Below are 56077 nucleotides of genomic sequence, written 5' to 3'. Positions count from 1 at the left end.
GAGTTGGCGTTGGCCCAGAGCCTGGGGAAGGCGCGGGTGCTGCGCTTGCAGTCGCCGCTGGCACTGTCGTAGCTGCCGGCTCCGACGCCGGAGGAGTACGAGTCGCCGAGCGCGACGTAGTCGACGGCCTTGACGGACGAGTCGGCGTTCGCGATCCCCGCACCGGTCAGGGCGAGGGCGGCACCGAGCAGGAGCGAGGACGAGAACGCCACGAGTCTGGACATTTTCATGGGGGGACTCCTTGAGCAGGGGTAACTGCGTTACTCCGTAGTAGCAGCGCACCCGGCTCACTGGAAGTGTTCATGCCAAAAATAGGTCCTGAGTGCTTCCGCCCGCCCTCCGGAGTTCAACGCGCGCGCCTTGACGCGCCGGTGTCGTAGCGTCACCTCCGGCGCGTACGGAGACGGCCTGCCGAGCCGCCGCACGTCCCGCCGGACCGGTGAAACCTGGGTGCGCGGGGTGTCCCCGTGCCGGATCATGGGCGCCATGTCTGCCAACCCCGAGTCCGCTCTGCCGATCCGGCTCACCGTCGACGACAGCGACTCCCCGTCCGACGTCGTCGACGCGCTCTTCCTCGGCCGCTTCGCGACGGGCGAGCAGCCGTACTCCCACAGCTCCTCCCTCGACCGGGTCAAGGCCGGGGCGACCCTGCTGCCCCCGCACGCCGCGGTGCTGCGGGCCGCCCGCGACGACGACCGCAGCGCCACGCTGGCCGAGGGCGACGGCTGGACCCTGCTGGTCTCCCGGTGGAACCGGGGCGCGGACGTCACGGTCACCGCGACCAGCCCCGAGCTGGCGGAGAAGGTCCTCGGGGAGGCGACCGACGGCGCCCAGGACGAGCCGGAGCCGCAGCCCGACAACGTGACCATGGGCTTCTGGTACGTCTCCCCGCGCCGCGGCCCCTACCGCACCACCCGGCGGATCACCGCCGGCAGCTGGGACGAGGTCCGCCCCAACTACACCGCCCCGGTGGCCGACGCCATGGACCGGCTGATGAAGGTCACCCCGGACGACATCGCGGGCCGGCTGCTCCTGCTGCACGGCCCGCCCGGCACCGGGAAGACGTCCGCACTCCGCACCCTGGCCCGGTCCTGGCGCGACTGGTGCCAGGTCGACTGCGTGCTGGATCCGGAGCGGCTCTTCAACGACGTCGGCTATCTGATGGACATCGCGATCGGTGAGGACGACGGCACGGCGAAGGGCCGGTGGCGGCTGCTGCTCCTGGAGGACTGCGACGAGCTGATCCGCGGCGAGGCCAAGCACACCGCGGGGCAGGCCCTGTCCCGGCTGCTGAACCTGACGGACGGTCTGCTCGGCCAGGGCCGGAATGTGCTGGTGGGGGTCACCACCAACGAGGACCTGGAGCGACTGCATCCGGCGGTGGTCCGGCCGGGGCGCTGCCTGGCCCGGATCGAGGTGGGCCCGCTGACCCGCCAGGAGTCGGTGGCCTGGCTGGGTACGGAGGAGGGCGTGAGCCGGGAGGGCAGCTCGCTCGCGGAGCTGTACGCGCTGCGCCGGGGGATCGGCCCCGCGTCGGTGCCGAAGCAGGACGCGGGGGCGGACGCGGGGCTGTATCTGTAGGGCGGTGGGGGCCTCATGCGGACGGGTGGGGGCCGTAGCCCGTGGGGCCTGTTGGGTCAGCGCGCGTACGCGGCCCGGACCGCGTCCTGGGCGAGCGACAGCGCCCGGTCCCGGGGCAGCCCGAGCCGCTGGGCGGCCTCCGCGTAGCTCTGCGCGGCGGCGGCGGCCTTCTGCTCGGCCGCTCCCCCGGCGGCCGCGACGAAGGTCCCGTTCCGCCCCCGGGTCTCGATCACACCGTCGGCCTCCAGCGCGCGGTAGGCCTTGGCCACGGTGTTGGCGGCGAGGCCCAGCTCCTCGGCGAAGCCCCGTACGGTCGGGAGCCGGTGCCCGACCGGGAGCACGCCGGAGCGGGCCAGTTCGGAGAGCTGGGTGCGCAGTTGCTCGTACGGGGCGATGCCGGAGTCCGGGTCCAGGACGATCTTCTCAGTCACGGACCGATTCTCCCCCCGCGGGCGGAAAAAGGGGAGGCGATCGCGGCAGGGCCGCGCGTAACCTCCGCCGCATGACAGTGATTGTGCGGGATTTCCGGCCATCCGACGCCCAGGCGTGGACCCGCGTCCGGCGAGCCGCGGTCCCCTATCTGGTGTCCACCCCCGAGCAGGTCACCCACGATCTGGCCCATGCCCATCCGGACCGGCACTACCGGCTGCTGGTGGCCGAGCGGGACGGCGAGGTCATCGGAACCGCGCAGGCCCAGATCGCCCACGAGAGCACGGAGCCGGGGCAGGGATCCTGCACCCCGCACGTCCTGCCCGGCCACACCGGTCGCGGGGCGGGCTCCCTGCTGCTGAGCACGGCGGAGGAGCACCTCGCGCAGGCGGGGGCCGCGGTCGTGCACGCCTGGGTGCTGGACACGCCTCAGAGCCTGGAGTTCGCCCGGGGCCGGGGCTACCGGCCGGGCCGCTCCGCCCACTTCCAGCACCTGGATCTGGCGGGCGCGTCCCTGCCGCCGCTCCAGGAGGCCCCGGCGGGCGTGGAGCTGAGATCGGGGGCCGACTTCGCCGACGATCCCCGGCCGCTCTTCGAGGCCGACGCCGAGGTGACGCCGGACGAGCCGACCGACGTACCCACCGAGCTGGACGACTACGAGGACTGGCTGACGAACACCTGGCGCCACCCCACCTTCGACGCAGCTCTCACCACGGTGGTCCTGGTGGACGGCCGGGTGGCCGCGTTCAGCGCGGCGGGCACCGACGGGAGCCGGACGTACTCCAGCAACATGACCGGCACCCTCCGGGCGTTCCGGGGGCGGGGTCTGGCGAAGCTGGCGAAGAACGACTCGCTGCACCGGGCTCGGGCGGCCGGATACACGGACGCCTACACCGCCAACGACACCGGCAACGGCCCGATGCTGGCCATCAACAAGGCGTTCGGCTACACGGTCTGCGCCACGGAGGTCCGCCATGCCCGCACCCTCGGCTGAGCCCCGTGCTCCCCGGTCCAAGGGCTTGGTCGTCGCCCTGACCAAGGCGGGCCGCACCAAGATCAGGTATCCGGCGGAGCTGGTCCGCGACGACGGCACCCGCGTCACCGTCCGGGCGCCGTGGGCCGCGCCCGGGGTGCGGGACTTCGGCTTCGTCCGGTTCGAGCCGGGTGATGTCCTCACCGAGCACTACTGGCGGGACCGGTGGTTCGCGGTGAAGGAGGTCCGTACCGGTGACGGCGAGCTGAAGGGCTGGTACTGCGACATCACCCGGCCCGCGGTCCTGGCCGACGGGGTACTGGCGGTCGAGGATCTCGACCTGGACCTGTGGGTGTCGGCGGACGGCTCCTCCGTACTGCGGCTCGACGAGGACGAGTTCGAGGCGAGCGGCCTGGCCGGACGCGATCCCGGGGCGGCCGGGGCGGCGGCCCGCGCCCTGGACGAGCTGGAGGCGCTGGCCCGGGCGGAGGGGCTGGCGGGCCTGCTGACCTGACCGGCGCGGACCGGGTGCCCGACGGCCTGGTGGAGCCGGCGGGACCGCTGGACCGGCCGCCGGGGACACGCTCCGGCGGGGAGCTTCAGGGGCGGGGCGTGGACGCGGCCACCAGCTCCACCTCGTAACCCGCCTCGTCCTCCAGATAGGCGGCGACATGGCCCTCGCCGCCCGCGTGGGGATGGCGGTCGGGGTGGAGCAGGCGCCAGCCGTGTGCGGGGGCCTCGGCCGTGAGGGAGTCGAGGGCGGCCCGGTCCGCGACATGGAACGCCAGGTGGTTGAGGCCGGGGCGGCGCCGGTCGTGGTGGTCGGCGGAGAGGTCGGGCGACTGCTCGACGACCACGTAACTCTCGCCGCGCCGCCAGCTGAGGCCGTCCGCCCAGCGCTGGTACGGGAGGTGGCCGAGCCGCTCCAGCAGCCAGCCCCAGCGCCGCTCCGCACCCGCGAGGTCGGGGACCCACAGCTCGATGTGGTGCACCCGGCCGGTCCGCTCGGCGGCGGGCTCCAGCGCCACGGCCCGGCGCGGGCCGCCCGGCCGGTGGGCGATCGGGTCGCCGTCCTCGTGCCAGTGGAGCATGAAGTGCTCGCCCGCCCGGTAACCGTCCAGGCCCGCACGGCAGTACGCGACCATGTCGTCCGGCAGGGCGTCCAGCGGGAACCAGTCCAGCTCGGAGCACTTCTCCGGCTCCGCGTTGCGCGGCGGGCGCTCCGGGTCGTACTCCGCGAGGAAGAACCAGCCCATCCGCGCCCCGCCGCCGGGGCCCCGGTGCTGCATCACGAGGGCGACCCGCAGCTCGTCGGGGTCCAGCACGACACCGATCTCCTCGGCGGCCTCCCGGATCATCGCCTCACGGACGTCCTCACCGTCCTCCGCGTGGCCGGAGGGCATGTGCAGCAGGCCGTCCGCGTAACCCGTGTTGGCCCGGCGGGCGAGCAGGACGTCCGGGCCGCGGCGCAGGATCAGGTGGACGTCGACCACCTCGGTGTGCCGGTGGGGCGGCTCCGCGCGGGCCACCAGGGCGTACCGCTCGTCGTCGACCTCCTTGCCCCAGAGCCGCGGGTCGGCGGCCAGGTCCTCGTGGTGGACGCGCTCGGTGTGCTGGGCGAGCAGGGAGGTGACCCGGGCGGCGGAGAGCCCGACACCACCCCACACCCCTTCGATCAGCACCAGCCGGCCGCCGGGCTTCAGCAGGCCGAACCAGTGGGCCAGGGCGGCTGCCGGGTCGGGCAGCAGCCAGACCACGTGCCGGGCCACGATCACGTCGAACGCCCGCTCCCCCACCGGGGGCCGGGCCGCGTCCCCGACCAGGACCTCGGCGCCGGTCCCGGCGAGCTTGGCGCGGGCCTGCTCGGCCATCCTGGGCGACCGGTCGACGGCGGTGACCCGGTGGCCCTGACCGGCGGCGAGCAGCGAGAGGCTCCCCGTACCGCAGCCCAGGTCCAGCAGGTCACCGCGGGTGGCGGGCAGCCAGCTCTCCAGCCGCCCGGCCCACGCGTCGCGCACGGCGGGGTCGAGGAGTCCGTGGTCGGGCTCCTCGTCGAAGGATTCGGCCGCCGCGTCCCAGTCGATCGTCGTCATACGTCGATGGTCTCAGCCGCCACTGACAGTGCCGGATTCCCCTTTCTCCTTGCGGCCGTTCCGCCCTCGCACGACGACCAGCCGGTGCACCAGCGGCCAGGCCACGATCACCGCCACGATCGCGTAGACCGTGATGGAGAACGGGGTGTTGACCAGACCGGTCGCACTGCCGTCGCTGATCTGGAGCGCGCGCCGCAGCTGCTGTTCGGCGGCCGGGCCGAGGATCACCCCGATGACCGCGGGGAGCACCGGCAGTCCGTAGCGCCGCATGCCGAGCCCGATGAGGCCGATGACCAGGAGGATCACCAGGTCCAGGGCCTCGCCGCCGACCGCGTACGCGCCGACGGCGGCGAAGAAGAGGATGCCCGCGTACAGATAGGGGCGCGGGATCCGCAGGAGCTTCGCCCAGACGGGGGCGAGCGGCAGGTTGAGGGTGAGCAGCAGCACCATGCCGACGAAGAGCGAGGCGATGAGGCCCCAGACCAGCTCGGGTTCACGTTCGAACAGCAGGGGCCCCGGCTGGATCCCGTACTGCTGGAAGGCGGCGAGCATCACGGCGGCGACCGCGGTGGTGGGCAGGCCCAGGGTGAGCATCGAGACGAGGGTTCCGGCGGCGGAGGCGGAGGCCGCCGACTCCGGTCCCGCGACGCCTTCGATGGCGCCCTTGCCGAACTGGCCGCGGTGCTTGGAGAGCCGCTTCTCGGTGACGTAGCTGAGGAAGGTGGGGATCTCCGCGCCGCCCGCGGGTATCGCCCCGAACGGGAAGCCGATGAGCGGGCCGCGCAGCCAGGGCTTCCAGGTGCGGCGGAGGTCGTCCCGGCCGAGCCAGGGGCGGCCGACGGGGATCGGCTCGCCGGTGGAGCGGCGCAGGTGGGCGGCGACCCAGAGGGCCTCGCCGATCGCGAAGAGGCCGACCGCGACGATCACCACGTCGACCCCGTCGGCCAGTTGGAGCGAGCCGAAGGTGAGGCGCTGCTGCCCGGTCATCTGGTCGAGGCCCACCAGTCCGATGGTGAGGCCGATGAGCAGGGAGGCTAGTCCCCGGATGCGGGAGGCGCCGAGGACGGAGGTGACGGCGATGAAGGCCAGCACCATGATCGCGAAGTAGTCGGGCGCGCCGATGCCGATGGCGAGGGAGGCGACCGTGGGGGCGAGGACGACCAGCAGGATCGTGCCGATCATGCCTCCGGCGAAGTGGCCGATCGCGGCGGCGGCCAGCGCCTGGGCGCCCCGTCCGGCCTTCGCCATCGGGTTGCCCTCGATCGCGGCGACCACGGCGGCGCTCTCGCCGGGGGTGTTGAGGAGGATCGAGGTGGTGGAGCCGCCGAACATCGCGCCGTAGTAGATCCCGGCGAACATGATGAAGGCGCCGGTCGGGTCGAGTCCGTACGTCACCGGGAGCAGCAGCGCCACGGCCATGGCCGGTCCGATGCCGGGCAGCACGCCGATCGCGGTGCCGAGCAGGACGCCGAGGGCGGCCCAGAGCAGGTTGGCCGGCGTGAGCGCCGTACCGAAGCCGTCGAGGAGGGAGTGGAGGGAGTCCATCGGTCAGATCACTCCCATCAGCGGGCCACCCGGAAGGGGGACGCCGAGCAGGTTGTCGAAGAGGAAGTAGGTGGCGAGGGAGAGGACGGCGGCGATGAGCGGATCGCGGTCGTGGTGGCGGCTGCCGAGCGCGTAGGCGGAGCCCCAGAAGAGGAGCGCCCCGGCGATCGGGAAGCCGAGCGGGCCGATCAGGACGGCGGCCGCGAGGAAGACGCCGCTCAGCAGGAGGACGGTGCGCCAGTCGGCCGGTTCGTCGAGGTCGACGTCCTCGCCGCCCTCGGCCTCGCCGCGCCCGCCGCGCAGGACGTCCACGGCGAGGAGGACGGCGACCAGGAGGAGCGCCGAACCGACGACGAGGGGGACCGTGCGGGGGCCGATGGGGCCGCGCTGGGCGATGTCGACGTTCATGGTGAGGGCGTCGGTGAGGACGAGGGTGCCGATGGCCAGCAGGAGGACGCAGACGCCCAGTTCGGAGTGGTCGCGCAGCCAGGAGCGGGTGGTGGTGTCCTGCTTCGGGGCGGGCTCACGAGTGGGACCTTCGGATCCGGCAGGCCCTGTGGGTTCGGTGGTCACAGCCCCAGCTCCTTCAGCACGGTGGCGACGCGCCGGTCCTGCTCGGCGAGGAAGTCACCGAAGGGCTCACCGGCGAGGAAGGCGTCGTCCCAGCCGTTCTTCTTCATCGACTCCTTCCACTCCTTCGAGGCGTGCAGCTTGGTGATCAGCCCGGTGAGCTTGGTGCGTTCGGCGTCGGAGAGGCCGGGCGGGGCGACGATGCCGCGCCAGTTGGTGAACTCGGTGTCGAGGCCCGCCTCGCGCAGGGTGGGCGCGTCCATGCCCGGCACCCGCTTCGGGCCGGTGACGGCGAGCAGCCGCAGCTCGCCCGCCTCGATCTGGTCGCGGTACTCGCCGAGACCGGAGACGCCGAAGCCGACCTTGTTGCCGAGGACGGAGGCGAGCAGCTCACCACCACCGTCGAACGGAACGTAGTTGACCGCCTTCGGGGCGATCCCGGCGGCCTGCGCCATGAGCATGGGGGCGAGGTGGTCGGGCCCACCGGGCGACGATCCCCCACCGACCGGCACGGCGGCCGGGTTCTTCTTCCAGGCGGTGAGCAGCTCACCGATGGTGCGGTACGGGGAGTTCTTGGCGACGACGACGATGTCCGGCTCCTCGGTGAGCCGGGCGATCGGGGTGGTGTCGGCGAGGGTGCTCGGGGACTTGTTGGTGTGGACGGCGCCGACGACGCCGAGGCCCATGGAGAGGGCGAGCTTGCCGTTGCCGTGCTCGCCGACCAGCCGGGTGAGGCCGACCGTGCCGCCGGCCCCGGGGAGGTTGAACACCTCGATGTTGTGGGTGAGTCCGGCGTCCTCGGCGTTCTTGGCCATGGTGCGGGCGGTGATGTCGTAGCCGCCGCCGGGGGTGTTGGGGACCATGAAGCGGAGCCCGGGAATCTGGGTGCCGGTGTCGGAGCCGTCGCCGGTGGCGAGCAGGGGTGGCCCCACCAGCACCAGCAACGCGGCCCCGGCCAGGGCGAGGGGAGTGCGTAGTCGCACGGGTTCCGCCTTTCGCTGTGAAGTGGCCCACATGTTGCCCGCGCGTTAAGAACCTGTCTCTCTTCCGGAATCAACGGACGTTGTGGTCGTTGCGGTCGCGGCTTAGCGTGTGCGGCGTGACAACGGTGCTGGTGGTGGACGACGACTTCATGGTCGCGAAACTGCACAGCCGCTATGTGTCCGTAATGGACGGCTTTACGGTCGTCGGGGTGGCGCACAACGGCGCCGATGCCTTGCGGGCGGCCGAGCGGCTGCGCCCCGACCTGGTGCTGCTCGACATCTACCTGCCCGATATGGACGGGATCGACGTACTGCGGGCACTGCGCACGGCGGAGGAACAGGACACCTCACGCCCCAGCACGGACGCCCTGTTCATCACGGCGGCGAGGGACGCCGGAGTGATCAGGGCCGCGCTGCGGGCGGGGGCCCTGCACTACCTCATCAAGCCGTTCAGCCGGTCCGCCCTCCAGGAGCAGCTGCGCCATGTGGCCGCGCTCCGCACCCGCCTGGACGAGCTGGGCGAGGCGCGCCAGGAGGACGTGGACCAGATCTTCGGCACGCGTCCGCCCGGCTCCCGCGAACTCCCCAAGGGCCTGGCGGCTCCCACGGCGGACCTGGTGGAACGCACCCTGCGTGCCCGCCCCGAAGGCCTGTCCGCCTCGGAGTGCGCCGAGGCGGGCACGCTGTCCCGGGTGAGCGCGCGCCGCTACCTGGAGTACTTCGCCGGAACGGGCCGGGCCGAGGTGACCCTGCGCTACGGCGGCACGGGCCGCCCAGAACGCCGCTACCGCTGGATCGGCTGAGGCCCCGCGCCCGCCCCTGCCGCCGCGCCACCGGCGTACGCCCGTCCGATCCCGCACACCTGGCCTCACGGCGTGCCGCCGGCGCACCGCTCCTCCCAGGTGGACCGCACGACCGCGTGGGCGCGCCGGAAACGGTGGTCCGGGTTCTCGGCGAGGTCGACGGGGGCCTGGAGCGTCACGGCACGGCTGTCCTGGCGTATGAGCTGGATGAAGGTGCGGGCGCTGGGTCCGCTGCCGGTCCGCACGGTGGTGACGGCCCGTATCTCCTCCCACCGGCAGAGCCGCCGGTAGGGCCAGACCCCGGTGGTGACTCCGTCCTCGTCGATGCGCGTCCCTCCGGCGGCCTTGCGCCACGAGTGCACGGCACCCGCCGTCACCGGCAGACAGACGAGAGCGGCCACCCACATCGGCAGCGCGGCATCACTGCCCGCGCCCATGTACAGAGCGGCCAGGGCATAGGTCACCGCCCACCCCCCGGCGATCCACCGCCACAACCGGCGCTGCCCTGGCAGCACGGCGTACTCCAACGGCAGGCTCTCGTCCTCCTCCGCCGCCGCCTCGTACTCACCCCAACGGTTCGTCATCTCCCGGCCCCCGCCCCCGTAACGCCCTCGGCGTTCATCCTCTGCTGCCGAGTATCACGCACAGCACTGACAACGCCGGGAAACCGGCTTGAGCCCTCTGCCGATCGGCGGGGATGCTGACTGACCGGAGGTACTGAAGATGAAGAACGTCGTGCTGAAACTGTCGGCCCGCGATCTGGTGCACGCAGACCTGGCCTCGTGCGGGTGGGCAGGCTCTGACCACCATCTGGCCGGTGTTGCCGGGCAGTTGGAACGTGCGCGAACCGGCGAGGTCGACTACCTGGCGATCTGCCCTGCGACGGACATCCCTGTGGCGAAGGGCGGCATCGACTACCAGATCAAGGAGGGCGTCGGCACTCTGTGGCAGCTGGCGGTCCACCCCGCATTGCAGTCGTGCGGGATCGGTACGTTCCTGGTCGAAGCCGCAGAACGCCGGATCAGAAGCCGCGGTCTGCGCCAGGCGGAGCTTTCCGTGGAGGAGAGCAACCCCCGGGCGCGTGCGCTGTACGAACGGCTCGGCTATGCCGCGTACGACCGTCGGCCGGACTCGTGGGACGAACAAGCCCCGGATGGATCATTGCGCCGCTACGAAACGATGTGCACGTTGCTGCGGAAGGAACTCTCATAGCGCCCGGTGACGGCCCAGGGCCCCGCCTTCGTGACCGGCGAAGCAAGGCTCGCCGTCGCGAGGTGACTTCAGCCGAGCTGCCTGGCCCCATCCCTCGTCGAGGTAAACCGTCCAGCTGTCCCCCACCGCCCGGCGCAGTTCGACCTTCGCCTACTCGAGTCCACCGATACGGAGGGCGTTCTCGATCTCGCTGAGTTTCGCGGAGGACAGGGCGCCCGCCCGCTCGATCAGGTCGTCCCGGGACACGGTGGTCAGCCACGTGCAAGGGGTAAGGCCCGGACGCGGCAACGCGAACCGCAGCACGCCTTCAAAGGGCAGCCCTTCCGCGGCGCCTACAGCCACTTCGACGCCCAGACCGGTGATGTCGACGCCCGCACCAGCGACGACCTGCATCACCCGGATCCCGGACGCATCGTCTCCCGACAGCAGCACGACCGGCCGCCGCTCGTCGAACTCCACCCACCAGACTTCGCCACGTTGCACACGTCCTCCAGACACAGGAACGGCGGGCGGACGCCGGGCGACCCCGACGCGCTGTGGAGACGGGTGCGGCAACCTGTTGATCATCGGTGTGTGAAGACAAGCGATCACGCGGTGGCCACAGGTCGCAGCGTAGACCCTGCCCGCCGGCAGCCGCCCCCGATGCCCTCATCACGATCTACGGCTGGAGTACTGACCCTGCGGCGATAGACCCGGCGCGGGAAGGTCGAGAACGCGAGCGAGGGCCGCTGTGACGGGCGCGGAGCGGCCGGGCAGCTGCCAGGAGGCCCAGTCGGCCGCCAACGCCAGGAAGTCGCCCAGGTCGCGCTCGACACCCGTCAGCAGGTTGCGGAGCTCAGCGGTGGGAAGCTCGATCACCGGACTGGCGCTCTGCTCCGAGTCGACCGTGAGCCGGACGGTGTCGCCGAAGCGCTCCGCAACCGGTGACATCGGCTCGTGGCCGAAACCGAGCAGCCTGCCGTCGTCGGCGAACCGGTGCCAGTCGCGCCAGTCCTCCAGCCCATCGCAGCAGCCTGGCAGGAAGGCGACACCTGTGGAGGTGTTGGTGACCCGGAGGCCGCCGGCAGCGAAAAGGCTGTCGAAGGTGAGCAGCCCGTGAAGGAACGAGTCGAGTGCGGCGGCGGGGCGAGGCGGGCGGTCACCGTCGGGGTCGATGTCATTGCAACCGGCGATGCGCGCCACCGCTGTCCCGACCTCATCAGGCGAAAGCTCACCGCCGAGAGGCAAGAAGTCGAACGGCTCGACCTCGGCGACGGGCCAGAGGTCGAAGCCGTCAGGTACGTATATCTCCAGGACGGGCTGCATCACGATCACCCGGCGAAGTGTTCCGCATCCCCCGCCGGCATCGAGCCCACCAGCAGAAAGACCCGGTCGACAGCGAGGCGGCGAGGGGGTTGGTGTGCGAGGCCGACGGAACCGGGTAACGTCTTTGTCATATTCTTCCAGACGCCGATTTACGAGTGAGAGCGTGATGGGCCTCTGCTGACGTCCTACGGCGTCGCCGCCCGTCCCCCACCGATGAATCCGTAGATCACTTCACATCATTACCGGGAGAACCCGTGACCGTGAGCAAGAACATCAACAACCCCGTGGGCATGGGCGGCGGCCAGCGCAAGAAGCTGTCCCGCGCCGAACGCCAGAACAACGGCCCCCACCGCAACCTCGACCGCCAGGGTGCGGCCGACCAGAAGGCGGAGCTGGTGCGCAAGATGCGCGAGAAGGCAAACGCGGCCAAGGGCACCGGGCAGACGGGCGACGACACCGCCCAGAGCTAACGCGCCGCCGCCGCAGGGCGGCACCGCCCGCACGGGGCAGGGCCCGGACCGCGACACGCGGGTCCGGGCCCTGCTGCCGTACCGGGCACGGCCGGTCCTGCTCGGCTCCCGGCCGTAACTGATCTTCGAACCGAGCAACGAGAGGGAGGGTCTGGCAAACAGCTGGGTTCGCTCGGCGCGTACCCCTGCTAGACCCAGGCGCGCAGTGACAGGCCTCCCACCTCAGCGCCTTCTTAAGCCTCTACCGGTGCGGCCGACCTGGCAGCCTGCTCGATCTTCGCGCAGTGGGCCGCACGGGCTTCCCCGTCGATCTGCTTCTCGTGTTCGGCGCGCAACCCGGTCCGACCGTCGAGGCCCTCGCGCAGGATGTCGGCGTGCCCGGCATGCCGGATGGACTCGCCCAGGACATGGACCATGATGGCGAACAGGTTGGTGTTGAGATAAGGCTCCGGCCACCACGGCACGTGGCCGGGGGCGTCGAGGGGAAGCTCGTTGATCGTCGCGTCCGAGTGTTCCCATGTGCGCCGGTAGAACCCGATGATCTGATCGCGGGTCTCGTCCTCGGCCGCCCACAGATCGCTGCCGTCGGAGTCCTGCCACCGGGGCAGCGGTTCCGGGAAAGGGCGGTCGAAGGCCTCGCCGAAGTACCTGGCCTCGACGGTGGCCACGTGTTTGACCAGGCCGAGGAGGTTGGTCCCGGTCGCTGTCAACGGCCGGCGGGCGTCGTAATCGGACAAGCCGTCGAGTTTCCAGAGCAGCGCCTTGCGGTCCCGCCGCAGTCTCCCGTGCAGGTTGTCCTTCGCGAATTCATCGATCATGCGGCATGAGCCTGGCATGGGCTCCTCGTGGTCTCAAGATCGGGTATGTGGTCCGCAACGACCGACAGAGTCGAGGCCTGGCCATGGCCGCCGCCTTGGCCTGCCACAAGAAGCTCGCGAAACTTGCCACGTGAGACACCCTCTACGAGGCGCCCCATGGCGGTGTCCCGTAACTGCGGGAGCGTGAGACCTACCCTCGCTGCGCGGCATCAGAGGAAGAGAAGTTCGACGTCTTTCGCGATACAGAGACGCATAACAACCGCCAGCTGTCGAGCCGCATCGATGTGTGTCCGAGGGACGCCTGCCTCACTTCGCCACCGGTCGGCGATCGCCTCGATCCGGGGCAGGAGCACGGCGCATTCGGTGGGGGAAAGCTCGCCCCCACCGTCATCGGGGCGATCGAGGAGTCGCTCCAGGGAGGTTGAGACATCACTCCAGGGCCGGTCTCCGCCGAAGCCCCACATCTCGCCGAGATCGACCCCCTCGGCGCGCGCCAGCTCCCGTCGGAACTCGGCGAAGCCGCTGTAGGACCAGCCGACATCCGGACTGCTCGTGTCTCCGTCTCCCGCGAACAGAATAAGCCCCACGTCGCTCTCCCCCAGATCGTCGAATACGCAAGGATCAGCCGGAACCAACAACGACTGCAACCGAGATGATTCAGCGGTGGCCGGCTGTGATCACGCCGTCGGAGCCGTCCCGGACACTCCTGCTGCTGTCCGATGATGGTCGCGTGAACAGAGCTGATGAGCGCGAAGCCCTCGTGTCCCACTTGTGGCAGGAACACATGCGCGCACCGTTTCCCGCCGGACTGGCCGGCGCGGAGCGAGCAGGCATCGACCTCGTCCTCCTCGACGCCGACATCGCCGGGTGTGTATCCAGTTGGCGAAACAACGGCGGTTCTCTCGACGGAGAGCGTCACAGAATCCTGCACCGCCGCGTCACCGACCTGGACCGGATCCTGCCGTTGCTCGGCGCAGCAGAAGATCCCCCTTACTGGCGTCGGCTGCACCAGCTGGCGCGCCTCGCATCCGAAGCCGGTCCACGACCCGCCAAATGAAACGACGGCTTAGCCGCACCTTAAAGCGACCATAAGGATCCCCTCCCCTGCGTCCCAGCAGGCGTTTTCGTCCTTTCGAGCGGCTAGCTTGCTGATCGCCGGGACGGATTCGGTCCCGGCGTCCCACCGTTGTGCCGCTCCGAAGGAGAACCCTCCATGACCGCTCGTCGCAAGGCCGCCGGGATCGTCGCCCTCGGCTTCGCACCGTTCGCGCTGGCCGGACTCGCCGCCACTCCGGCGCTCGCCCACGGTTCGCTGACCGACCCGGTGAGCCGGGTGTCCGCGTGCTTCGCGGAGGGGCCGGAGAGCCCGGTGTCGGCGGCGTGCAAGGCGGCGGTGGCGGCGGGTGGGACGCAGGCGCTGTACGACTGGAACGGGGTCAATATCGCCAACGCGGCCGGCAAGCACCGTGAGTTGATTCCGGACGGCAAGCTGTGCAGCGCGGCCAACGACAAGTTCAAGGGGCTCGACCTGCCGCGCGCCGACTGGCCGGCCTCCCCCGTGAAGGCGGGCAAGCACACCTTCAAGTTCCGTGCCACGGCCCCGCACAAGGGCTCCTTCGAGCTGTACCTGACCAAGCCGGGCTATGACCCGACCAAGCCGCTGGCCTGGTCGGACCTGGAGGCCAAGCCCTTCGCCCAGGCCACCGACCCGGCGCTGGTGGACGGTTCGTATGTCTTCGACGGGACCATCCCGGACGGTGCGGGGCGGCAGCTGATCTACACGGTGTGGCAGCGCTCTGACTCCCCCGAGGCGTTCTACGCGTGCTCCGATGTGGTCTTCGGCGGCGGGTCGGCGGGGACCGGTGGCGCGGGCGGCGGTGGTCAGGAGGAGAAGCCCGCGGGTGAGGCGCCGAAGAACGAGGAAAGTGCCCCCGCGCCTGCCCCCTCCGCCCCCTCCGAGGACGCGATCACCGAGGGCGCCGAGAAGTCCTCCGTCGAGCACAACGGGCACGGTGACGACGACGCCGGCACGGGGGCCAAGGTCAACGCCGCCGCTCCTGCCGCCCCGGCCGCCGAGCCCGAGGCCGACGCGGAGCAGGGCAACGCGCCGCAGGCCAACGCCGCCGGTCAGGAGGATGTGCTCGCCGAGACCGGTGGTTCGAGCAGCAGCACCTATCTCGCGATGGGCGGTGCCGCCGTGCTCGCCGTCGGTGCGGCCGTGCTGTTCTCCTCGCAGCGCCGCCGGGCCACCGCCTCCGGTGGCCGGCACAGCCGATGAACCACGCGTAAGTGACGAACACGGGCCGAGGTCACCGTCCGCCCCACCGGACAGTGGCCTCGGCCCCGTCGTGCGTTGCGCGTCAGCCGACCACTGAGGAGCACGTGGTCGGCGTGGCGCGTGCCGGGTCCAGCGCGTTCGCCACCTCGTGGAAGGCGATCCGGTCGATGGTCCCGATCGCCACGTGCTCGGACAGGTCGAGCGGGCACAGGTCCTGGAGCAGGACGTTGCGTACGTTCGGTCCGTCCAGGTACTGCGTGCGGTACGGGGTCACCACCTGGTCGTACTTGGTGGCGATGACCGTGTAGCGGACCCCGGGGACGGTGTCGCCGCCCGCGGTGAGCTTGGTGATGAAGGGGGACCCCGCGACCTGGTCGGCGAGGCCGGGGGTCTTGTCGCTGATGAACTTGTCGACGCCGGGGAAGTACGGCAGCAGCTTGGTGAGGCCGAGCAGCGTGGTGCCGTGGTTGTCCGGGGCGAGGCCGATGAGGGCGTTGACCTTGGGGGCGCCGCCCAGGAATTTCAGGTAGTAGTTCGGCATCATGCCGCCCTGGGAGTGGCCGACGATGTCGGCCTTCGGTGCCCCGGTGGAGGCGAGCACCTTGTCGACGAACACGTCGAGCTGTTCGGCGGACTTGTCGATGGGGCCGAGGCCGTGGAAGAACGGCACGCCGGGGAGCTGGCCGTAGTCGAGGGAGAAGACGCAGTAGCCCCGGTTGACCAGGTAGGGGGCGAGGAACAGCCAGTTGTCGACCGAGTTCCCGAAGGTTCCGTGGACCAGGACGACGGGGCGGGGATGGGCGGCGGAGGGCTTGCAGGAGTAGTCGTTCCAGCCACGGGAGGTGGCCGCCGCGGCGGAGGGGGCAGCTGCGGTCGCGGTCGCGGTGGGGGCGACCAGGAGGGTGACGGCCAGGAGGAAGGCGGCGAATACGCTGCGCGTGCGTGGGGTGCGCGCAGCACGGAACCAGGGCAGCATCGAGTGGTCTCCTTGCGGCTCAAGGGAGGTGCGATGGCGGTGCGCCCTGTGGCCCGGACCACAAGCTTTGTGTGCTCATGCCAAATTACGCATGAGTAAGGTTGGGTGGGAAGTTACGCGTCGGTAAAAAATGGCGCGGCCTCACCGTAGATCGGGTAGCCGCGTCAACCACGTGATTCAGGCCGCGAGTCCGGCCGGCTTCACCGCACCGGGTCCGAACCTCTCCCGCAGCCGGTCCGCCACCTCCTCGATCCGGCGCGACCGCTCGTCCGCCGGGTCGAAGGTGAGCTGGCGGGAGGCCCGGCCGGCGTCGGCCAGCCCCTCCGCGCGCAGCGCGATCCCCCGCACCCGGGCCCGCTGGAGCCCGAAGGACTCGTGGATCCGGTAGGCGAGCGCGGTGAGCGCGGCCGAGTGCGCGGTGGGCTCCCCCAGCGTCCGGCTCCGGGTCAGCGTCGCGTAACCGGTCCGGTCCGCGTACCGCACCGACACCGCGAGCGACCGGCACACCTGCCCCTCGCCCCGCAGCCGCGCCCCCAGCTCCTCGGTGAGCGAGAGGAGGGCACGGCGGTGCTGCTCGGGGGCCAGTTCGTCGCGCGGGAAGGAGCGTTCGGCGGCGAGCGAGCGGGCGGCGGCGTTCGGGACGACCCGCGTACGGTCGATGCCCCGCGCCCGTTCCCACAGCTCACGCCCGGTCCGTACGCCGGTGATCCGCTGGAGGGTGGCCAGGGGTGCGGCGGCGATCCGGCCGACGGAGTCGAGCCCGTATCCGCACAGGGTGCGGGCCGTGGCAGCCCCGACGCCGTCCAGGGCGGCGGCCGGGAGCGGCGCGAGGAAGGCCGCCTCCTCGCCCCGGCCCACCACGAAGGTGGTCCCGGGCGCCACCCGCCGGGCCGCCATCCGGGCCACCATGGGGTTGGCCCCCGCCCCGATCGCGCAGTCCACGCCGTGCAGGGCGAGCGCCCGGACCCGGATCACCGAGGCGAGGTCCCCCACGTCCCGGCCGAAGTAGCGCAGCGCGCCGCCCACATCGGCGAGCGCCCCGTCGGGCGGTGCGGCCTCGACGACCGGGGTGAACGCGCCGAGCAGGGCGAGCAGCCCGGTGTAGCCGGCGCTGTCGGGGGGCCCGCCCGCGGTCCTGCGGAACCGCAGGTACAGGACGCCTCCTGATGTCTCCGTCATCCCGCGCTCCCTGGTGACTGGTGCCACAACTTCCTTCCGGTGGGCGTCCCTTCGCCGGGTGGCTGAAGGTCGGCCCAGGGGTTCATCTCGTAACCGGTCTCCATCCGTATACGACGTCCGGGCCCGGGCGCCTCCTCAACCGCGTCCTTCTCCGGCTCCTCCTCCGCCAGGCGCGCCGCGACCGCGTCGAGCCCTCCGGTCCGCCGCAGTTCGGCCAGTTCGGCCAGGTTCCAGGCGGCCGCGCCCACCACGCTCAGGCTGCGCGCGCCGCGCCGCTGCACCACCCCGCGCACCAGCAGCAGCCAGGAGTGGAAGACGGTGTGCGCGCAGGCGGCGTGGCTGTCCTCGAAGAACGCCAGGTCGGCCAGGCCGCTGCCGTCGTCCAGGGTGGTGAAGACGACCCGGCGGCCGGAGCGGATCGGCGGCGTCTGGGTGGCCACCTTGGCCCCGGCGACCAGCACGGTCTCGCCGTGCCGGGCCTCGCGCAGCCGCTTGGCGGAGACCACGCCCAGCTCGTCCAGGAAGGCCTGGTGATCCCCCATCAGATGGCGGGAGACATCCATGCTCAGCACCCCGAGCTCGGCGCTCAGCCGCTCCGCCTCGTTGAGGTCGGGCAGCCCGACGGAGGCCGTGCGGTGTCCGTCGCCCAGCGGGAGCTGGGCTCCCCGGGCGCCGGAGCCGGAGCTCCGGTGGGCGCGGTGGAGTTCGGAGAGGTGCAGCAGCAGATCGCGGCGGTTGGCGCCGAAGGCGTCCAACGCGCCTACCTGCGCGAGCCGTTCGGCGACCGGGCGGCCTGGGCGGGCCCGCTGCCAGAAGTCCATCAGCGAGGTGTACGGCTGCCCGTCCTCGATCCGGGCGGCCTCGGCCTCGCTGATGCCGTGGACGTCGGAGAGTGCGAGCCGCAGCCCCCAGGAACCCTCCCCCTTCCCCTCATCAGACACCAGTTCGATTCGGTGAGCGACCGCCGACCGGTTCACATCCAGCGGCAGCACCGGCACCCCGCGCCGCCGGGCGTCCGCGAGCAGCAGCCGCTTCGGGTACATCCCGGGGTCGTGCGTGAGCAGACCGGCGTAGAAGGCGGCCGGGTGGTGCGCCTTGAGCCAGGCCGACTGGTACGTCGGTACGGCGAACGCGACGGCGTGCGCCTTGCAGAAGCCATAGCTGCCGAACGCCTCGATGATCTTCCAGGTACGGGCGATCACCTCGTCGTCGTACCCCCTGGCCGCCGCGCGCCGCGCGAACCAGACCTTGATCAGCCCCTGCGACTCGGGGTGGGAGAGCCCGCGCCGCACCCGGTCGGCCTCGCCCCGGCCGCAGCCGGTCATGATGGCGACCATCTCGATGATCTGCTCGTGGAAGACGACCACGCCGTAGGTGCCGCTCAGCGGTTCTTCCAGGTCGGGGTGAGGGTAGCGGACCGGCGCGCGGCCGTGCCGGGCCTCGATGAACGGCCGCACCATGTCGGCGGCGACCGGCCCCGGCCGGAACAGCGAGATGTCGACGACCAGGTCGTGGAAGGTGGCGGGCTGGAGCCTGCCGACCAGGTCGCGCTGGCCGGGCGACTCGATCTGGAAGCAGCCCAGCGTCTCGGCGGTCCTGATCAGGCGGTACGTCTCCGGGTCGTCCGGCGGTACGGCGTCGAGGTCGACGTCCGCGCCCGAGGCACGTTTCACCTCGGCGACGGCGTGCGCCATCGCCGACTGCATCCGTACGCCCAGCACATCGAGTTTGAGCAGCCCGAGGTCCTCCACGTCCTCCTTGTCGAACTGCGCCATCGGGAAGCCCTCGCCGCTGGTGGGCATCACCGGCGTACGGTCCATCAGCCCGGCGTCCGAGAGCAGCACCCCGCACGGGTGCATGGCGATACCGCGCGGCAGCGCGTCCAGCCCCTCCACCAGCTCCCAGAGCCGCCCGTACCTGTCCTGGTTCCGCGCGACCTCCTTCAGCTCGGGCAGCTCCTCCATCGCGGCGCGTGCGTCCCGGGCCCGGATGTGCGGGAACGCCTTGGCGAGCCGGTCGGTCTCGGCCGGGTCCATCGAGAGCGCGGCCCCGACGTCCCGGATGGCGTGGCGCACCCGGTAGGTCTCGGGCATGGCGACGGTGGCGACGCGTTCGGGTCCGAAGCGTTCGATGATCCGGCGGTAGACGTCGAGTCGGCGGGCCGATTCGACGTCGATGTCGATGTCGGGCAGCACGAAGCGGCGCTTGGACAGGAAGCGTTCCATGAGCAGCCCGTGCTCGACGGGGTCGGCGTGGGCGATACCGAGGAGGTGGTTGACCAGGGAGCCGGCCCCCGAGCCGCGCGCGGCGACCCGGATGCCCATCTCCCGTACGTCGTCCACCACTTGAGCCACCGTCAGGAAGTACGTGGCGAAGTTGTGGTGGGCGATGATGTCCAGCTCCCGGTGCATCCGTTCCCAGTAGGCGGGGTTACGGTCGTGGCCGCGCAGCACCATCCCGGCGGCGGCCCGGGAGGCGAGCACCCGCTGGGCGGTACGCCGGCCGGCGCCGACCAGGTGCGGCTCGGGGAAGTGGACGCCGCCCACGCCGATGTCGGCTGCGGGGTCGACCCGGCAGGCCTCGGCGGTGTGCCGGGTCTCCGCCAGCAGCCGGGCCGCGGCGCCCTGCCCGAGACCGGCGGCGGAGGCGATCCGTTCGGCGGTCTCCCGCATCGCGTCCTCGCCCTTGAGCCAGCGCTCACCGCTGTCCAGGGGCGAGCGGCGCGGGTCGACGGGGACGAGCCTGCGGGCGGAGTCGAGCACGTCGGCGATCGGGCCCTGGCCCGGGTCCGCGTACCGCACGGCGTTGGTCAGCACCGCCCGTACGCCCTGTCCGGCGGCGAAGCCGAGGGTACGGGCGGCCAGCCGCAGCGATCCGGGACCGGTGCCCGGGCGGCCGTGGTGGACGGCTTCGAGGCGCAGGCCGTCGCCGTACATCTCCCGCCAGGGCGCGAGCAGTGCGGCGGCCCGGTCGGGGCGGCCCGCGGCGAGCGCCCGGCCCACCTCGGATGCGGGCCCGAGCAGCACGGTCAGCCCGTCGGCGGGCAGCGCGGCCCGGCCGACCAGGGGCGGCCCGGTGACACCGGACGGCCCGAACCCACCGAGCGGCCCGGACCCGCCGAGCGGCCCGGACCCTTCGAGCGGGCCGACGGCGCCCCGGGCATGGGCGGCGGTGACGAGCCGGCACAGCTCGGCCCAGCCGCGTGCGCCGTCCCGGGCCAGGAAGGTGACCCGGGGCGCGGATTCATCGACAAAGGCGCCGCCCCGCGCAGGGGTGCGCGGGCGCACGACAGCCCGGCTCGCTCCCTCCGCGTACGAGGCCACCGCGAGGTCCACCCCGAAGAGCGGCCGGACCTCGGCCCCCTCCTCCTGGCAGGCCTTGGCGAAGCGGACCGCTCCCGCGAGGGTGTCGCGGTCGGTCAGCGCGAGGGCGTCCATCCCCCGCCCGGCGGCCCGCTCGGCGAGCCGCTCGGGGTGCGAGGCCCCGTACCGCAGGGAGAACCCCGAAGCGGTATGGAGATGCGTGAAACCGGACATCCGCACCTCCTGAACCGTTCCGACCGTTCCGTCACTCACCACCCCCGTTCTCCACCATAGACCAATCTTCGAACACTCGTACGATATGCAGTGTGGGGAGCACCACGCCCGCCGCGCCCATCGCCTACGCCGTTCGGCCCGCCCCGCCTGCGCGAACACCGCACTGCCCGGACGGTGGGGGCATGACTTTCGTCGATGAGCTGAAGAACGCCGTCACCCCACGGGCCGCCCTGCTCGTCATCGGCGTACTCGGACTGCAGCTGCTGTTCATCGCGTCCTACGTCGGGGCGCTGCACAAGCCGAAGCCGACGGATGTCGCCTTCGGGGTGGTGGCCCCGCAGCAGATGTCCCAGCAGCTCGTCACCCAGCTCGACGGGCTCCCCGGCGGACCGCTGGACCCCCGCGCGGTGAGCAGCGCGGCCGAGGCGCGTGAGCAGATCATGAACCGCGACATCGACGGAGCCCTGATCGTCTCGTCGGAAGGCCGCACCGACACCCTGCTGGTCGCCTCCGGCGGCGGGACCGTCCTGTCCAGCGCCCTGGAGCAGATCCTCACCCAGGTCGAGGGCTCCCAGCAGCGAGCGGTACGGACCGTGGACGTGGCACCGGCCTCCGCCGACGACTTCGACGGGCTCTCGTCCTTCTACCTGGTGGTCGGCTGGTGCGTGGGCGGCTACCTCTGCGCCTCGATCCTGGCGATCAGCGCCGGCACCAAGCCCGCCAACCGGCAGCGCGCGCTGATCCGGACCGCGGTGATGGCGGTGTACGCGATCGCGGGCGGCATCGGCGGCGCGATCATCATCGGCCCGATCCTCGGCGCCCTGCCGGGCAGCTTCTGGGGCCTGGCCGGTCTCGGGGCCCTGGTCGTCTTCTCGGTCGGCATGATCACGCTCGCCCTGGAGGCCCTCACCGGCATCGTCGGCATCGGCCTGGCCGTGCTGATCATCGTCATCGCGGGCAACCCGAGCGCGGGCGGCGCCTTCCCGCTGCCGATGCTCCCGGACTTCTGGCGGGCGATCGGCCCGGCCCTCCCGCCGGGGGCGGGCACCTGGGTGGCCCGCTCGATCGCCTACTTCCGGGGCAACGCGGTCACCGGCCCGCTGCTGGTGCTCTCCGCCTGGGCGGTCGTGGGTACGGCGCTGACCCTGCTGCTGTCGATGCGGCACCGGCCGGGAGCGGACCGGGCGGACACCTCGGGCACGGCCACGGCCACCACCGATGCTCCGGCACCGGGCACCGGCGGGTCGACGGCAGCCTGAAGGCCCCCGCCCCTCCCCCTCCTCCCCCTCCTCCGATTCCTCCGTGATGATCCGTCGGACGGGGCCGCCCTGATGGCGGCCCCGTCCGACGTTCACCCCAATTCCTGATGTCGGGTCGGCGAGACGGCTAGGCATGGCAGGTACATGACGACATTCTGGAGCGGCCTCGTACCACCCAGACGAGGAGCACGGCCAGGACAACTCCTTTCACCCCCACGGAGGTCACTCATGCGTCGTCGATCCATGGCTCCGCTCGCCGCAGCCGCAGTCGCCCTGTCGCTCCCGCTCACCCTGATCACCGCCGCTTCCGCCTCGGCGGCCCCGTCCGACAAGCCCCAGGTGCTCAGCTCCTGGACCCAGACGAGTGCCTCCAGCTACAACGCCTGGAACGCCGCCCGCAACAACCAGGGCGCCTGGTCCGCGTACGGCTTCGACTGGTCGACGGACTACTGCAGCAGCTCCCCCGACAACCCGTTCGGCTTCCCCTTCCAGACCGCCTGCGCCCGCCACGACTTCGGTTACCGGAACCACAAGGCCGCCGGCACGTTCTCCGCCAACAAGGCCCGCGTCGACTCCGCCTTCTACGAGGACCTCAAGCGCGTGTGCGCCGCCTACTCCGGCGCGAAGCGGACGTCGTGCAACAGCACGGCCTGGACCTACTACCACGCCGTGGACATCTTCGGCATCGCCCCGGCCGGGGCGGACTCCCGCCGCCTGGCCCAGGCAGCCTGACCGCCACCGCCCCTTCGGGCCCGGGCCGCACAGCGCGGTCCGGGCCCCCCTTGACGGCCCGCCCCGGGGGTCCGAGTGTGTTCGTTCACCGGGGAGTTGATCCGGGTCGTACGGACAGGGGGAGAGATGAACACGGGGACCGTGGCGTTACTGGTGGCCGTGGTGGGGGTGGCGGGCACCCTGCTGGCGCCGGTCACCACCGCATGGGTGAGCTCGCGCTCCCGCCGCCAGGAGTTCGAGCTCCAGCAGCGCTCCGAGCTCACCAAACGGCACATGGACGACGAGCAGGCGAACCTGGAACGCCTGCGCGACACCTACGTCGCCCTGAACTCCGGTGCCCGGCGGTATCGGTTCCGGATGATGGAAGACCTCTACGCCATCCGTTCCGGGACGGCCCCGGACCCCGCGACGGAGGTCGCCCGCGTCGAGTTCCAGGACACCTACGCCAAGGCCCAGATGCTCGTCCCCGACGACGTCCTGCGGCGGTGCCAAGCGGTACGGGTGGCACTGGCCGACGCCAGAAAGCTCCTGATTCCGCTGGCCGGGGACGCCGGGGACGATCAGCAGAAGTGGCAGGAGGCCCATACGTTCCTGATGGAGATGTGGGAGGCGATCCTGGCGATGCAGCGCGCCATGCGCCAGGACCTCGGCATCTCGACGACGGAGTCGTGAGGGACGGCGGCCGGGACGGGAAAGGCCCCCGGCGGACCGGGGGCCTTTCCTTGCTGCCGTGTGGCGCGGTGTTGTGTCAGCCGATCTCGGCCCCGTAGGCGGCGAGCGCCTCGGGAACCGGCTGGAAGAAGGTCGTGCCGCCCGAGGAGCAGTCGCCGCTGCCGCCCGAGGTCAGGCCGAGCGCGGTGTCGCCCGCGAAGAGGGCGCCGCCGCTGTCGCCCGGTTCGGCGCAGACCGTCGTCTGGATGAGGCCGTTGACGATGTCGCCGTTGCCGTAGTTGACGGTGGCGTTCAGCGCGGTGACCTCACCGTCGTGCACCTGGGTGGTGGAGCCGCTGCGGGTGACCGCCTGGCCGACCGTCGCGTCGCCCGCCTGGGTGATCGCCTGGGTGGAGCCGTTGTAGAGGTTGACCTCGCTCGGGTGCGCGATGTCCGAGGTGTACTTGACCAGGCCGTAGTCGTTCTCGGGGAAGCTGGAGCCCTCGTTCGCCCCGATCTCCGAGCCGCCCTGGGTGTCCGACCAGCTGGTGACCGACTCGGTGCAGTGGCCGGCGGTCAGGAAGTACGGCTCGCCGTCCTTGACCACGTTGAAGCCGAGCGAGCAGCGGGAGCCGGAGCCCCAGATCGCGTCGCCGCCCGCGATCAGCGGCTTGAACTCGCCCGCGGTCTTGTTCAGTTCGGCCTTGCCGCCGAGGCCCTCGACCACGGCCGAGAGCTTCTTCCAGGCCGCGCCGTCGACCGTGCTGTCGGCGGTGACGAGGACCTTGTTGGTCACCGGGTCGACGGCCCAGGAGGTGCCCGGGATCGTCGCCTTGTCGGTGAGGGTCTGCCGGGCCGACTTCAGCTCGGCGAGGGAGTGCTCCACGACTCTGGCCTTGCCGCCCGCCTGGCGGACCTGCTCGGCGGCGGTCTCGTCGACGACGTTCACGACGAGGGCCTTCGTCTTCGTGTCGTAGTACGAGCCGGCCGCGTCCGCGCCCAGGTTCCGGTCGAGCGTGGTGGCCAGCTTTCCGGCCGCGTCCGCGCTGAGCGTCTTGACCGTGAACTGCGGCACTTCATCGCTGGCGTTCGCAGTCTGGAACGTGAATCCCGCTACGACCAGGGCGACGACGGCCGATCCGGCCACCGTCGCGCGCTTCCTGGATATGCGTCGATGCTTCAACTTCAACCTCCTGTGGGGCCGCGCACGGAGCAAGTGGGCTGCCCGTACACGGAGGATGGGGCGCCCACTATTCCGAGGCGGTGAAACGCACACAAGGTCGACTTCCAGACGTGCACACGACACCGACGCTTCACCCGCGCCACGTTCACTTACCCACGGTCATGCCATGTCGGTTCCGTTCGCGAACACCCGGTGCAACCGGTGACGGCCCCTGGGTGAGGACTAGTCCTGTCCGGTATTCGCCCCTGCGGGTCCGGATGTTGTACGCACCCGTCCGGATGGAGACGGAAATCGTCCGCCGCGAACACCTCGGGACCTTCACAGTTCCTGCCGCCGGAAAGCCGCCGGAAAGCTGGCGGAGAGCCGCCGAAAGGCCGCCGAACAGTCGGCCAAGAGTCGACAAGGAGTCCCGGTAACTCACCTGATGGGTCATCATCGAGAAGGCAGCACACGCCGGGGGGACCGAGCTGAGGAGGCGCTGGTGCGCAATCGGGTGCGCGCGGCGGACGGACGGCATCTGACGGTGGAGCGGCTGGGGGACCCCCGGGGCAGACCGGTGTTCCTGCTCCACGGGACGCCGGGCAGCCGGCTCGGGCCCGCGCCCCGCGGCATGGTCCTCTATCAGCGCCGTACGCAGCTGATCACCTACGACCGCCCGGGGTACGGCGGCAGCGACCGGCAGGAGGGCCGCCGGGTCAGCGATGTCGTCGAGGACGTCCGGGCGATCGCCGACTCGCTGGGGCTGGAGCGGTTCGCCGTCGTGGGCCGCTCCGGCGGGGCCCCGCACGCGCTGGCGTGCGCGGCGCTGCTGCCCGAGCGGGTCACCCGTACCGCCGCCCTGGTCACGCTGGCCCCCTGGGGTGCGGCCGGTCTCGACTGGTTCGACGGGATGGCTGCGTCCAATGTGCTCGCGTACTCCACGGCCGCCGCCGATCCGGTCTCCCTCGCGGAGTCCTTCATCATCCGCTCGGCGCAGATCCGGCGGGACCCGGTCCGGCTCCTGGACGATCTGCGCCGGGAGCTGACCGACTCCGACCGGATGGTGGTCAACGACGCGGGGATCCGGTCCATGCTGCTGCGCAACTACAGCGAGGGGCTGCGCACTTCGGCGTACGGCTGGATCGACGACGCCATCGCGTTCTGCAGCCCCTGGGGGTTCGACCCGGCCGACATCACCGGCCGGGTGCTGCTCTGGCACGGGGTGAAGGACGTGTTCTCGCCCGTGGGCCACTCCCGCTGGCTCGCCGGGCAGATCCCGGGCGCCACCGCCGTACTGGAACCGGCGGCGGCGCACTTCGACGCGCTCTCCGTACTCCCCCGCATCCTCAACTGGCTGCTGGACGAGCGGGAGCCCCCGGGCGAACCGCTGCCCGCCACGGCACCGGGGTGACCGGGCGGCCGGGCCCACCGCGGTGGGCCCGGCCGCCCGCCCTCACACCGCCAGCGGTTCCAGCTCGCGCCGGAAGCGCCGCTCGTCGCGGGCGATCTGCGTCAGCGGGTGCTCGTCACCGAGCTGCCGGGACAGCTCGCCCAGCAGCTCGGCCCGCAGCTGCACCGCCTCCTCCTCGCGCCCCATCGCGTCCAGCGTGACCGCCATGTTCGAGATCATCGCCAGGGTCTCGGGGTGGTGGGCCCCCAGCGCCACCCTCAGCTGCGTCGCCAGCCGCTGCTCCGTCTCCAGCACCAGGGGCAGATCGCCGCGGTCCGCCGTGGCGTTGGCCAGGTTCATGACGCAGAAGAGCGTGTTCGGGTGTTCCCGGCCGAACCGCTCCCGCATCGAGGCCACCACCAGCGTCAGGATCTTCTCCGACCGCTCAGCCTCCCCGGTCCCCGAGAGGTAGACGCCCAGGTTGTTCTGGGCCGCCAGGGTGTACGGGTGCTTCTCCCCCGGCACCTTCATGTACTGGTCCACCACCTCCTGGGCGGTGTCCCTGGCCTGGACCGCCTCCCCCGCGGCGAACAGGTCGGCCGCCAGGTTGAGGTCGCAGGCCAGCGAATCGGGGTTGGCGGAGGTGTACTTCGCCCGGTACCGGGCGCGGGTGGCGACCGTCAGCCGGTGGGCGTCCTCGAACCGCCCGGCCCGCCGCAGCGACACCGCCAGGCTCTTGGCCGCGCTCAGCGTCGTCGGGTAGGTGCGGCCGAGCGTCTCCTTGAAGCTCTCGTAGGTGCGGCTCAGGAGGCCCACGGAGTCCTCGTACCGCCCCACCTCCCGCAGGTCGCGGGCGAGGTTCATGGCGGAGGAGAGGGAGTAGGGGTGCTTCGCGCCGAGCACCTCGGTGCGCCGGTCGTAGACGTCCTGGTCGATCTCGCGGGCCCGCGCGTACTGGCCGATGCTGCGGAGGTTCAGGGCCAGGTTGTTGGCGGCCGCCAGGGTCCTGGGGTGCGAGTCGTGGAAGATCTGGCTGAAGCCGTCGTGGGCCTCGGTGGCCAGCTCGATGGCCCGGCCGTAGTCCCCGAGCAGCCCCAGGTCGATCGCCAGGCTGCTGGTGGTCATGTACGTGTGCGGATGCTCGGCGCCGAGCACCTCCCGCTGCCGGCGCAGGGTGAACTCGTCGAGCTCCTTGGCCTCCACGTACCGCCCGCGGGTGCGCAGGATGTTGGAAAGGTGGAAGCAGAGGTAGAGGTACTGCAGGTCGCGCTCGCCCAGCATCTCCAGCCAGGTCTGCCGCAGCTCCTCCCCCAGCGACCCCGCGGTCCTGACGTCCCCGCGCTTCCACAGGTAGCGGACCCGGTCGATGAGGAGCCTGCGGGTCTCCGGCTCCTTGCAGTGGCGGGCGTCGGAGGGGCCCAGGTGCGGCCAGATCGTGGCGAAGCGCGGCCAGGTCTCCGGGTTGTCGATCGGCTCGTCGTCGTCGGGCCGGGCGCCGGCCAGGATGCGGTGGACGACGTGCCGCGCCTCGCGCTGCTCCTCCTCGGTGAGCTGGGCCTTGATCACCGCCTGGACGAGGCGGTGCACCTGGATGGAGTTGGAGACCTGGTCGACCTTGGCGAGGGCGAACCGGCCGATCTCCCGGATGACCCGGCCCAGCACCAGCTTCTCCTGGAGCGAGGAGTCGTACGGCTTCAGCGCCTCGATCATCTCCTTGCTGTAGAGGAGGTTGGCGGAGATCGGCTCGGGGGCGAAGAAGGCGCAGAGCTGGAGGAGGCGCACCGCGGCGGGCGAGCGTTCCTTGAGCCGGGCGATGGAGATGTTCCAGGTCGCTGCGACCGGTTGCGGGTAGCCGACGGGCTGGTTGAGGGCGAGGACCTGGGGCGCCTGCCGGCCGAGCTGTTCGAGGTAGGTGTCGATGGGGGTGGCGGTCTCCGCGATCCAGGCCGCCGCCTGCTCGACGGCGAGCGGCAGGTCGCCCACGGCTGTGGCCACCTGGTCGGCGTCCTCGTCGCTCAGCCCCGGGGCCCGGCGCTGGAGGTGCTCGATCGACTCCTCCCGGAGGAAGACGTCGACGGGGAGGGCGTCCCCGTGCTGGGACCAGCTCTGGTTGCGCGAGGTCACCAGGATGTGACCGGAGCCGCCCTGCGGGAAGTGGCGGCGCAGCGTCTCGGGGTCGTCGGCGTTGTCGAAGACCAGCAGCCAGCGGTCCGAGGGCACCCCGCGCCGCAGCAGGTCGACGGCCTCCTGGGACGCGGCGGCCATGTCCTCGCCGCCCTGGGCGCCGAGCCGGACGGCGAGTTCGGCGAGCGCGGCGACCACGTCGTCGCCCTGCTCGGACGATATCCACCAGACCAGGTCGTAGTCGGCCATGAAGCGGTGCACGTACTCCAGGGCGACCTGGGTCTTGCCGACGCCGCCGAGTCCGTACAGGGTCTGGGGCTGCGGCAGGACGACGGCCATGCCGCCGCCGAGCTGGTCGCGCATCCGCTCCAGGACGAGGGAGCGGCCGGTGAATCCCGGGTTGCGGGGCGGTACGTTCCAGATCCTGGGGACGGTGCCGGGGAAGCGCGGTCCGGGCGAGACCCCGTCGGCGGGCTGCACCGGCCGGTCCAGGGCGCGCATCAGGGCGGTGGTGGCGTGCACCTCGTCCAGCCGGAAGAGGTCGACCGGGTTGCGGTCGATGTAGGGGGCGGACAGGCGTACGTCCCCGACGCGCAGTGGCAGCAGCTGGCGTCGGCCGCCGCCCGGGTCCTCGGCGACCGCCCGTTCCCACAGTTCGACCGCGCGCTGGGACTTGAGGTAGGCGCTGGAGAGGAGCACCACGGTACGGGCGGCGGTCTCGGCGGTGAGTGCCGCCGGTTCCCGCTCGGTCCGCTCGGCGGAGACGTCGCGGGGGACGACGCGGAAGCCGGCCCGGGTGAGGACCGATTCGATCCAGTCGGCCCACATCCGGTTCTCCGCCACATAGCTGAGGAAGAGGTCGGCGGGCAGGGCGGGCCTGCGCCGGGTGAAGGCGTCACGGATCCGCAGGCGTACCTCTTCGCCGACGGGGGGCATCGAGGTGATCTCGCGGCCGGTGATGACCGCGGTGAGCCGTTCGAAGGCGGAGAGGAGGGAGTTGGTGAGGCCCGCCTCGTCGCCGAAGGTGGCGAGCGTCTCCTCGTAGGCGTAGTAGGGGCGGTAGGGGATCTCCACCGCGCCCCAGTAGGCGGTGAGTTCGTCGCCGGACAGGTCACGGGGCAGCCGGTCGAACTTGAGCCGGGCCAGCGCCCGTCCGGCGTCCGCCTTCTCCTTCTCGCCCTCGTCGATGCGCATCGGGACGGGGAAGATGGAGATGGGGCGGCCGGTGTAGCGCTCGGCGATCTGGCGGGCGACCGAGGCGGCGCCGTCGATGGACTGGTCGCTGAGGGTGAAGCAGTCGACGAGGATGTCGGGGAGGTGGACGGTGCAGATGTCGGCGATGTCGCTGAGGCCGGTCCGGCTGTCGATGAGGACGTAGTCGTAGTTGGCCTTCATGTCCTCGCGCAGCGCGTCGAAGAAGTGGCCGCCGCCGAGCCGGTCGTAGAAGTTGTCCCAGTCGAAGGTGGAGACGGTCGCGGAGTACTCGCGGTTCTGCCGTCCGGCGGAGACGAAGTCGAGGGTGCCGCCCTGCGGGAACTCCCAGCCGAGCGCCTCCGGGGTCAGCGAGACGGCGTGCGGCTGGATACGGGCGTAGTCCCGGTGCCAGTCCTCCGCGCGTTCGGCGGGGCTGGTCGCGGCCCAGGCGTACTCGGTGATCAGGTCGATCACGCCGGTGGTGGCGCCGAGGGTGGCGGGTTCGAGGAAGGGGTGGAAGAACCGGTGGAGTCCGGGTGCCTCCAGGTCCCAGTCGACGGCCAGCACCCGTTTGCCGTTGGCGGCGAGGATCCAGGCGGTGTTGGCCAGGGCCATGGTGCGCCCCGTGCCGCCCTTGTACGAGTAGAAGGTGACGATGCGCCCGTCACGACCGGCACTCATAGGTCCTCCGCTTCCGTCGCAGGGTCGTGCGGGTCCGGTGTGTAGCTGGTGCTGCCCATGGGGCCCGTGAGCCGGGTCCGTTCGCCGTGTCCGCCGCCGGTGACCGGCGGGTAGGCCGTCGCGTGCTTCAGATACTGCTGGGCGGCCACCTCGACGACCTGGGGCAGGATCTGGCCGAACGCCTCCATCGTCGGCACCCCTCGGGCGGCGGCGCGGCAGAAGGTCCGGCCGTGGCGCATCTTGGCCGGCATGGTCGCTTCGAGCTTCTCGGTCAGTTCGGCCTCGGCCGCCCGGCTCTGGTGGTCCTCGCGGCTCCACGGCACGACCATGGTCACCCAGGGCCGGTTCTCGGCGTCGAAGGCGGCCAGTCTGCGCCTGCGGTCCTCGTCCTGGAGGGCCCAGCGGTCGACGAGGAGGATCTCGGGGGTGCTGGGCGGCGCCTTGCCCTCGGGTCTGCCGGACTCCTCGTCGAACGAGGTGATGCGGGCCTGGTAGTTGAGCGAGCGCACCAGCTCCTCGGCGACATAGGCCAGGGGGCGGGCGGCGGCCGGGTGGTAGGGGTTCCAGTCCTGCGGGTGGTCGCCGTAGTAGTCGCTGTTGCGCCCGTCGGGCAGGTCGTGGCGGGTGGGTGCGGCGATGGTGATCTGCATCGGCCGGGGGGCGCCCACCCCGCTGCTCACGGAGCCGAAGGCGCTGGGTGCGAGGCGGTAGTCGACGGGCCTGCCGGTGTCGATACGGACGGTGTCGGCGACGCGGACGATGCGTTTGGCCAGTTCGTAGACGGCCCGTTCGTATTCCTGGGCGAAGAGTCTGAGCTTGATGAGGCCGTAGAGGCCGTCGGTGACGTACCGCTCCCCGAAGTCGCGGTGGTTGAACTGTAACCGCTCGGCGGATCCAGGGAGTTGGCTCGGCGGGACCGGTACCCACAGGGCCGGGACGATCGCCTCGGCGGGCTGGTTCGAGCGGGCCCGGTGGTGGATGGCGCGCTGCTCGAAGGCGTGCCACTCCTTGCCGCACATCTCGCTGGCGAAGTAGCGCGGCGAGAAGAGCGGGACGAAGACCCGGCAGGTGGCGAGGGTTTCGCCGAGCCGTTCCGACCAGCCCTCTCCGGAGCGTATCTCGCGGTCCATGAAGCCCGCGGACGCGCCTGCGGGGAGGTCGGTCATGGCCATCACATGACCGCACAGGTCACGGAAAAGCCGTTCGCCCCACATATCGGGGTCGGTTCCGCTGCCGTATCCCGGAGTGTGCGCGTAACTCAGAAAGAAGTACGGTCGATGGTCCGCCGCTCGCTGCTGCGTCGATGCGTGCACACGACCCCCGTCCTGTGTGAGCACTCGCATCCGAGGATTGGGAAAGGAATGCGAGCGAATTCATCATTCCGGAGCGGACTGCACTCCACCCCCCTGCCGTTCGGTCATTGAACGCTATTTTTCAGTCAACCGTGCCCGTGTTCACCGCACTGCGGTGCGCTCCGTATCGGTCTTGCAACCGTTCCTCCCGGATGTCCCGTGTGTACCGTTGATCTCTTTGCGCATCCCGGCGAGCAATTGTTTTCCGTCGACGGTCGTTTCGGCCGCTTCTTCGATCATGTCGAGCGCTTGCGGTACCCCGGCGAGGAACCGTGGTGCGAAGAGGCCGAGCCCGACCCGCTCATAGGTCTCCGACAGCAGCCGGGAGAACGGAACGGGCTCCTCCTGCCAGGGCATCCGATGATCCCAGGAACCGTCCGAGGCGTACAGGTCCGTGACCTCGGCCAGCGCCCGCAGTTTCGCCCGGCGGAACCCGCGCAGCAGCGCCGGGGCCAGGTCGTGGGCATCGCTCCCGGCCACGATGCCGAGCGCCCCGTACCCATGGCGCCCCACCTGGACCGCCTCGCCCGCCTCGCCCGCCTCGCCCCCGGTGAGCGGGGTGAGCGTGGTGAGCGTGGTGAGTACGGCGGCCGCCTCGGCCGCCTGGTCCGGGACGGTCTCCGCCAGCAGCTCCCAGGCCTGGGCGAGGGCGGCGGACCAGGCGTCGGCGGCCTGCGGTCCGAGCCGGTCGGCGGCGGGCGTGTCGAAGCAGGTGCGGTAGGGATCGAGATCGTCCCGTACGCATACGGGTTCGGGGCCCGGCCCTCCGGCCGCCCCGAGGACACGTACGGGCGACCAGTGCGGCCCATCCCCCGCGCCGCGCGCGATGTGCAGCACGCCCCCTTCGGTGTGGACGGCGAACCCCTCGCCGTCGGCGCGCACCAGAGCGGTGCCCTGCTCCCCCGGCCCGCCGACCCGGACCGCTCCGAGGGTGGGCAGGAAGAGGAGGCCGTCGCGGTGGACGACCGGGACGGCCGGGCCGAGCCCGGCGTGCACGGCTGCGGCGGCCACCGAGGCGGCGAGCCGCTCCACCGGGGGGCCCTGCACCGGCCGGCCGGCCCGTACCGCTTCGAGGGTGTCGAGCAGCCAGGTGCGGGTGTAGGGGTGGGCGAGGACCCGGTCGAGCCCCGCCTGCCCGGCCGGGTCGCTCTCGACCTCGGCGGCCAGCGCCCAGGCCGTCTCCCAGATCTCCCCGCCGCTGCCGTCGAGGCTGTCGTGGAGGACGGCGAGCAGGGTGCGGGTCAGATCCTGCTGGGCGGCGAGCAGTTCGTACGGGTCACGGACGGCGGGCGCTTCGGTGGCGGCGGCCGTCCTCTCCTCGATGCCCCGGATCAGCGCGGCCAGATCGGCGCAGTAGACGGAGGGGTTGTCGAAGCCGCCCGGTGAGCGGTAGCGGTGGGTGTAGAGCCCGCCGCCGCACGACCGTACGACGGGGCAGCGGCGGCAGGTCTCGCTGACGCCGGCCAGGCCGAGCTGGCGGGCCCGGACCCCGGGGTGCGCCGCGACCTCGTCGAAGCTGTGGGTGAAGACATCGAATCCGGTGGCCGCGGCACCCTCGTAGGCGCTCTTGAGGGAGTCCACCTGCTCCAGCTGACCATCGGTCTCCACGACGACCAGGTCGGTGGGGGCGAGTCCGAGGGACTCGGTGAGGCTGGGGCCGCCGCCCAGGGTGGAGAGCACCGAGGAGAAGAGGCGGACCGGAACCGGCCGCCCCTGTTCCTGCCAGCGGTCGAAGATGGTGAGGAGCCACTCGGCGTACGCGGTGGGGGATCCGTCCGGGCGTGGCGGCGGCTCGTCCCAGGTGGCGTGCGGGAGGAGGAAGTCGATGAGCGGCGGGTCGAGTTCGGTGAGCGCGTCGAGGACCGCGACCGGGTCGTTGGCGATGTCGATCGTGCACAGGAGGCCGAGATCGAGGTGGCGGTAGCGCTCCTGGCGGAGCAGTTCCACGGCCTTGAGGACCAGGGGGTGGCTGCTGCGCCCGTCGGCGTAGCGGCGGTGGCGGTCGTTGGCGGTGCGGTCGCCGTCGAGGGAGATGCCCACCTTGACGTCGAACTCGTCGAACAGGTCGAGGTAACGGGGGCTCAGCTGGAGGCCGTTGGTGTGGATGCGGAGATCCAGTTCGGCGATGCCCGCGAGGGCCGAGGAGAACTCCTCGCAGACGCGGCGCAGTCGGACCGGTCCTGCCAGCAGTGGCTCCCCTCCGTGCAGGATCACTGACACGGAGGGCAGGGCGTGGGTCCTGGCGTGCTCCGCCAGGCGTTGAGCCGTCCGGGAAATAACATGGTCAGAGATTGCTTTGGGCCGGGTTCGCCAGCTCTGATCAGCATGTTCGTAGACATAACAATGGTCGCAGGCCAGATCGCACCTGCTGTGAACCTTCAGAACGATTTCGCGGAATGGGACCGCGGGTCCTGTCATTCCACCAGTCTAGTGCAGCGTTCCGCACCGGAATCCGACGGTGCGGGCGCCTCAGAGAGCCGAGTTGAAGGTGGAAATCCGAGGGGGGCGACCGGCGGCCGTGGGGATCACTCGCGCAAGCTTCCGAGCAGCGGAGCCACCGGAAATGTCGATCTTGGCGAGCGGCACACGGCTCTTCTTCGCATCAGCGAAGAGAGGGGATGATTCGTAGGTCTTCACGGCCGTCCTAGGGGGGCTCGTTCCGGTCAGGGGGACAACACCGGCAGTTGCACCATTGCAGTGCCTGGCGGCACGACTTTACTCTCATGACCTAGGTGTGCAACTCGTGTCGCACCCTCGTAAGCCGAGTGACATACGGGACTGCTCCAAATGGTTCGGAATCTTTCATTCCGACAACGGAACCCCGACTACATGGGATACGGGAGTGAACATGACGGCGATTCCCGGACCTCTCCAGAGCATGGTCTTCAGGAACGCCGACCTGCCCGCGCTCTTCCACCGCACGGACGCCGTCGCGGTGGCCCGCCAGCGCGAGGCCGTGAACACCACCCGCGTCCAGTTGGCACTGCTCGTGGCGGGCACGGTGCCCGCGGCGCTCCCGTGGCACGCCGAGGAGACCCTCGCGGTGCAACTCCTCTACGGGGCGGCCGTGTTGGCGTACCTGGGTGTCCTGTTCACGACGTACCTCTCCTCCCGCCGCAAAGCAAAGTCGCACTGGCAACTCAACCGCTCCGCAGCGGAGTTCATCAAGTCCCTCTGCTGGCGGTACGCGGTCCACGGTTCGCCCTTCGAGACCGCGGCTCCGCACCCCGAGGCGCTCTTCGCCAACCGGCTGGAGGAAGGGCTCCAGGAACTGCGCAAGGTGGGCTGGGCCGATCCGCGCGAGGCGATGACGGACAACGGCGGCACGGTCATCACGGAATCCATGCGCGCGTTACGGGACAGGGCCTTCACCGTACGCAAGGAGACCTATGTACGGGACCGGCTCATCGAGCAGCGTCGGTGGTACCGCAGACGGCGGCTGGTCTCCCGGCGCGGCGCGCTCGTCTGGTCCGGGGCGATCGTCGCGCTGACCCTGCCGGCGCTGGCGCTGAGCGTGCTGCAGACCTTCGGAGTGGGGCGCTCGCTCGGGCTGACCGGGGTGCTGTCCGCGGCCGGCGCGGCCTGTCTCGCCTGGAACGAGCTGCGCCGCCACCACCCGCTGATCTCGGCGCACTCCCTGGTGGAGGACGATCTGGAGTCGATGCAGGCGGCGATGGAGACCACGCTCACCGAGCGGCAGTGGCCGGTGGCGGTCTTCGAGACCGAGCGGATCGTCTCGCCGGAGCACACCGACTGGCTGGTGCGGCACCGGACCTGACGCGCCCTTCCCTCGGGCTCAGCCCCGCTCCACCCCGTCCCGCCAGATGACGGTGACCGGGCGGCCCAGCGTCCGGGCGTACGTCACGATGTCGCCCGTGCCGCCGAGGCCCCGGGCCGGGCGGCCGTCCCAGACGGCCAGCAGCCGGTCGCAGTGGTCGGCGATGTAGGCGCCCGCCGCGTAGTAGGCCTCGTCGGTGGAGTGCGGGAAGTCCAGCCGGACCTCCCGGGCGGCGCGGGACTTGAGCAGCCGGTAGCGGGCCAGGTCGGCGGCGTTCTCGAAGCAGGCCTCGTAGTCGCCGCTGGGGATCACCACCGTCAGCTCGGCACCGCAGGTGAGGGCGAGGTCGGCGAAGAGCTGGTCCGCGCCGACCGCCAGGCTGGAGAGCGCCTGCGTGGCGCCGTCGAGTCCGCACAGGGCCGCGCGCAGCCCGGCGAGCACATGGGCCTGGGCCCCGTCGGGGATGGACCGGTGACCGGTGATTCCGATGCGATTCACGGACCTGGAACCCCCTGGTGTCGGCGCTACCCGTGCGACCGGTCGTGGCGACATCCTCTCAAGAGCCGGGGGGCGTACGGGAGCCCCCGTCCGGAATTCCGGACGGGGGCTCGTATGTACGGACAGCTCCGGGCGTGGCCGCTACGTCGGCCGGGGGGATCCGGTGCGCCGGAGGGTGCCCCGGTGCGCCGGCCGGACGACCCGGTGCGCCTGTCAGTAGACGCTGACGCCGTACGCGTTCAGGGCTTCGACGACCGGCTGGAAGAAGGTCGTGCCGCCGGAGGAGCAGTTGCCGCTGCCGCCGGAGGTGAGACCGATCGCCCGGGTGCCGGAGTAGAGCGGGCCGCCGGAGTCGCCGGGCTCGGCGCACACGTTGGTGCGGATCATGCCGTAGACGACGTCGCCGCCGCCGTAGTTGACGGTGGCGTTGAGGCCGGTGACCGATCCGCTGTGGGTGCCGGTGGTGGAGCCGCGGCGGGTGACGGCCATCCCGTTGGTGGCGTTGGCGGCACTGGTGATGTCCTGGCTGCCGACCGTGCCGTCCTTGGCGATGGTGGTGTTCGTGTAGCGCACGATGCCGTAGTCGTTGTTCGGGAAGCTGGAGCCGGACGTCGTGCCGAGCACCGTGGTGCGGGCGGAGTTCGCCCACCAGGTGGTCGCGCCGTCGGTGCAGTGACCGGCGGTCAGGAAGTAGTAGGTGGAGCCGCTGCGGACGTTGAAGCCCAGCGAGCAGCGTCCGGTGCTGGAGTAGATCGCGTCGCCGCCGGAGATCAGCTTGGTGAACTTCCCGGGCGTGCGCTCGATCTTGAGGGCGGAGGCGTTGGCGCCGGCCGCCTTCTTGATCTGTGCGATCTCCGCCTGCGTGACCGTGCTGTCCACGGTGACGAGGAGGCGGTTGGTCTTCGGGTCGATGTTCCAGGCGGTGCCCGCGATGTCGGCGCCGAGTACGGCGTCGCTCGCGGACGTCAGCTGGGTGGCGCTGAACGTACCGGTGGGTTCGGCACTGGCGGTGGGGACGGTGAACGCCGCGACGGCGGCGAGTCCGGCGAGAACGGCCGTGGTACGGACGCGTCTCGCCTGGTTGCGGCGGGGGTTGGTGCGCTTGATCCTCACTTCGGGTTCCTCCGAGGGGAATCGGGGGCCCTCCTGTGGGGTGGCGGGCCCGTGAGGCGCAGTCGGGGGCCTGTCCGGATTCCGGAGTTGCCGTGCCCCTGACAATCGCTGACGGGAGTATCGAGGGGTGCGTACAGGAGGCGCAAGCATGCCTTTCGGCCACGCGCGCCCCACGCACACCGGCCCCGGCAGCCGTCGGGCTGCCGGGGCCGGGAGGTTCGCGCGGTTCAGGCGTCCAGGCGGTTCCGCTCCCCCGCCGGGACCGGCACGGTGAGGGAGTTGCCCGGGGGCGGGAAGGGGCAGATGAAGTGATCGGCGAAGGCGCACGGCGGCAGCAGGGCGCGGTTGAAGTCGATGTGCACGCTGCCGTCGCCGCCGGGTGCGCCGGGGCGCAGGAAACGGAAGCGGTAGCTGCCGTTCCCGCTGGTGGCGTCGGCGAAGACGGCCCAGAGCGAGCCGTCCGGCTCGACCGCGACCTGGAGCGTGTGCTCGTCCCCGTCCACCGTGAAGGCGATCTCCCCGCCGAGCCCGAGACCCCGCTCGACCCCGTCCGCGTTGGGGACCCGCACGGCCCGCTCCTCGGCGTACGGGCGGTAGGTCCCGGCCAGCGACCAGCGCGGGTCGTAGGGGGTCGCGTCGATGGTCGAGAAGGCGTGCCGGGAGGGAGAATCCGGGTCGAAGTCCCGTACCGCCCAGAGCCCTTCGCGCCGGAGCACCACCAGCCGTCGCTCCCCCTGCGCCACCCGGGAGTCGTCGATGGGGCCGCGGTCCGCGGAGAGCCGGACCTCCCCGGTCAGCGGCTTGCCGTCGACAACGATGCCGTCCTCGGCGGTGGCGGTCAGCACCACCTCGTCGCCGTCCTCGCGCCACTGCCCCGGGACGGCCGGAATTCGCCCTTCCGGGTAGTCGGAGAGCCAGTGGGTTCCGGTCAGCGAAAGGAGGCCGTAGGGGGCCGCGACCGCGAGGACCCGCCCCTCGTGCCACCGCTGCCACTCCTGTGCGGCGTCCGGCCCACCGGCCTGCTGGTGCTGCTGTGCGTCCGTGCTCATGCGGTCAACCTTTCCACACCGGCTCCGCCAGGCCGAGGTGCGACCGCAGCGTGGAGCCGGAGTATTCGGAGCGGAATGCTCCGCTCTCCTGGAGGAGCGGGACGACCCGGTCGACGAAGTCGTCCAGGCCGCCGGGGGTGAGGTGCGGTACGAGGATGAACCCGTCTGCCGCCCGCTCGTCGACGAACGCGGTGAGCTCCGCCGCGACCGTCTGCGGGGAGCCGATGAACGACTGCCGGGTGGTCGTCTCGATGACCGTCTGCCGCAGCGAGAGCCCCTTGGCCGCGGCGATCTCGCGCCAGCGGGCGACGACGGCGAACGGGTCCCCGTGCAGGACCCTGCCCTTGACGAGCCCGGAGTCGATGACGGGGTCGATCTCGGGGAGCGGCCCGTCCGGGTCGTACGCGGAGAGGTCGGTGCCCCAGAGCTGCTCGGCGGCGAGGATCGCGTTCTGCGGGGAGACCTGCTGACGGCGGATCTCGTACGCCTGCTCCTGCGCCTCGGCGTCGGTGTCGCCGACCACCACGGTGACCCCGGGCATGATCTTGAGGTCGTCGGGCTGCCTCCCGTACGCCGCGAGCCGCGCCTTGACGTCGGCGTAGAAGATGCGGCCCGCGTCCAGGGTGCCGTGCCGGGTGAAGATGATGTCGGCGGCGGAGGCGGCGAACTCCCGGCCCTCGCTGGAGTCCCCGGCCTGGATCACCACCGGGTGGCCCTGCGGGGAGCGGGGCACGGTGAACTCGCCGGAGATCGTGAACTGCTCCCCGTCGTGCGCGAAGGGCCGCGACTCGCCGTCCGGCGTCCAGGAGTCCCACAGCTCGCGGGCGGTGGCGACGAACTCGGCGGCCCGGTTGTAGCGGTCGGCGCGGTCCAGGTAGCCGCCCCGGCGGAAGTTCTCCCCGGTGAAGGCGTCGGAGGAGGTCACCACGTTCCAGGCGGCGCGCCCCTCGCTGAGGTGGTCGAGGGTGGCGAGCCGGCGGGCCAGCTCGTAGGGCTCGTTGAAGGTGGCGTTCACGGTGGCGGCGAGGCCGAGCCGTTCGGTGACGGCGGCCAGCGCGTTCAGCACGGTCAGCGACTCGGGCCGGCCGACCACGTCGAGGTCGTGGACGCGGCCGTTGTGCTCACGCAGCCGCAGCCCCTCGGCGAGGAAGAAGAAGTCGAACTTGCCGCGCTCCGCCGTCCGGGCCAGATGCACGAAGGAGGAGAAGTCGATCTGGCTGCGGGAGCGGGGGTCGGCCCACACGGTGGTGGCGTTGACGCCCGGGAAGTGCGCGGCCAGATGCATGGTGCGGGGCACGGTCAGGCCTCCTTCGACGAGGCCGACGAGGCCGCCGCGGCCTTGGGGGCCGCGTAGCGGCTGGCGGGGCGGACGAGCCCCAGGTGTTCGCGCAGGGTTCCGCCGGGATGGAAGGTGCGGAAGAGACTGCGGTGCTGGAGGAGGGCCACGGTGCCGTTGACGATCCTTTCGAGGTCGCGCTCCGGGGTGATGGGCGTGAGGTGGAAGCCGTCGGCCGCACCCGCCCGGTGCCACTGGGCGATGAGGTCGGCCAGGTCGACCGGGCCGCCCCGGAAGTAGGTGCCCCGCCCGGCGAGTTGCGGTCCGCTCTCCAGGCCGGGTTCCGGTGCCGTCTCGACGTCCCCGAGGTCGACCGTCAGCGCGACCAGGACCCGCAGCGCGTCGGGGTCGCGCCCGTGGGCGGCCGCCCCGGCGCGCAGTTCTTCCCGGACCGCGGCGGCCTGCTCGGGGGTGGTGGCCCGGATGTGGACGACGTCGGCGTGCCGGGCCGCCGCCGCCCTGGCCGGGGCGCTGGTCGCGTCGATGACGGTGACGGGCCTGCCCTGGGGCGGGCGCGGCACGATCGCGGGGCCCCGCACCGAGAAGGTGGAGCCCTCGAAGTCGACGTAGTGCAGCTTGTCCCGGTCGATGAAGCGTCCGGTCGCGGTGTCCCGGATCTCCGCGTCGTCCTCCCAGCTGTCCCAGAGCCGCGCGGAGACGTCGGCCACCTCTCCGGCCTCCTGCCACAGGGCGGCGGGCGGGGCGGCGGAACGTCTGCCGAAGAGCCGGGCCTCCGCCTCGGTGGTGGAGACGTCGGCGTGCCAGCCGGCCCGGCCGTTGCTGACCCAGTCCAGGGAGGCGACGGCCGAGGAGACGTGGAAGGGCTCGGTGTGGGTGGTGGTGACGGTCGGGACCAGGCCGATCCGGTCGGTGGCGGGCGCGACCCTGGCGAGGACCGCGAGCGCGTCGAGCCCGGGGCGGGCGAAGGAGTCGCCGAGGGTGACGTAGTCGAGGGCGCCGCCTTCGGCGAGCCGGGCGAGGCGGAGGTAGTGCCCGGCGTCGTAGTGGGGCGGGCCGCCGATCTCGGCGGCCAGGTGGAGGGGGGTACGGGCGGACATTGCGGGACCTCTCGGGTCGACGGTCGGGCGGGGGCCTCGCGGGGCGGTCGTGAGTCATCGGTCGTGGTCATCGGCGTCGCGAGGCCCCGTAGAGGGAGACCTGCCGGGCCCCGCAGGACCGGCCGGCTGCCGGTCCTGCGAGGGGTGTCCGGTGGGTCAGCTCTTGGTCTTGGGCAGGCCGGGCGGGTTGATCTCCGACTTCTCCACGGCCTCGCCGGTCAGCCCCCAGCGCTTGAGGACCTTGCCGTACGAGCCGTCCTCGATGATGTGGTCGATCGCGGCGGCGTACGCCTTGACCAGGCCGCTGTCCTTCTTGGTGGTCGCGGCGATCTTGCCCTGGAGGTCGCCGCCGGCGCCGGAGATCTGTCCGGCGATCTCGCTCTGGCCGGCCGTCGCCACGTGGTACGCGGCGGACGGGCTCGGGCCGAGGTGGGCGTCGATGCGGCCCGACTGGAGCGGCAGGTAGTAGTCGTTCTCCTTCTGGAAGTACTTGATCTCCACCGGCTTCCGCCCGGCCTTGACGTTCTCCTCGCTCCACTCGACGAGGATCTTCTCCTGGTTGGTGCCGGAGGAGACCGAGATCGTCTTGCCGGCGACGTCGGCGGGACCGTTCACCTTCCAGCCGGAGCCCTTCTTGGCCTCGAAGGCGATGTTGTCGAGGCGGTAGGTGGCGAAGTCGTACTTCTCCTTGCGCTCCTCGGTCACGGTGACGTTGGAGAGGACCGCGTCGAACTTGGAGCTGTCCAGGCCGACGAAGAGGTTCTCCCAGGAGACCTGCTCGAACTCCGGCTTCAGGCCGAGGGTGTCGGCGACGAGGGTGGCGATGTCGATCTCGGAGCCGATCCGGGTCTTGTCGTCGGTGGCGTAGAAGCCCAGCGGCGGCACGGCGTCCGCGCTCGCCCCGATCTTCAGCGTGCCGCGCTCGCGGATCGCCTCGGGGACGAGGCCGGCGACGGCGTCCACCTTCTTGCCTCTGAGGCGGTCCTGGTCGGGACTGGTGTTGAGACCGGTGTCCTTCTTGTCCTTGGACGCGGCCACATCGGTGGAGGCGTCGGGGTTGCCGCAGGCGGTGAGCAGTCCGGTGGCGGTGAGCGTGGCGATGGCGAGGGTGATGCTGCGGCGGACGGACACGTACGTACTCCTTGCGAGTGATGCGGATGAAAGGGACGGTGCGAATGAAGAGGACAGGAAAGGCGGTTCAGAGAACCTTGGAGAGGAACGCGCGGGTGCGTTCCTGGGTGGGGTGGTCCAGAACGTCGGCGGGCGGGCCCTGCTCGACGATCCGGCCCTCGTCCATGAAGACGACGGTGTCGGCGACCTCACGGGCGAAACCGATCTCATGGGTGACGACGATCATCGTGGTGCCGCCGTGCGCCAGGTCCTTGATGACGTCGAGGACCTCGCCGACGAGCTCCGGGTCGAGTGCGGAGGTCGGCTCGTCGAAGAGCAGGAGCTTGGGCTCCAGCGCCAGGGCACGGGCGATGGCGACGCGCTGCTGCTGACCGCCGGAGAGCTGGGCCGGGTAGGCGGTCGCCTTGTCGGCGAGGCCGACCCGGGCGAGCAGCTTCTCCGCCGCCTCGACGGCCTCCTTGCGGGGGCGGCGCAGCGCGGAGACGGGCGCCTCGATGATGTTCTCCACCACGGTGAGGTGCGGGAAGAGGTTGAAGTTCTGGAAGACGAAGCCGATCTTGGTCCGCTGGCGCAGCACCTCGCGCTCGCGGAGCTCGTAGAGCTTGTTGCCGTCCCTGCGGTAGCCGACCAGGGTGCCGTCGACGCTGATCCAGCCCTGGTCGACCTTCTCCAGGTGGTTGATGGTGCGCAGGAGGGTGGACTTGCCGGAGCCGGAGGGGCCGAGGATGACCGTCACCTCGCCGGGCCGCACCGACAGATCGATACCGCGCAGCACTTCGAGGGAGCCGAAGTTCTTGTGTACGGAGCGGATCTCGACCATGGCATCGCTGGGTGCGCTCATCGCACGGCCCCCTTGGAGTAGTGACGTTCGACGTAGTACTGGATGACCGAGAGGGCGGTGGTCAGGAGGATGTACCAGGCGGTGGCGACCATCAGCAGCGGAACGACCCGGCCGCTGCGGCCGTAGACGACCTGGACCTGGTAGAAGAGCTCGCCGATCGCCATGACGGAGACGATCGAGGTGCCCTTGAACAGCGAGATGATCTCGTTGGCCGCGTTGGGCAGGATGGAGCGCATCGCCTGCGGGAGCACGATCCGGCGCAGCTGCCGGAACTTGGGGATGCCGAGGGCGGCCGCAGCCTCCAACTGCTCGCCGCCGACGGCCAGTACGCCACCGCGCACGATCTCCGCCGCGTACGCCGCCTGGTGCAGCGCGAGGCCCAGGACGGCCGCGCTGACCGCGCCGACCAGGTTCATCGTGTCGAAGGTGAAGAAGCCCGGCCCGAACGGGATGCCGAACTGCAACTCCTTGTAGAGGTAGGCGAGGTTGAACCAGAACAGCAGCTGCACGATGAGCGGGATCGAGCGAAACGTCCAGATGTAGCCGTACGCGACCGTCCTCAGGAACGGGCTGGCCGACAGCCGCATGAACGCCAGCACGATGCCGAGCGCGAAGCCGAGGACCGTGCCGTAGAAGGTCAGCTGGAGGGTGAGCCAGACGGCCTTGAGGGTGACCGGCGCGGAGAAGAACTGCGCGAAGACGTCCCACTCCCAGCCGGGGTTGGTGACCAGCCCGTTGATGAACTGGGCGACCAGGACCGCGGTCACGGCGACGGCGACCCAGCGCCAGGGGTGGCGGGCCGGGACGACGGTCAGCTCTCCGTAGTCGGTGCCGGGGTCGGCGGCTCTTCCGGGGGGCGGGCCGTCGGGGGCCCCGGCGGGTTGATCGATGGGTGGATCGCTGGTCAGCGACATGGCGGGGTTCCTTGGACGCAGTGGTGGCGGTGGTACGGGAAGGATCTGCGGCGGGTTCAGGAGGCGAGGCGGCCGTGACAGGAGAGGTCGCGCAGGAAGCCCAGCGCGGCCCGGGCGGTGGCGTCGTTCTGCCGGAACGCGGGTCCGCCGGTACGGGGGCGGGTGAAGGCGCCGCTGTTGCGTGCCGTGGTGAACGGGCCCAGCGCGAAGCGGCGCGGGTGCGGCCGTCCCTCGCGGTCGACGATGCGGCTGTCGCCCGGGTCCACCGAGAGCAGGCCCGTGTCGGTGACGGCGGCCCCGCCCTCGTACAGGGTGCGCAGCAGCGGGCTGGCGGTGTGGCGGAGCGAGGGGTCCGGCAGGCGGGCCTCGACCAGGGCGCGGGCCTCGATGTGCTCGCCGGGGACGGTGGCGCCGCTCGCCCGGAAGACGCCGTGCTCCTCGTCGGCCTCCACGGCGATGGAGGCGCCGAGGAAGCGGACGACGCCGGCCCGGGAGAGGGCGAGGAGCTGCTCCAGGCGGGGGCCGGGCGGGCCCGATGCGAGGTAGCTGAAGAAGCCGTGCCACCAGTTGCCGATGTCGCCGAGCCGGATGAGCTGGGCGTAGGCCGAGAGCAGCCCGAGGAAGACTGCGAGATCCGTGCTGTGGTCCGGGTTGTGACGGCGTGTCAGGTCGGCGGTTATGTAGTCGCGCAGCCCTTCCTGGAGCGCCTCGGCGCTTTCGTACGTCACGCCGTCCAGCGGCCGGTCGAGCGCGTCCAGGTCGAGCCGGTCGGCGGGGTCGGGTACGGCACCGGCGACGAGGTCGGCCAGTTCGGGGCTGCCAGGATCGGCGGCTGCGTACTTCGCGTCGAAGACCTCGGGGTCCAGGGCGGTGCGCTCGGGGTGGGCGGTGAACAGCCGGTGGTAGTGGGCGTGGCCGAGCTCCTTGCCGACCAGCGGCCACACATCGCGCCGGAAGTCGAGCGGGCCGGGGCGGCTCAGCAGCTCGTCGGCCCACGCGGGGGTCAAGTAGCGCGGCAGGGGCGGGCGTTCACCGGTCCAGGTGTAGCCGATCTTCGAGTGGTACGGGACCCCGCGCCGGGATCCCACGTACAGCACGGGCTCCTGTCCCGAGGGCTGGTAGACGCCGTTCTCGTGGCGTCCGCCGCGCCCCTCGGTGAGCAGGACCATCAGGTCGATGAAGGCGAGGCCGAAGCCCCGGACGATGACCGGTTCACCGGCGGGCAGCGCGGTGAGGTCGGTGTCGGCGGTGAAGTCGGGCGGCAGGTGGATCAGCCCGTGCCGCGCCGCGAAGTCGCTCAACTCTGCCTGTTCTGGCTCCTGTTCGGCGTCGAGGTGGCCCACGGTCAGGACGACGAGGTCGGCGAGGAGAGGTTCGGTGCGGTCCCGCAGCCGTACACGCTGGCGGGAGCCGCGCGGTCCGGTGACGGCGACGGCGGTGGTGCGGTGCTCGTGCACGGTGATCCCGGGCGGCAGGGCCGCCAGGGCACGGTCGTAGGTCCAGCGCAGATAGGCGCTCTGGAGCCGCCGACTGGGGAAGTCCTGGCCGGTCAGGCCGCGTATCTCCGCCAGTACGGCGGGCTCGGCGTCGGGGGTGACGCGCCCGGCGCGGACGTCCTCGGCCCAGGCGTGCAGTGCGGGCCCCGCGACGACCGGTCCGGCCAGCTCCACCGTCTCGTCGGTGAACATGGTGACGTCCTCGGCCATGGAGTTCATCCAGAGCAGCGGCGACTGGTCCGGCCGCCAGATCCGCCCACCGCCCGCCGGGTAGGGGTCGACGAGGTGGATGTCCAGGGGCAGGTCCCCGTACAGCTCACGGGCGTTGGCGGCGATGCGCTCGATGACACCGGTGCCGCGCGGGCCGCCGCCGATCACCACGAGCGTGGGTGCGGCGCTCATCGCGCACCCGCCGTACCGCGGGCGTAGTAGCGCTCCACATAGCGCTGGCCGATGCTCAGCAGGGAGGTGACCCCGGCGTACCAGAGGGTGGCGACGAGCAGCAGCGGGATGACCTGGTAGGTGCGGTGGTAGACGAGCTGGACGGAGTAGAGCAGGTCCTGCACGGCGATGATGCTGACGATCGAGGTGCCCTTGAGGGTGCCGATCAGCATGTTCCCGGCCGGCGGGACGATGGAGCGCATCGCCTGCGGCAGCACGATCCGCCGGAACCGCCGCCAGGGCCCGAGCCCCAGGGACTGGGCGGCCTCCACCTGGCCGCGTTCGACGGAGAGGATGCCGCCGCGGACGACCTCGGCGGCGTACGCGGCCTCGTGCAGGGTCAGTCCGACGACGGCGATGGTGACCGGGCCCATGAGGGTGACCGTGGAGACACCGAGGATCTGCGGGTACAGGGCGCCGATGTTGAACCAGAACAGCAGCTGGACCAGGATCGGGGTGGACCTGAACAGCCAGACGTAACCCCAACTGACCGCCTGGAGAACGGGGTTGCCGGAGAGCCGCAGGACGGCGAGGAGCGCCCCGAGGGCGAAGCCGAGCACCATGACGACCGCGGTGAGCCACAGGGTGAGCCAGAGACCGCGCAGGACGGAGGCGGTGGCGAAGTAGGAGACGACCACGTCCCACTCGAAGGCCTCGTTGCGGATGACCGAGCTCAGCGCCAGCGCGAGGAGGACGAGGACGGCAACAGCCGCTGTCCAGCGGCCCGTTCGGCGTACGGGGACGATGCGGGGGACCGCACTGTCGCCGTCGTGCTTGACGGGTGGTGGCGCGGAGGACGAGGGAGGCAGCAGATCGGTCTGCGGGGGCATGCGAGGGCTCCGTGGATGCTGAGATCGAACACGGGGCGTACCTTCACACCATGAACCACACGGACCGGGCCCCTCAGCGCCGGTCCGCCTCCGAGATAAGCGGTGAACACGGCGCATTGTCAAGCCTGTCCACACTCTGAGCTCTATGTCTCACGTCAGTTGACGCGCACCCGGATGCCTGTTCCACTGGCCCCATGTATTCGCAGCAGTGGCTGGTCACCCGCTCCCACATCGACTTCGGTCGAGTGTGGTCCTCTTCCTGTTGAGCTGACCCTCTGCTGTCCGGTTTTCCCTGCTCACGCCTGCTCTGAAGGCGTTCGAGCACCGTTCCTCGCGTGACTTCACCTCCACCACACCGCGTCGCCCTCCCCTCGCTTCGCCGTACCTTCCCGCGCACCGCTGAACCTCCCGTCGCCGCTCCGCGCCCTTCCGGGCCCGGGGCCGGTCGGCATACCTTGACGAACCCGGAGAAAACAGAGCCATGTCCAGATCGCGCCACAGTGCCCTCTTCGCCTTGATCACCGCCGCCGCGCTGACCCTGACCGGCTGCGCGGACCCGGCGGAGCCCGGGGCGGGCACCGCCAAGGGCGAGGCCAAGGGGAAGACCCCGACCACCGACGTGGTGTCCTCGGTGAAGAAGGTCGACGCCGTGGCGGAGCTGCTGCCCGAGGAGGTCCGCAAGGCCGGCACCCTGCGGATCGCGGCCGCCACCGGCTCCCCGCCGGGAGCCTTCTACGAGGCGGACGGCACCACGCTGTCCGGCGCGGACATCGACTTCGCGGACGCGGTGGCAAAGGTGCTGGGAGTGGAGCTGAAGCGTGAGGTGGCGTCCTTCGAGGCGATCCTGCCGGCGCTCGGAAGCGGGAAGTACGACCTGGGGACGGGGAACTTCGGCGTCACCGACGTACGCCGCAAGACGATCGACTTCGTGACGTACATCAACGACGGCCAGGGCTTCGCCGTCCGCGAGGACAGCAAGCTGAAGGAGGTCACCGACCTCACCGACCTGTGCGGCCTGAACGTGTCCACGGGTGCGGGCACCACCTTCGAGGTCGCGCTCCAGGAGAACCTGCCCCGGTGCGCGGAGAAGGGCGAGAAGCCCTACGAGGTGAAGACGTACGCCGACCCGGCGGCGGTCTGGCTCTCCCTCAAGCAGGGCCGCACCGACGTGAACATGTCCACCATCAACGGACTGCGCTACGCGGTGACCCAGCAGGAGGGGCTGCGCTTCCTCAACGAGTTCAAGCGGCTGGACGTGGGCTTCGCCTTCAAGAAGGGCAGCCCGCTGACCCCGGCCTTCCAGGCCGCGGTCAACCAGCTCAAGAAGGACGGGACCTACGACCGGATCCTGAAGAAGTGGGGCACCACCGAGTCCGCGATCGAGACGTCGCAGATCTCGCCGCCCGAGCTGAAGGGTCCCACGCCGAAGTAGCCCGACGCCGGTGACTCCTGCGGCCTCAGCAGTCGCACCCGCAGGAGTCGCCGCAACAGCAGCAGCCCTCGCCGCACTGGCCGCAGCAGTCGCAGGCCTCGCAGCAGTCGCCGCAGTCGTTGCACAGCCCTTCCCGCCGCTCCCGGCTCCAGGGGTCCTCGAAGGTGCCGCAGCACATCTGGCAGGTGCAGGCGAGCCCGGCCCACACCAGGCACCCGGCGATCAGCCCGCGCCGGTCGCGCGGCGGCCGGGGCGGGGGCGGGGCGGCCGGACCGCCGGGCGTCGGACCGTACGGGTTGCCCGGCGTCGGGCCGTACGGATTGCCGGGGGGCGGCCCGAAGGAGCCCTGCGGCACCTCCAGCCCCGTGTGCGAGCAGGACGACGTGCCGAAGGCCCGGTCGACCGAGCGCCGCAGCTCATGGGCGAGCAGCACATGGACGAGCTGGCCATCGGTGAACTCGGCCTCACGCAGCGCGAGCCGTATGCCGTGCAGCGCGTCGTCGCAGAGCCGGCGCGCCTCGGTCAGCGGGGTGCCGGTCACGGTGAGCGGGTTCCAGGCACCCGACGCGGCGTCAGCTTCCCGGTCCTCCACGGCGTCCAGCAGATGCGCGAGCCGCCCGAAGAGGCGTCCGGCCTCCGCGAGCGGGGCGGCGTTCTGCGGCTTCCCGGCGAGGACGGCGGTGTGGGCGAAGGCCGCCGCGGTGGCGGTCTCGGTGGGTTCGGTGACCGTCAGCAGCGGGGTACCGGGCCCCGCGAGGGTCTCGATGCCGGTCTGCCGGTCGACCGCGTCGACCAGGAGGGCGGTGTCGAAGCCGAGCGCCGCCCCCGTACGGGCACCCGCCCGGTCCCAGCCCGCCGCCACCCGCCGCGCGGCCGCCGCGACCGGCCGCCGGGCCAACAGCCCGTCCCGGTCGGCGACGTGGTCGCGGACCTTGGCGGAGGCGAGGACGAGCGAGACGGCGGCGGCGAGCCTGGCCCCCTCCCCCTTGGCGACCGGGGCGGTCCGCATGGCGCGCAGCGGGCACGGACCGGCGGTGCGCCGGCCGGCCGGGGTGGCCCCCGTCTGAGCCTCCGTCAGGACGGAGACGATCAGACCGTCATAGTTGGTGACAATTCGGGCGAACTGCCCGTGATCCGCCCTCAGGGCCAGGCAGAGACCGCAGAGATGGGCCATCCACTCGGTCCGCAGACCTTCGGAGAGCCGATGGGTACAGGGCCTCACGATTCCGAACACGACGATCCCCCGCGAGCCGTTCCAGCCGGTGCGCGCCGCTCGCACACCTGAGCGCCGTGCATCGTATCGGGCGATCCGTTCACCCGTACGTCCCCCATGTCACCCGTACGGACCGGCGCATCATATTTTCCCATCGGGACCGGCCTTATGCAGGAGGAACCTTGACGAACCGCCACATGTTCTGCACCAGTAACGTCACGAATCACCTGTGCGGCGACTATCCACTTGGCGCGGTATCCGCATCATGGACGACCATAGGGATACGAAAGAGATGCGGAACACCAAGGAACCGCGGTTGAGAGGAGGCGTCCATGGGATCGGTGCGCAAGGCGAGTGCGTGGCTGGGCCTCGTAGAGGACAACGACGAGCGGTACTACGACGACGAGTACGCCGAGGGTACGGAGACGGGCACGGGCAACCAGGCCTGGGTCACCGACCCCCGGGTGCAGGTGGCCGCCGAGACGGCCGAGCAGCAGGACCGCCGGATCGCCACGGTGACCCCGGACAGCTTCCGGGACGCACGGGCCATCGGTGAGCTCTTCCGGGACGGCGTCCCGGTCATCGTCAACCTCACGGCCATGGACCCCGCCGACGCCAAGCGTGTGGTGGACTTCGCCGCCGGGCTGATCTTCGGCCTGCGCGGTTCGATCGACCGGGTGGCCACCCGGGTCTTCCTGCTCTCCCCGGCCGACACCCAGGTGGTCGCCGGGGAATCCGCCGGCCGCAAGGCCGACGGATTCTTCAACCAGAGCTGAGCAGGGCGCTCGCCGGAAAGTTCCGGTCAGCGTCTCCGGTCGGCACGCCCCGTCGGACGTGTCGTGGTCACCGGAAGGCGTCGAGACCGGTGAGCGCCTTGCCCAGCACCAGCTGGTGCATCTCCACGGTGCCCTCGTACGTGAGCACCGACTCCAGATTCGTCGCGTGCCGCATCACCGGGTACTCCAGCGAGATCCCGTTGGCACCGAGGATCGTGCGCGAGGTACGGCAGATCTCGATCGCCTCCCGCACGTTGTTGAGCTTGCCGAAGCTGACCTGCTCGGGGCGGAGCCGCCCCGCGTCCATGCGGCTGCCCAGGTGGTGGGCGAGCAGGATGCCCTTGTGCAGTTCGAGCGCCATGTCCGCCAGCTTGGCCTGGGTGAGCTGGAAGCCGCCGATCGGCCGGCCGAACTGTTCCCGGGTCCTCGCGTAGTCGAGGGCCGACTCGAAGCTGGCCCGCGCCGCACCCATGGCGCCCCAGACGATCCCGTACCGCGCGTGGCTCAGACAGCTGAGCGGGCCGCGCAGCCCCTTCGCGTCCGGAAGCACCGCGTCGGCGGGGAGCCGGACGCCGTCCATGACCAGTTCGCTGGTGACCGAGGCCCGCAGCGACCACTTGTGGTGGATCTCCGGCGCGGAGAAGCCGGGGGTGCCGGTCGGTACGACGAAGCCGCGGATGCCCCGGCCCTCGTCGCCCTCGTCGGTCTGCGCCCAGACGATGGCGACCCCGGCGACCGAGCCGTTGGTGATCCACATCTTGCGGCCGGTGAGCACCCAGTCCGTGCCGTCGCGCTTGGCGTACGTCCGCATCCCGGCCGGGTCGGAGCCGTGGTCCGGCTCGGTCAGCCCGAAGCAGCCGATGATCTCGCCCGCCGCCATGCCGGGCAGCCACCGCTGCTTCTGCTCCTCGGAGCCGAAGCGGTGGATCGCGTACATGGCGAGCGAACCCTGTACGGAGACGAGCGAGCGGATCCCGGAGTCGGCGGCCTCCAGCTCCAGGCAGGCGAGCCCGTACTGGACGGCGCTCGCCCCGGCGCAGCCGTACCCGTCGAGGGACATGCCCAGTGCGCCCAGCGCGCCGAGCTCCCGGGCCAGCTCCCGGATGCCGGGCAGCTCCCCCTTCTCGTACCACTCGGCGATGTGCGGCAGGACCCGGTCGGTGGCCCAGGTGCGGACGGTGTCGCGGATCGCGAGGTCGTCGGGGCCGAGCAGATCGTCGATGCCGAGGGGGTCGGTGGCGTCGAACGGCGGGAGCTTCGACGGCTTCGCGGACTCGGTGCTGGACATGAGGGCGCCTCCGGCGGCTCGCACGGTGTGCGGAGGGGCGGGGGTCGGCCGCGGCCCTCCGAAAACTAGCAGTGGTAGTCGAAACGTCGTGGAGACGTTACGGCTCAGTGTGCCGCTCGTCCAGAGCCGGTGGCCTCGGCCGGTTCGCGCCGGGCGGGGAGCGTCAGGCGCGGGGCGGGGCGCTCGGGGACGGCGGGAGCCGGGAGGGCGCCGGAGGTCTGGGGCTCGGAAGTCCGGGACCCGGCGGTCCGAGGATCGGAGGTCCGGGACTCGGCGGCCTGGCGGCCGGGGACCTTCGGCTCGGCGGCCTGGTCGCCCAGGGCGCAGAGCTCCTTCTGCGTACAGTCCATCACCCTCGGCAGGCGCAGCGCCGCGAGCGCCCCGAGCAGCAGCAGACCGGCGCTGACGAAGAGCGTGATGTGCAGCCCGCCGACGAAGGCGTGCCGGGCCGTGGAGCGCAGCAGCTCCCCCGCCGGGCCGCCGAGCTGCGCGGCCACCTGGTAGGCCTCGCCCAGTGAGTGGGAGGCCTCCGCGCCCGCCCGGGCGGGCACACCCTTCTCGTGCAGGGAGGCGAGCCCGGGGGCGTACGCGGCGTTCATGACGCTGCCGAGGAGCGCGATGCCCAGGCCCGCGCCGAGCTGGTAGGAGGTCTCCCCTATCGCCGCGGCCCCGCCCGCCCGTTCCGCGGGGGCGTCGCTGAGCATCGACTCGTACGCCCCGAAGAGCGTCGACTGGAGGCCGAAGCCGAGGAGGACGAAGGCCGCCGTCAGCAGGGCGGGCCGGTCGTGCTGGCCCATCGAGGTGAGCAGCAGCACGGAGGAGGCCGTCAGGACGAAGCCCCAGCCGACCATCCTGCGGGGGCCGACGCGGCGCAGGGTGTACGAGCCGGTGGCGCCCGCGGCCATCGCGGCGAAGGTCAGCGGCAGCAGCCGCAGCCCGGTCTCCAGCGGGCTGAGGCCCAGCACCAGCTGGAGGTACTGGACGGCGATCAGCTGGAGGCCGACCAGGGCCAGCATGGCGAGCACGATGCAGCCGACGGCGGTGGAGAAGGCCGGGCGGGCGAACATCGAGATGTCGATCAACGGGTGTGTACGGCGCTTCTGGCGGCGTACGAAGAGGATCAGGAGCGCCAGCCCGAGGGCCAGCGGGCCCAGCGAGACCGGGTCCAGGAGGGCCCCGCCGCTGCCCAGGCGCTTGACGCCGAGGACGACTCCGAGCACCCCGGCGGCGGCGGTCAGCGCGCCCAGCACGTCCCACGGGCCGTCCTCGGCGCCGCGCGACTCCGGCAGCAGCCAGCGGCCGAGCGGCAGGATGACCGCCATCAGCGGGATGTTGATCAGGAAGACCGAGCCCCACCAGAAGTGCTCGACCAGGAAGCCGCCGACGACCGGCCCGACGGCGGCGCCGACCGCGGCGACGGCGGTCCACACCCCGATGGCGAGGGCCCGCTCCCGCCGGTCCGGGAAGACCTGGCGCAGGATCGACAGGGTCGCCGGCATGATCATCGCGCCGCCGACGCCGAGGAGGGCCCGGGCCGCTATCAGAACGGCCGGGGTGTCGGCGGTCGCGGCGAGCAGGGAGGCCACGCCGAAGAGCGCGTAGCCGAAGAGCAGCACGCGGCGTCTGCCGATCCGGTCACCCAGCGTGCCGAAGAGGATGAGCAGCGAGGCGCAGACCAGGGGGTAGGCGTCGACGATCCACAGGAGTCCGGTGGCGCTCGGGCGGAGATCCTCGGTGACCGAGGGGACCGCGACATGGAGCACGGTCGCGTCCAGCGCGACCACCAGCAGGCTGAGGCAGAGGACGACGAGGACGACCCAGCGGTTGGCGCCGTCGGCGGCTCGGCGCAGCCGGACTCCGGCCGTGGTCGTCCCGGACATCTACCTACCTCCCGATGGGTTCCTCGCGCTCGGTGGACCGGCGGGGACGTGGTGTGCGTGTCTCCGGGGGCCCGGCATCGACGGGCGAGTGAGCCGTCAGCGTACGCGAGTTCGGCCTGGTGACACGTGGCCCACCTCATACGCCGGTCCGCCACACAGTGTGGCGTACGCCACTCCGGCCCCTCCGGCGACCCCCGCGCCGGGCCCGCCGGAGGCGGGGCGGGACGGGGCGCGCCTCCCCCGAATGGCCCGATCAATTCCCGCGGATTCCTGTGTGCGAAATTACCCGGAAGATCAAACATGCTTCCGAACGGAACCCCGGGGAAATTGGCCGCAAGATCACGGAGATTCTTCTCCGCACCCGGAAAAAGTCACCGTTCTGAGACGAAGTCCACATCACATCGTCATCACAAAGCGGCCGGATTGGCCTGCTCACACACTCACTCGCTGTAACGTCGATTGGGTGCGTACCGACATCTTTGCCCGCCTGGACCGGGAGCCGGAACCGCCGAAGATAGTGGCACCGCGGATGAGCCGTCACCGCATCGCCCTCTTCGGCGGGACGTTGGCGTTCTATCTCGCCATCGTCTTCGCCGTGCTCGTGACGTCCTGGCTGGTGACCCTGGACTGGAAGGTCATGCTGTTCCGGCCCTACCAGCAGTGGCCCGAACTGCACGCCTTCCTCGACTACTACGTCGTGCTCGGCCAGCGCGGCCCGACGGCGGTGATGGTCGCCTGCTGGCTGGGCTGGCGCTCCTGGCGTCAGCACACGCTGCGGCCGCTGCTGGTCCTCGGCACCTCCCTGCTGCTGCTCAATGTGACGGTGGGCGCGGTCAAGCTGGGACTGGGGCGGCTCGGCCCGCACTACGCGACGCAGATCGGCTCGGCCGAGATGTTCGCCGGCGGCGATATATTTCCCTCCGGACACACCGCGAACGCCGTCGTGACCTGGGGAATCCTCGCCTATCTGGCCACCACGCCCCGGGCCAGGCGCTATCTGTCGGCGGTCTCCGCCACGGTCTCGCTGGGCGTCGGCCTCACCACCGTCTACATCGGCACGCACTGGCTCAGCGATGTGGTGCTGGGCTGGGCGGCGGGGCTGCTCATCCTGCTGGCGCTGCCCTGGTTCGAGCCGCTGATCGCCCGCACGGAGAGCTGGATCTTCGACGTGCGCGAGCGGTGGCGCGAGCGCCGCAGGGCGGGCCGCCCGGTGCGGGCCCCCGAGGGCGCGCCTCAGCCGGTGCTGCTCCCCCAGTCGATCGCCGCCGAGGGCGCCGCCCTCGCGGCCGGTGCGGGCGCTCCCGGCGCGCATCTGGCGGCCGGAGCCCGGGTGCGGGCGCACACGGTGCCCGCCGTCTGCCCGGAGCGGCCGGCGGCGGCTCCCGCGGGCACGCGCTGCGCGCAGCCCGAACACGGCTCCCGGGGCGCCACGAGCCCGGCGCGCCCGATGACGGGCGGCTAGGACACGGCGTACCGCTGCTACGACGAGGGCCCCGACCATGTGGTCGGGGCCCTCGTCGTGTCGGGGTGCGTGCGGGGGTCAGCCCACCCAGCAGCGGGTCACCGTGGCGTCCTCGACCTGGAAGTTGATCCGGCCGGAACGGAACTCCATCGTCAGGAACGTGCCCGGCGGAACCGCCCGGACCGTGTCCCAGCCACGGCTTCTCGCCAGCTGCTCGGCGGTGTCGGCAGCGAGGCCGACGTACGGCTCGGGGGCGTCGTCCGGCTGTGCGGGAGGGGTCGGTAGAGAGGCCATACCCCTCACCGTAGGCGGCCGCGGGTGAGGACGGAAGGCCGGGCCCCGAGGGCGCCCCCCGCATCCCCGGGTGCCGCCGCGGTCACGCTTGTGTCACAGAATCCCCACACACGTATAGCCCGGCCTATTCACTCGAACGGCCCGCCCGGAAGTGGGGGTACGAAATGGCGGGACACCCTTGCGCGGTCTCGCGGCGGGGCCGGTGGCGACACTCCGTAAACACCCGGGGTGACCTGCTGATTTTACCGTCCGGTGGTCCGTCAACCGAATGGGCGGGACACCTGAATTTCATGCTCCCTTATACCCGTCTTATATTTCCTCACGTTTCTCCCACGGGGCTCCGTCTCCCGGACAACGGGCGGAATCTCACGATCCGGCCAGCGCCCGGGTCAGCCGGTCCCGGGCCCGGGTCATCACCTCGACGAGTTCGGGCGGCTCGACCACCTCGAAATCGATCCCCATGAGCAGCACGTGGATCACCAGGACCTCCAGGTTCGGCGCCCCCGCCGTGAGCCGGCACGTCTGCGCGTCGACGGGCTCCAGCACCCCGGCGGAGGGCGAGATGTGCTGGGCGGCCTCCGCCAGCGGGGCCTTCACCAGGAGCACCGCCCGCGCCGCGTAGGCGGAGACCGCGACGCCCTCGGAGACGTAGGCGGCCAGGTCGTCGGCGGGCGGGGGCCGGGGTGTGAACCGGGGGCCGTGCGGCGGGGTCGGGGTGATCCGGTCCACCCGGAAGGTCCGCCAGTCCGCCCGGTCCAGGTCCCAGGCGACCAGGTACCAGCGGTGCTCGGTGCAGACGAGCCGGTGCGGCTCCACGGTCCGGCGGGAGTCGGAGCCGCCGTGGGAGCGGTAGGAGAAGCGGAGCCGCTCGCTGTCCCGGCAGGCTGCGGCCAGCTCGGTGAGGAGGGCCGGGTCGACGGTGGAGGTGTCGGCTCCGCGCAGCATCGGCACGGTGAAGGCGCCGAGCGCGCTCACCCGGCGGCGCAGCCGGTTCGGCAGCACCTGTTCGAGCTTGGCCAGCGCGCGTACGGAGGTCTCGCCGATGCCCTCGATGCCGTGGCCCGCCGCCGTGCGCAGCCCCACGGCGACCGCGACGGCCTCCTCGTCGTCCAGCAGGAGCGGCGGCAGCTCGGCCCCGGCCCCGAGCTGGTAGCCGCCGCCGGTGCCGGGGCTGGCGTTCACCGGGTAGCCGAGCTCCCGCAGCTTGTCGACGTCCCGGCGCACGGTGCGCGGGGTGACACCGAGCCGCTCGGCCAGGTCCGCGCCGGACCAGTCCCGGTGGGCCTGGAGCAGTGAGAGCAGGCGCAGCAGTCGTGCCGAGGTCTCCAACATGGGGAGGAGTCTGCCAGGCCTTGCGGACAGCTCCCGTCCGCAAGCCCTCGGGCGGTGGCGGTCAGGCGGCCTTGCCCTTACGGAGGACGTCGGCGGCCTTGTAGCGGAGCGCGTACGCCCCGTCGAGCACGGTGCCCCGGGTGCGGTGCAGCGCGGTGCGCAGCGGGCTGTGGCCCCGGCCCCGGGCGCCACGGGCGACGAGTTCGGCGAACAGGCTCTCGTGGCTCTCCGCGATCCGCGCCGGGTCGAAGCGTTCCGACGCCGAGAGCGCGGCGCGGCCCATCCGGTGGCGCAGACCGTCGTCCTCGATCAGTTGGAGCAGCGCCGCGGCGATCGCGTCGGTGTCACCCACCGGCACGAGACGGCCGTCGACGCCGTCCTCGATGATCTCCGCCGGTCCGTGCGGGCAGGCGGTGGCCACGACCGGCAGTCCGCCGCGCATCGCCTCCACGATGGTCATGCCGAAGGACTCGCGGTCCGAAGTGACGGCGGCGATCGACCCCTTGGGCCACTCGGCCTCCATGGGGTTGGCCGAGCCCATCAGGAACACCTGGTCGCGCAGGTCCAGTTGGCCGATGAGCGCGCGCAGCGCGGCCTGCTCGTCGCCGGACGCGTCCCC

51 protein-coding genes (2 of these 51 running past the window's edge) are annotated in these 56077 nt (G+C 71.4%); 16 read left to right on the top strand and 35 right to left on the bottom strand.

Annotated features, from left to right (window positions below):
• Nucleotides 1-230, bottom strand: partial view of an SGNH/GDSL hydrolase family protein gene (locus IE264_RS29205; RefSeq protein WP_032758308.1) — the beginning only. Its footprint begins 580 nt before the window's first position; 230 of the gene's 810 nt are visible here — the first part of the coding sequence; the start codon lies at nucleotides 228-230; its stop codon lies beyond the left edge, outside the window.
• 256 nt (nucleotides 231-486) lie between these two features.
• On the opposite strand from IE264_RS29205, the gene IE264_RS29200 reads away from it, so the two are divergent.
• Nucleotides 487-1581, top strand: a complete 1095-nt coding sequence (locus IE264_RS29200; protein ID WP_032758307.1) for a DUF5925 domain-containing protein — start codon at nucleotides 487-489, stop codon at nucleotides 1579-1581.
• Between the two features lie 56 nt (nucleotides 1582-1637).
• On the opposite strand, the gene IE264_RS29195 is transcribed toward IE264_RS29200, so the two are convergent.
• Nucleotides 1638-2012 (bottom strand): GntR family transcriptional regulator, encoded by a 375-nt coding sequence (locus IE264_RS29195; RefSeq protein WP_015607600.1) that lies wholly within the window; start codon nucleotides 2010-2012, stop codon nucleotides 1638-1640.
• 71 nt (nucleotides 2013-2083) lie between these two features.
• Here IE264_RS29195 and IE264_RS29190 point away from each other — a divergent pair, with 71 nt between their 5' ends.
• The gene (locus IE264_RS29190) at nucleotides 2084-3004 is read left to right on the top strand and encodes a GNAT family N-acetyltransferase (protein ID WP_032758305.1); all 921 of its coding nucleotides are present in this window, start codon (nucleotides 2084-2086) and stop codon (nucleotides 3002-3004) included.
• Entirely contained in the window at nucleotides 2985-3497 is a 513-nt protein-coding gene (locus tag IE264_RS29185; protein ID WP_032758304.1) for a ribonuclease FAU-1 family protein, read from the top strand. Before IE264_RS29190 ends, IE264_RS29185 begins: the two co-directional genes overlap by 20 nt.
• A gap of 85 nt (nucleotides 3498-3582) precedes the next feature.
• On the opposite strand, the gene IE264_RS29180 is transcribed toward IE264_RS29185, so the two are convergent.
• From IE264_RS29180 to IE264_RS29165, 4 genes are read right to left on the bottom strand one after another with little or no spacing between them, the layout of a single operon-like run.
• On the bottom strand, nucleotides 3583-5076 hold the full coding sequence (locus IE264_RS29180) for a trifunctional class I SAM-dependent methyltransferase/NUDIX hydrolase/VOC family protein (RefSeq protein WP_078657516.1): 1494 nt from the start codon (nucleotides 5074-5076) through the stop codon (nucleotides 3583-3585).
• 12 nt (nucleotides 5077-5088) lie between these two features.
• Nucleotides 5089-6621, bottom strand: coding sequence for a tripartite tricarboxylate transporter permease (locus IE264_RS29175; RefSeq protein ID WP_032758302.1), 1533 nt, complete (start codon nucleotides 6619-6621; stop codon nucleotides 5089-5091).
• 3 nt (nucleotides 6622-6624) lie between these two features.
• Nucleotides 6625-7194 (bottom strand): tripartite tricarboxylate transporter TctB family protein, encoded by a 570-nt coding sequence (locus IE264_RS29170; protein WP_015607605.1) that lies wholly within the window; start codon nucleotides 7192-7194, stop codon nucleotides 6625-6627.
• Nucleotides 7191-8174 carry a Bug family tripartite tricarboxylate transporter substrate binding protein gene (locus IE264_RS29165; protein WP_015607606.1) on the bottom strand — a complete coding sequence of 328 codons (984 nt, stop codon included), beginning with the start codon at nucleotides 8172-8174 and terminating at the stop codon, nucleotides 7191-7193. Before IE264_RS29165 ends, IE264_RS29170 begins: the two co-directional genes overlap by 4 nt.
• Before the next feature lie 116 nt (nucleotides 8175-8290).
• Between IE264_RS29165 and IE264_RS29160 the strand changes: the two genes are divergently transcribed.
• Nucleotides 8291-8977 carry a response regulator gene (locus tag IE264_RS29160; RefSeq protein ID WP_190167727.1) on the top strand — a complete coding sequence of 229 codons (687 nt, stop codon included), beginning with the start codon at nucleotides 8291-8293 and terminating at the stop codon, nucleotides 8975-8977.
• 65 nt (nucleotides 8978-9042) lie between these two features.
• On the opposite strand, the gene IE264_RS29155 is transcribed toward IE264_RS29160, so the two are convergent.
• A complete protein-coding gene (locus IE264_RS29155) occupies nucleotides 9043-9561 on the bottom strand; it encodes a hypothetical protein (RefSeq protein ID WP_032758301.1) in 519 nt (172 codons plus the stop codon).
• 139 nt (nucleotides 9562-9700) lie between these two features.
• Between IE264_RS29155 and IE264_RS29150 the strand changes: the two genes are divergently transcribed.
• Nucleotides 9701-10189, top strand: coding sequence for a GNAT family N-acetyltransferase (locus IE264_RS29150; protein WP_015607609.1), 489 nt, complete (start codon nucleotides 9701-9703; stop codon nucleotides 10187-10189).
• A 150-nt stretch (nucleotides 10190-10339) separates the two neighbouring features.
• Here IE264_RS29150 and IE264_RS29145 read toward each other — a convergent pair whose 3' ends face one another.
• A complete protein-coding gene (locus IE264_RS29145; protein WP_229887837.1) occupies nucleotides 10340-10648 on the bottom strand; it encodes a type II toxin-antitoxin system PemK/MazF family toxin in 309 nt (102 codons plus the stop codon).
• Nucleotides 10649-10840: 192 nt separating this feature from the next.
• The gene (locus tag IE264_RS29140) at nucleotides 10841-11503 is read right to left on the bottom strand and encodes a hypothetical protein (RefSeq protein WP_032758299.1); all 663 of its coding nucleotides are present in this window, start codon (nucleotides 11501-11503) and stop codon (nucleotides 10841-10843) included.
• A 245-nt stretch (nucleotides 11504-11748) separates the two neighbouring features.
• On the opposite strand from IE264_RS29140, the gene IE264_RS29135 reads away from it, so the two are divergent.
• Nucleotides 11749-11964 (top strand): DUF6243 family protein, encoded by a 216-nt coding sequence (locus tag IE264_RS29135; protein WP_015607612.1) that lies wholly within the window; start codon nucleotides 11749-11751, stop codon nucleotides 11962-11964.
• Nucleotides 11965-12197: 233 nt separating this feature from the next.
• Here the strand turns inward: IE264_RS29135 and IE264_RS29130 are convergent, their stop codons facing one another.
• Both IE264_RS29130 and IE264_RS29125 read right to left on the bottom strand, forming a co-directional pair.
• Nucleotides 12198-12782, bottom strand: coding sequence for a DinB family protein (locus tag IE264_RS29130; protein WP_032758298.1), 585 nt, complete (start codon nucleotides 12780-12782; stop codon nucleotides 12198-12200).
• A 209-nt stretch (nucleotides 12783-12991) separates the two neighbouring features.
• Nucleotides 12992-13369: a hypothetical protein gene (locus tag IE264_RS29125; protein WP_032758430.1), complete on the bottom strand. Its 378-nt coding sequence runs from the start codon at nucleotides 13367-13369 to the stop codon at nucleotides 12992-12994.
• An 86-nt stretch (nucleotides 13370-13455) separates the two neighbouring features.
• On the opposite strand from IE264_RS29125, the gene IE264_RS29120 reads away from it, so the two are divergent.
• Both IE264_RS29120 and IE264_RS29115 read left to right on the top strand, forming a co-directional pair.
• Nucleotides 13456-13839 (top strand): hypothetical protein, encoded by a 384-nt coding sequence (locus IE264_RS29120; protein ID WP_229887835.1) that lies wholly within the window; start codon nucleotides 13456-13458, stop codon nucleotides 13837-13839.
• A gap of 156 nt (nucleotides 13840-13995) precedes the next feature.
• Nucleotides 13996-15060: a lytic polysaccharide monooxygenase auxiliary activity family 9 protein gene (locus IE264_RS29115; protein ID WP_032758297.1), complete on the top strand. Its 1065-nt coding sequence runs from the start codon at nucleotides 13996-13998 to the stop codon at nucleotides 15058-15060.
• An 82-nt stretch (nucleotides 15061-15142) separates the two neighbouring features.
• Here IE264_RS29115 and IE264_RS29110 read toward each other — a convergent pair whose 3' ends face one another.
• The 3 genes from IE264_RS29110 to IE264_RS29100 form a co-directional block, all read right to left on the bottom strand.
• Nucleotides 15143-16036 carry an esterase/lipase family protein gene (locus IE264_RS29110; protein WP_015607621.1) on the bottom strand — a complete coding sequence of 298 codons (894 nt, stop codon included), beginning with the start codon at nucleotides 16034-16036 and terminating at the stop codon, nucleotides 15143-15145.
• 177 nt (nucleotides 16037-16213) lie between these two features.
• Nucleotides 16214-17215, bottom strand: coding sequence for a DNA polymerase Y family protein (locus IE264_RS29105; protein ID WP_032758295.1), 1002 nt, complete (start codon nucleotides 17213-17215; stop codon nucleotides 16214-16216).
• Nucleotides 17212-20751 carry a DNA polymerase III subunit alpha gene (locus IE264_RS29100; protein WP_032758294.1) on the bottom strand — a complete coding sequence of 1180 codons (3540 nt, stop codon included), beginning with the start codon at nucleotides 20749-20751 and terminating at the stop codon, nucleotides 17212-17214. The genes IE264_RS29105 and IE264_RS29100 overlap by 4 nt, the downstream gene beginning before the upstream one ends.
• 182 nt (nucleotides 20752-20933) lie before the next feature.
• Between IE264_RS29100 and IE264_RS29095 the strand changes: the two genes are divergently transcribed.
• The 3 genes from IE264_RS29095 to IE264_RS29085 all read left to right on the top strand — a co-directional run bounded on the left by IE264_RS29095 (nucleotide 20934) and on the right by IE264_RS29085 (nucleotide 23414).
• Nucleotides 20934-22010 carry a membrane protein gene (locus tag IE264_RS29095; protein ID WP_032758293.1) on the top strand — a complete coding sequence of 359 codons (1077 nt, stop codon included), beginning with the start codon at nucleotides 20934-20936 and terminating at the stop codon, nucleotides 22008-22010.
• A 228-nt stretch (nucleotides 22011-22238) separates the two neighbouring features.
• Nucleotides 22239-22742: a phospholipase gene (locus tag IE264_RS29090; RefSeq protein ID WP_032758292.1), complete on the top strand. Its 504-nt coding sequence runs from the start codon at nucleotides 22239-22241 to the stop codon at nucleotides 22740-22742.
• Nucleotides 22743-22868: 126 nt separating this feature from the next.
• Nucleotides 22869-23414: a hypothetical protein gene (locus IE264_RS29085; RefSeq protein WP_229887833.1), complete on the top strand. Its 546-nt coding sequence runs from the start codon at nucleotides 22869-22871 to the stop codon at nucleotides 23412-23414.
• A 76-nt stretch (nucleotides 23415-23490) separates the two neighbouring features.
• Here the strand turns inward: IE264_RS29085 and IE264_RS29080 are convergent, their stop codons facing one another.
• Entirely contained in the window at nucleotides 23491-24576 is a 1086-nt protein-coding gene (locus IE264_RS29080) for a S1 family peptidase (protein WP_032758290.1), read from the bottom strand.
• 481 nt (nucleotides 24577-25057) lie between these two features.
• Between IE264_RS29080 and IE264_RS29075 the strand changes: the two genes are divergently transcribed.
• The gene (locus IE264_RS29075; RefSeq protein WP_032758289.1) at nucleotides 25058-25966 is read left to right on the top strand and encodes an alpha/beta fold hydrolase; all 909 of its coding nucleotides are present in this window, start codon (nucleotides 25058-25060) and stop codon (nucleotides 25964-25966) included.
• Nucleotides 25967-26008: 42 nt separating this feature from the next.
• Here the strand turns inward: IE264_RS29075 and fxsT are convergent, their stop codons facing one another.
• From fxsT to fxsA, 4 genes are all read right to left on the bottom strand, one after another.
• Nucleotides 26009-29944, bottom strand: a complete 3936-nt coding sequence (fxsT, locus tag IE264_RS29070) for an FxSxx-COOH system tetratricopeptide repeat protein (protein WP_015607629.1) — start codon at nucleotides 29942-29944, stop codon at nucleotides 26009-26011.
• Nucleotides 29941-31287: an FxsC protein gene (fsxC, locus tag IE264_RS29065; protein ID WP_229887831.1), complete on the bottom strand. Its 1347-nt coding sequence runs from the start codon at nucleotides 31285-31287 to the stop codon at nucleotides 29941-29943. The genes fxsT and fsxC overlap by 4 nt, the downstream gene beginning before the upstream one ends.
• Before the next feature lie 111 nt (nucleotides 31288-31398).
• Nucleotides 31399-33714, bottom strand: coding sequence for a radical SAM/SPASM protein FxsBH, inactivated beta-hydroxylase extension form (fxsBH, locus tag IE264_RS29060; protein WP_078657515.1), 2316 nt, complete (start codon nucleotides 33712-33714; stop codon nucleotides 31399-31401).
• A gap of 51 nt (nucleotides 33715-33765) precedes the next feature.
• Nucleotides 33766-33882 (bottom strand): FxSxx-COOH cyclophane-containing RiPP peptide, encoded by a 117-nt coding sequence (fxsA, locus tag IE264_RS29055; RefSeq protein ID WP_099127303.1) that lies wholly within the window; start codon nucleotides 33880-33882, stop codon nucleotides 33766-33768.
• Between the two features lie 262 nt (nucleotides 33883-34144).
• Between fxsA and IE264_RS29050 the strand changes: the two genes are divergently transcribed.
• A complete protein-coding gene (locus IE264_RS29050; RefSeq protein WP_032758286.1) occupies nucleotides 34145-35074 on the top strand; it encodes a DUF4231 domain-containing protein in 930 nt (309 codons plus the stop codon).
• A gap of 18 nt (nucleotides 35075-35092) precedes the next feature.
• On the opposite strand, the gene IE264_RS29045 is transcribed toward IE264_RS29050, so the two are convergent.
• From IE264_RS29045 to IE264_RS29000, 10 genes are all read right to left on the bottom strand, one after another.
• Nucleotides 35093-35572 carry a hypothetical protein gene (locus IE264_RS29045; protein ID WP_032758285.1) on the bottom strand — a complete coding sequence of 160 codons (480 nt, stop codon included), beginning with the start codon at nucleotides 35570-35572 and terminating at the stop codon, nucleotides 35093-35095.
• Between the two features lie 213 nt (nucleotides 35573-35785).
• Nucleotides 35786-36685, bottom strand: a complete 900-nt coding sequence (locus IE264_RS29040; protein WP_032758284.1) for a S1 family peptidase — start codon at nucleotides 36683-36685, stop codon at nucleotides 35786-35788.
• A gap of 227 nt (nucleotides 36686-36912) precedes the next feature.
• Nucleotides 36913-37734, bottom strand: coding sequence for a DUF1684 domain-containing protein (locus IE264_RS29035; RefSeq protein ID WP_032758283.1), 822 nt, complete (start codon nucleotides 37732-37734; stop codon nucleotides 36913-36915).
• 4 nt (nucleotides 37735-37738) lie between these two features.
• Entirely contained in the window at nucleotides 37739-39019 is a 1281-nt protein-coding gene (locus IE264_RS29030) for an NtaA/DmoA family FMN-dependent monooxygenase (protein ID WP_032758428.1), read from the bottom strand.
• Between the two features lie 14 nt (nucleotides 39020-39033).
• On the bottom strand, nucleotides 39034-40128 hold the full coding sequence (locus IE264_RS29025; protein WP_032758281.1) for an LLM class flavin-dependent oxidoreductase: 1095 nt from the start codon (nucleotides 40126-40128) through the stop codon (nucleotides 39034-39036).
• Nucleotides 40129-40284: 156 nt separating this feature from the next.
• Complete coding sequence (locus tag IE264_RS29020; protein ID WP_015607638.1) at nucleotides 40285-41259, bottom strand: ABC transporter substrate-binding protein; 975 nt, start codon at nucleotides 41257-41259, stop codon at nucleotides 40285-40287.
• A gap of 67 nt (nucleotides 41260-41326) precedes the next feature.
• On the bottom strand, nucleotides 41327-42079 hold the full coding sequence (locus IE264_RS29015; RefSeq protein ID WP_032758278.1) for an amino acid ABC transporter ATP-binding protein: 753 nt from the start codon (nucleotides 42077-42079) through the stop codon (nucleotides 41327-41329).
• A gap of 17 nt (nucleotides 42080-42096) precedes the next feature.
• Nucleotides 42097-43014: an amino acid ABC transporter permease gene (locus IE264_RS29010; protein WP_032758277.1), complete on the bottom strand. Its 918-nt coding sequence runs from the start codon at nucleotides 43012-43014 to the stop codon at nucleotides 42097-42099.
• Between the two features lie 56 nt (nucleotides 43015-43070).
• The gene (locus IE264_RS29005) at nucleotides 43071-44912 is read right to left on the bottom strand and encodes an FAD/NAD(P)-binding protein (protein ID WP_032758275.1); all 1842 of its coding nucleotides are present in this window, start codon (nucleotides 44910-44912) and stop codon (nucleotides 43071-43073) included.
• Nucleotides 44909-45781 carry an amino acid ABC transporter permease gene (locus IE264_RS29000; protein ID WP_015607642.1) on the bottom strand — a complete coding sequence of 291 codons (873 nt, stop codon included), beginning with the start codon at nucleotides 45779-45781 and terminating at the stop codon, nucleotides 44909-44911. Before IE264_RS29000 ends, IE264_RS29005 begins: the two co-directional genes overlap by 4 nt.
• Before the next feature lie 481 nt (nucleotides 45782-46262).
• Here IE264_RS29000 and IE264_RS28995 point away from each other — a divergent pair, with 481 nt between their 5' ends.
• Nucleotides 46263-47213, top strand: coding sequence for an ABC transporter substrate-binding protein (locus IE264_RS28995; protein WP_015607643.1), 951 nt, complete (start codon nucleotides 46263-46265; stop codon nucleotides 47211-47213).
• Nucleotides 47214-47238: 25 nt separating this feature from the next.
• Here IE264_RS28995 and IE264_RS28990 read toward each other — a convergent pair whose 3' ends face one another.
• Entirely contained in the window at nucleotides 47239-48447 is a 1209-nt protein-coding gene (locus tag IE264_RS28990; RefSeq protein WP_032758427.1) for a DUF5685 family protein, read from the bottom strand.
• Between the two features lie 311 nt (nucleotides 48448-48758).
• Here IE264_RS28990 and IE264_RS28985 point away from each other — a divergent pair, with 311 nt between their 5' ends.
• Nucleotides 48759-49202, top strand: coding sequence for a cell division protein SepF (locus tag IE264_RS28985; protein ID WP_015607645.1), 444 nt, complete (start codon nucleotides 48759-48761; stop codon nucleotides 49200-49202).
• A 67-nt stretch (nucleotides 49203-49269) separates the two neighbouring features.
• On the opposite strand, the gene IE264_RS28980 is transcribed toward IE264_RS28985, so the two are convergent.
• Both IE264_RS28980 and IE264_RS28975 read right to left on the bottom strand, forming a co-directional pair.
• On the bottom strand, nucleotides 49270-50490 hold the full coding sequence (locus IE264_RS28980; RefSeq protein ID WP_032758272.1) for an acyl-CoA dehydrogenase family protein: 1221 nt from the start codon (nucleotides 50488-50490) through the stop codon (nucleotides 49270-49272).
• A 104-nt stretch (nucleotides 50491-50594) separates the two neighbouring features.
• Nucleotides 50595-52370, bottom strand: coding sequence for an MFS transporter (locus IE264_RS28975; RefSeq protein ID WP_032758271.1), 1776 nt, complete (start codon nucleotides 52368-52370; stop codon nucleotides 50595-50597).
• Nucleotides 52371-52833: 463 nt separating this feature from the next.
• On the opposite strand from IE264_RS28975, the gene IE264_RS28970 reads away from it, so the two are divergent.
• Nucleotides 52834-53832 carry a phosphatase PAP2 family protein gene (locus IE264_RS28970; RefSeq protein WP_032758270.1) on the top strand — a complete coding sequence of 333 codons (999 nt, stop codon included), beginning with the start codon at nucleotides 52834-52836 and terminating at the stop codon, nucleotides 53830-53832.
• A 78-nt stretch (nucleotides 53833-53910) separates the two neighbouring features.
• On the opposite strand, the gene IE264_RS28965 is transcribed toward IE264_RS28970, so the two are convergent.
• The 3 genes from IE264_RS28965 to IE264_RS28955 all read right to left on the bottom strand — a co-directional run.
• Nucleotides 53911-54126 carry an I78 family peptidase inhibitor gene (locus IE264_RS28965; protein WP_031123857.1) on the bottom strand — a complete coding sequence of 72 codons (216 nt, stop codon included), beginning with the start codon at nucleotides 54124-54126 and terminating at the stop codon, nucleotides 53911-53913.
• Nucleotides 54127-54492: 366 nt separating this feature from the next.
• On the bottom strand, nucleotides 54493-55458 hold the full coding sequence (locus IE264_RS28960) for a helix-turn-helix transcriptional regulator (protein ID WP_032758269.1): 966 nt from the start codon (nucleotides 55456-55458) through the stop codon (nucleotides 54493-54495).
• A gap of 61 nt (nucleotides 55459-55519) precedes the next feature.
• Nucleotides 55520-56077: the end of a glycosyltransferase family 4 protein gene (locus IE264_RS28955; RefSeq protein ID WP_032758268.1), read on the bottom strand. It continues 726 nt past the right edge of the window; only the last 558 of its 1284 coding nucleotides appear in the window; its start codon lies off the right edge, out of view — the gene reads right to left on this strand; the stop codon is at nucleotides 55520-55522.

The organism is Streptomyces microflavus, from assembly GCF_014650075.1.
Classification (GTDB): Bacteria; Actinomycetota; Actinomycetes; order Streptomycetales; family Streptomycetaceae; genus Streptomyces; species Streptomyces microflavus.
The sequence above is the reverse complement of the archived record's forward strand: the minus strand, read 5'-3'. Positions and strand labels throughout refer to the sequence as shown.

What these genes read in the sequence shown, in the direction of transcription:
- IE264_RS28975 (WP_032758271.1), bottom strand. Translation starts at nt 52,370, where the DNA reads ATGTCCGGGACGACCACGGCCGGAGTCCGGCTGCGCCGAGCCGCCGAC.
- fxsBH (WP_078657515.1), bottom strand. Translation starts at nt 33,714, where the DNA reads ATGACAGGACCCGCGGTCCCATTCCGCGAAATCGTTCTGAAGGTTCAC.
- IE264_RS29015 (WP_032758278.1), bottom strand. Translation starts at nt 42,079, where the DNA reads ATGGTCGAGATCCGCTCCGTACACAAGAACTTCGGCTCCCTCGAAGTG.
- IE264_RS29000 (WP_015607642.1), bottom strand. Translation starts at nt 45,781, where the DNA reads ATGCCCCCGCAGACCGATCTGCTGCCTCCCTCGTCCTCCGCGCCACCA.
- IE264_RS29115 (WP_032758297.1), top strand. Translation starts at nt 13,996, where the DNA reads ATGACCGCTCGTCGCAAGGCCGCCGGGATCGTCGCCCTCGGCTTCGCA.
- fxsT (WP_015607629.1), bottom strand. Translation starts at nt 29,944, where the DNA reads ATGAGTGCCGGTCGTGACGGGCGCATCGTCACCTTCTACTCGTACAAG.
- IE264_RS29155 (WP_032758301.1), bottom strand. Translation starts at nt 9,561, where the DNA reads ATGACGAACCGTTGGGGTGAGTACGAGGCGGCGGCGGAGGAGGACGAG.
- IE264_RS29185 (WP_032758304.1), top strand. Translation starts at nt 2,985, where the DNA reads ATGCCCGCACCCTCGGCTGAGCCCCGTGCTCCCCGGTCCAAGGGCTTG.
- fsxC (WP_229887831.1), bottom strand. Translation starts at nt 31,287, where the DNA reads ATGCGAGTGCTCACACAGGACGGGGGTCGTGTGCACGCATCGACGCAG.
- IE264_RS29100 (WP_032758294.1), bottom strand. Translation starts at nt 20,751, where the DNA reads ATGTCCGGTTTCACGCATCTCCATACCGCTTCGGGGTTCTCCCTGCGG.
- IE264_RS29090 (WP_032758292.1), top strand. Translation starts at nt 22,239, where the DNA reads ATGCGTCGTCGATCCATGGCTCCGCTCGCCGCAGCCGCAGTCGCCCTG.
- IE264_RS29030 (WP_032758428.1), bottom strand. Translation starts at nt 39,019, where the DNA reads ATGCATCTGGCCGCGCACTTCCCGGGCGTCAACGCCACCACCGTGTGG.
- IE264_RS29180 (WP_078657516.1), bottom strand. Translation starts at nt 5,076, where the DNA reads ATGACGACGATCGACTGGGACGCGGCGGCCGAATCCTTCGACGAGGAG.
- IE264_RS29085 (WP_229887833.1), top strand. Translation starts at nt 22,869, where the DNA reads ATGAACACGGGGACCGTGGCGTTACTGGTGGCCGTGGTGGGGGTGGCG.
- IE264_RS29005 (WP_032758275.1), bottom strand. Translation starts at nt 44,912, where the DNA reads ATGAGCGCCGCACCCACGCTCGTGGTGATCGGCGGCGGCCCGCGCGGC.
- IE264_RS29200 (WP_032758307.1), top strand. Translation starts at nt 487, where the DNA reads ATGTCTGCCAACCCCGAGTCCGCTCTGCCGATCCGGCTCACCGTCGAC.
- IE264_RS29025 (WP_032758281.1), bottom strand. Translation starts at nt 40,128, where the DNA reads ATGTCCGCCCGTACCCCCCTCCACCTGGCCGCCGAGATCGGCGGCCCG.
- IE264_RS29105 (WP_032758295.1), bottom strand. Translation starts at nt 17,215, where the DNA reads ATGACGGAGACATCAGGAGGCGTCCTGTACCTGCGGTTCCGCAGGACC.
- IE264_RS28980 (WP_032758272.1), bottom strand. Translation starts at nt 50,490, where the DNA reads ATGTCCAGCACCGAGTCCGCGAAGCCGTCGAAGCTCCCGCCGTTCGAC.
- IE264_RS29050 (WP_032758286.1), top strand. Translation starts at nt 34,145, where the DNA reads ATGACGGCGATTCCCGGACCTCTCCAGAGCATGGTCTTCAGGAACGCC.
- IE264_RS29175 (WP_032758302.1), bottom strand. Translation starts at nt 6,621, where the DNA reads ATGGACTCCCTCCACTCCCTCCTCGACGGCTTCGGTACGGCGCTCACG.
- IE264_RS29095 (WP_032758293.1), top strand. Translation starts at nt 20,934, where the DNA reads ATGACTTTCGTCGATGAGCTGAAGAACGCCGTCACCCCACGGGCCGCC.
- IE264_RS29130 (WP_032758298.1), bottom strand. Translation starts at nt 12,782, where the DNA reads ATGATCGATGAATTCGCGAAGGACAACCTGCACGGGAGACTGCGGCGG.
- IE264_RS29190 (WP_032758305.1), top strand. Translation starts at nt 2,084, where the DNA reads ATGACAGTGATTGTGCGGGATTTCCGGCCATCCGACGCCCAGGCGTGG.
- IE264_RS28995 (WP_015607643.1), top strand. Translation starts at nt 46,263, where the DNA reads ATGTCCAGATCGCGCCACAGTGCCCTCTTCGCCTTGATCACCGCCGCC.
- IE264_RS28965 (WP_031123857.1), bottom strand. Translation starts at nt 54,126, where the DNA reads ATGGCCTCTCTACCGACCCCTCCCGCACAGCCGGACGACGCCCCCGAG.
- IE264_RS29150 (WP_015607609.1), top strand. Translation starts at nt 9,701, where the DNA reads ATGAAGAACGTCGTGCTGAAACTGTCGGCCCGCGATCTGGTGCACGCA.
- IE264_RS29110 (WP_015607621.1), bottom strand. Translation starts at nt 16,036, where the DNA reads ATGCTGCCCTGGTTCCGTGCTGCGCGCACCCCACGCACGCGCAGCGTA.
- IE264_RS29035 (WP_032758283.1), bottom strand. Translation starts at nt 37,734, where the DNA reads ATGAGCACGGACGCACAGCAGCACCAGCAGGCCGGTGGGCCGGACGCC.
- IE264_RS28985 (WP_015607645.1), top strand. Translation starts at nt 48,759, where the DNA reads ATGGGATCGGTGCGCAAGGCGAGTGCGTGGCTGGGCCTCGTAGAGGAC.
- IE264_RS28960 (WP_032758269.1), bottom strand. Translation starts at nt 55,458, where the DNA reads ATGTTGGAGACCTCGGCACGACTGCTGCGCCTGCTCTCACTGCTCCAG.
- IE264_RS29010 (WP_032758277.1), bottom strand. Translation starts at nt 43,014, where the DNA reads ATGTCGCTGACCAGCGATCCACCCATCGATCAACCCGCCGGGGCCCCC.